Annotated in this window: 53 protein-coding genes and 1 pseudogene (2 of these 54 running past the window's edge); 12 read left to right on the top strand and 42 right to left on the bottom strand. The window is 34.1% G+C overall.

The annotated features are described in order from the left end of the window. On the bottom strand, positions 1-58 hold the beginning of the coding sequence (locus DET63_RS12460) for an exodeoxyribonuclease III (RefSeq protein ID WP_113936877.1). 701 nt of this gene lie to the left of the window's left edge; only the first 58 of its 759 coding nucleotides appear in the window; its start codon is at positions 56-58; its stop codon lies beyond the left edge, outside the window. A gap of 154 nt (positions 59-212) precedes the next feature. Here DET63_RS12460 and DET63_RS12455 point away from each other — a divergent pair, with 154 nt between their 5' ends. From DET63_RS12455 to DET63_RS12445, 3 genes are read left to right on the top strand one after another with little or no spacing between them, the layout of a single operon-like run. After that, positions 213-785: a bifunctional transcriptional activator/DNA repair enzyme AdaA gene (locus DET63_RS12455; RefSeq protein ID WP_113936876.1), complete on the top strand. Its 573-nt coding sequence runs from the start codon at positions 213-215 to the stop codon at positions 783-785. A 4-nt stretch (positions 786-789) separates the two neighbouring features. Beyond that, positions 790-1314, top strand: coding sequence for a methylated-DNA--[protein]-cysteine S-methyltransferase (locus DET63_RS12450; protein ID WP_113936875.1), 525 nt, complete (start codon positions 790-792; stop codon positions 1312-1314). A gap of 2 nt (positions 1315-1316) precedes the next feature. Then, complete coding sequence (locus tag DET63_RS12445; RefSeq protein ID WP_113936874.1) at positions 1317-2228, top strand: DNA-3-methyladenine glycosylase 2; 912 nt, start codon at positions 1317-1319, stop codon at positions 2226-2228. A gap of 12 nt (positions 2229-2240) precedes the next feature. Here the strand turns inward: DET63_RS12445 and DET63_RS12440 are convergent, their stop codons facing one another. The 3 genes from DET63_RS12440 to pepT form a co-directional block, all read right to left on the bottom strand. After that, on the bottom strand, positions 2241-2546 hold the full coding sequence (locus DET63_RS12440; RefSeq protein WP_016362105.1) for a hypothetical protein: 306 nt from the start codon (positions 2544-2546) through the stop codon (positions 2241-2243). 14 nt (positions 2547-2560) lie between these two features. Continuing rightward, positions 2561-3625 (bottom strand): lactonase family protein, encoded by a 1065-nt coding sequence (locus DET63_RS12435; RefSeq protein WP_113936873.1) that lies wholly within the window; start codon positions 3623-3625, stop codon positions 2561-2563. Between the two features lie 101 nt (positions 3626-3726). Then, on the bottom strand, positions 3727-4959 hold the full coding sequence (pepT, locus tag DET63_RS12430; RefSeq protein WP_113936872.1) for a peptidase T: 1233 nt from the start codon (positions 4957-4959) through the stop codon (positions 3727-3729). Positions 4960-5142: 183 nt separating this feature from the next. On the opposite strand from pepT, the gene DET63_RS12425 reads away from it, so the two are divergent. Continuing rightward, on the top strand, positions 5143-5787 hold the full coding sequence (locus DET63_RS12425; protein WP_113936871.1) for a YczE/YyaS/YitT family protein: 645 nt from the start codon (positions 5143-5145) through the stop codon (positions 5785-5787). A gap of 136 nt (positions 5788-5923) precedes the next feature. Here DET63_RS12425 and DET63_RS12420 read toward each other — a convergent pair whose 3' ends face one another. From DET63_RS12420 to DET63_RS12405, 4 genes are all read right to left on the bottom strand, one after another. After that, a complete protein-coding gene (locus tag DET63_RS12420) occupies positions 5924-6241 on the bottom strand; it encodes a hypothetical protein (RefSeq protein WP_113936870.1) in 318 nt (105 codons plus the stop codon). Between the two features lie 321 nt (positions 6242-6562). Continuing rightward, entirely contained in the window at positions 6563-7138 is a 576-nt protein-coding gene (locus DET63_RS12415) for a histidine phosphatase family protein (protein ID WP_113936869.1), read from the bottom strand. 95 nt (positions 7139-7233) lie between these two features. Next, entirely contained in the window at positions 7234-8049 is an 816-nt protein-coding gene (locus DET63_RS12410; RefSeq protein ID WP_113936868.1) for an alpha/beta fold hydrolase, read from the bottom strand. A gap of 212 nt (positions 8050-8261) precedes the next feature. Beyond that, on the bottom strand, positions 8262-8648 hold the full coding sequence (locus DET63_RS12405) for a VOC family protein (protein ID WP_113936867.1): 387 nt from the start codon (positions 8646-8648) through the stop codon (positions 8262-8264). Between the two features lie 433 nt (positions 8649-9081). Between DET63_RS12405 and DET63_RS12400 the strand changes: the two genes are divergently transcribed. Next, entirely contained in the window at positions 9082-11802 is a 2721-nt protein-coding gene (locus tag DET63_RS12400; protein ID WP_113936866.1) for a putative bifunctional diguanylate cyclase/phosphodiesterase, read from the top strand. Positions 11803-11901: 99 nt separating this feature from the next. Here the strand turns inward: DET63_RS12400 and DET63_RS12395 are convergent, their stop codons facing one another. From DET63_RS12395 to DET63_RS12380, 4 genes are read right to left on the bottom strand one after another with little or no spacing between them, the layout of a single operon-like run. Next, entirely contained in the window at positions 11902-12966 is a 1065-nt protein-coding gene (locus DET63_RS12395; protein WP_113936865.1) for an undecaprenyldiphospho-muramoylpentapeptide beta-N-acetylglucosaminyltransferase, read from the bottom strand. A 21-nt stretch (positions 12967-12987) separates the two neighbouring features. Then, complete coding sequence (locus tag DET63_RS12390; protein WP_060752180.1) at positions 12988-13296, bottom strand: DUF6572 domain-containing protein; 309 nt, start codon at positions 13294-13296, stop codon at positions 12988-12990. 25 nt (positions 13297-13321) lie between these two features. Continuing rightward, positions 13322-14233, bottom strand: a complete 912-nt coding sequence (locus DET63_RS12385) for an SDR family oxidoreductase (protein ID WP_113936864.1) — start codon at positions 14231-14233, stop codon at positions 13322-13324. Then, on the bottom strand, positions 14230-15216 hold the full coding sequence (locus DET63_RS12380) for a UDP-N-acetylglucosamine 4,6-dehydratase family protein (protein ID WP_113936863.1): 987 nt from the start codon (positions 15214-15216) through the stop codon (positions 14230-14232). The genes DET63_RS12385 and DET63_RS12380 overlap by 4 nt, the downstream gene beginning before the upstream one ends. Positions 15217-15683: 467 nt before the next feature. On the opposite strand from DET63_RS12380, the gene DET63_RS12375 reads away from it, so the two are divergent. Next, a complete protein-coding gene (locus DET63_RS12375) occupies positions 15684-16862 on the top strand; it encodes a DUF2515 domain-containing protein (protein WP_113936862.1) in 1179 nt (392 codons plus the stop codon). After that, entirely contained in the window at positions 16837-17250 is a 414-nt protein-coding gene (locus tag DET63_RS12370; RefSeq protein WP_113936861.1) for a CBO0543 family protein, read from the top strand. Before DET63_RS12375 ends, DET63_RS12370 begins: the two co-directional genes overlap by 26 nt. A 53-nt stretch (positions 17251-17303) precedes the next feature. Here the strand turns inward: DET63_RS12370 and DET63_RS12365 are convergent, their stop codons facing one another. Next, positions 17304-18059 carry an HAD-IIB family hydrolase gene (locus tag DET63_RS12365; protein ID WP_113936860.1) on the bottom strand — a complete coding sequence of 252 codons (756 nt, stop codon included), beginning with the start codon at positions 18057-18059 and terminating at the stop codon, positions 17304-17306. 78 nt (positions 18060-18137) lie between these two features. On the opposite strand from DET63_RS12365, the gene DET63_RS12360 reads away from it, so the two are divergent. Next, positions 18138-18827 (top strand): Crp/Fnr family transcriptional regulator, encoded by a 690-nt coding sequence (locus DET63_RS12360; RefSeq protein WP_113936859.1) that lies wholly within the window; start codon positions 18138-18140, stop codon positions 18825-18827. A 55-nt stretch (positions 18828-18882) separates the two neighbouring features. Here DET63_RS12360 and DET63_RS12355 read toward each other — a convergent pair whose 3' ends face one another. The 10 genes from DET63_RS12355 to DET63_RS12305 all read right to left on the bottom strand — a co-directional run bounded on the left by DET63_RS12355 (position 18883) and on the right by DET63_RS12305 (position 27197). Next, positions 18883-19305 (bottom strand): YfmQ family protein, encoded by a 423-nt coding sequence (locus tag DET63_RS12355; RefSeq protein ID WP_113936858.1) that lies wholly within the window; start codon positions 19303-19305, stop codon positions 18883-18885. Between the two features lie 65 nt (positions 19306-19370). Further along, on the bottom strand, positions 19371-20042 hold the full coding sequence (locus tag DET63_RS12350) for an LrgB family protein (protein ID WP_002088016.1): 672 nt from the start codon (positions 20040-20042) through the stop codon (positions 19371-19373). Positions 20043-20065: 23 nt separating this feature from the next. Further along, a complete protein-coding gene (locus tag DET63_RS12345; protein ID WP_113936857.1) occupies positions 20066-20422 on the bottom strand; it encodes a CidA/LrgA family holin-like protein in 357 nt (118 codons plus the stop codon). 33 nt (positions 20423-20455) lie between these two features. After that, positions 20456-21889 (bottom strand): MocR-like pyridoxine biosynthesis transcription factor PdxR, encoded by a 1434-nt coding sequence (pdxR, locus tag DET63_RS12340; RefSeq protein ID WP_002088019.1) that lies wholly within the window; start codon positions 21887-21889, stop codon positions 20456-20458. 67 nt (positions 21890-21956) lie between these two features. Next, positions 21957-22754, bottom strand: coding sequence for an alpha/beta fold hydrolase (locus DET63_RS12335; protein ID WP_113936856.1), 798 nt, complete (start codon positions 22752-22754; stop codon positions 21957-21959). After that, the gene (gene bshB2 / locus DET63_RS12330) at positions 22754-23434 is read right to left on the bottom strand and encodes a bacillithiol biosynthesis deacetylase BshB2 (protein WP_113936855.1); all 681 of its coding nucleotides are present in this window, start codon (positions 23432-23434) and stop codon (positions 22754-22756) included. Before bshB2 ends, DET63_RS12335 begins: the two co-directional genes overlap by 1 nt. 32 nt (positions 23435-23466) lie before the next feature. Further along, positions 23467-23661 carry a hypothetical protein gene (locus tag DET63_RS12325; protein WP_002066705.1) on the bottom strand — a complete coding sequence of 65 codons (195 nt, stop codon included), beginning with the start codon at positions 23659-23661 and terminating at the stop codon, positions 23467-23469. A 193-nt stretch (positions 23662-23854) separates the two neighbouring features. Then, complete coding sequence (locus DET63_RS12315; protein WP_113936853.1) at positions 23855-24562, bottom strand: GntR family transcriptional regulator; 708 nt, start codon at positions 24560-24562, stop codon at positions 23855-23857. A 30-nt stretch (positions 24563-24592) separates the two neighbouring features. After that, positions 24593-26002 (bottom strand): glycoside hydrolase family 1 protein, encoded by a 1410-nt coding sequence (locus DET63_RS12310; protein WP_113936852.1) that lies wholly within the window; start codon positions 26000-26002, stop codon positions 24593-24595. A gap of 205 nt (positions 26003-26207) precedes the next feature. Beyond that, on the bottom strand, positions 26208-27197 hold the full coding sequence (locus tag DET63_RS12305; RefSeq protein WP_113936851.1) for a phosphatidylinositol-specific phospholipase C: 990 nt from the start codon (positions 27195-27197) through the stop codon (positions 26208-26210). Positions 27198-27531: 334 nt separating this feature from the next. On the opposite strand from DET63_RS12305, the gene DET63_RS12300 reads away from it, so the two are divergent. The 3 genes from DET63_RS12300 (at position 27532) to DET63_RS12285 (ending at position 32385) form a co-directional block, all read left to right on the top strand. Further along, positions 27532-28329, top strand: a complete 798-nt coding sequence (locus tag DET63_RS12300; protein ID WP_113936850.1) for a cell wall hydrolase — start codon at positions 27532-27534, stop codon at positions 28327-28329. 304 nt (positions 28330-28633) lie between these two features. Then, positions 28634-29971, top strand: a complete 1338-nt coding sequence (locus tag DET63_RS12295; protein ID WP_113936849.1) for an NAD(P)/FAD-dependent oxidoreductase — start codon at positions 28634-28636, stop codon at positions 29969-29971. Positions 29972-30465: 494 nt separating this feature from the next. Beyond that, the gene (locus DET63_RS12285) at positions 30466-32385 is read left to right on the top strand and encodes an LTA synthase family protein (RefSeq protein ID WP_113936848.1); all 1920 of its coding nucleotides are present in this window, start codon (positions 30466-30468) and stop codon (positions 32383-32385) included. 98 nt (positions 32386-32483) lie between these two features. Here the strand turns inward: DET63_RS12285 and DET63_RS12280 are convergent, their stop codons facing one another. Continuing rightward, positions 32484-35267 (bottom strand): dynamin family protein, encoded by a 2784-nt coding sequence (locus tag DET63_RS12280; protein ID WP_113936847.1) that lies wholly within the window; start codon positions 35265-35267, stop codon positions 32484-32486. Positions 35268-35752: 485 nt separating this feature from the next. Here DET63_RS12280 and DET63_RS12275 point away from each other — a divergent pair, with 485 nt between their 5' ends. Next, a complete protein-coding gene (locus DET63_RS12275) occupies positions 35753-35941 on the top strand; it encodes a hypothetical protein (protein ID WP_097914717.1) in 189 nt (62 codons plus the stop codon). A gap of 453 nt (positions 35942-36394) precedes the next feature. Here the strand turns inward: DET63_RS12275 and DET63_RS12265 are convergent, their stop codons facing one another. The 18 genes and pseudogenes from DET63_RS12265 to DET63_RS12175 form a co-directional block, all read right to left on the bottom strand. Continuing rightward, entirely contained in the window at positions 36395-37381 is a 987-nt protein-coding gene (locus DET63_RS12265) for a choloylglycine hydrolase family protein (RefSeq protein WP_113936846.1), read from the bottom strand. Positions 37382-37736: 355 nt separating this feature from the next. After that, a complete protein-coding gene (gene mutL / locus DET63_RS12255) occupies positions 37737-39686 on the bottom strand; it encodes a DNA mismatch repair endonuclease MutL (protein ID WP_113936844.1) in 1950 nt (649 codons plus the stop codon). An 8-nt stretch (positions 39687-39694) separates the two neighbouring features. Next, positions 39695-42367, bottom strand: a complete 2673-nt coding sequence (gene mutS, locus DET63_RS12250) for a DNA mismatch repair protein MutS (RefSeq protein WP_113936843.1) — start codon at positions 42365-42367, stop codon at positions 39695-39697. Positions 42368-42547: 180 nt separating this feature from the next. Next, positions 42548-43090: an outer spore coat protein CotE gene (gene cotE, locus DET63_RS12245; protein WP_002014610.1), complete on the bottom strand. Its 543-nt coding sequence runs from the start codon at positions 43088-43090 to the stop codon at positions 42548-42550. A gap of 128 nt (positions 43091-43218) precedes the next feature. Beyond that, the gene (locus DET63_RS12240; RefSeq protein ID WP_002033698.1) at positions 43219-43650 is read right to left on the bottom strand and encodes a YlbF/YmcA family competence regulator; all 432 of its coding nucleotides are present in this window, start codon (positions 43648-43650) and stop codon (positions 43219-43221) included. Between the two features lie 3 nt (positions 43651-43653). Beyond that, positions 43654-45183 (bottom strand): tRNA (N6-isopentenyl adenosine(37)-C2)-methylthiotransferase MiaB, encoded by a 1530-nt coding sequence (gene miaB, locus DET63_RS12235; protein ID WP_002137905.1) that lies wholly within the window; start codon positions 45181-45183, stop codon positions 43654-43656. A gap of 433 nt (positions 45184-45616) precedes the next feature. Further along, positions 45617-46483, bottom strand: coding sequence for a 2-oxoacid:ferredoxin oxidoreductase subunit beta (locus DET63_RS12230; RefSeq protein ID WP_002088040.1), 867 nt, complete (start codon positions 46481-46483; stop codon positions 45617-45619). Next, entirely contained in the window at positions 46470-48227 is a 1758-nt protein-coding gene (locus DET63_RS12225) for a 2-oxoacid:acceptor oxidoreductase subunit alpha (protein WP_016092174.1), read from the bottom strand. Before DET63_RS12225 ends, DET63_RS12230 begins: the two co-directional genes overlap by 14 nt. Before the next feature lie 227 nt (positions 48228-48454). Beyond that, entirely contained in the window at positions 48455-49378 is a 924-nt protein-coding gene (locus DET63_RS12220; protein ID WP_016092175.1) for a dipeptidase, read from the bottom strand. Between the two features lie 59 nt (positions 49379-49437). Continuing rightward, complete coding sequence (gene spoVS / locus DET63_RS12215; protein ID WP_000404341.1) at positions 49438-49698, bottom strand: stage V sporulation protein SpoVS; 261 nt, start codon at positions 49696-49698, stop codon at positions 49438-49440. A gap of 149 nt (positions 49699-49847) precedes the next feature. After that, positions 49848-50642, bottom strand: a complete 795-nt coding sequence (locus tag DET63_RS12210) for a TIGR00282 family metallophosphoesterase (RefSeq protein ID WP_002014601.1) — start codon at positions 50640-50642, stop codon at positions 49848-49850. 331 nt (positions 50643-50973) lie between these two features. Continuing rightward, complete coding sequence (gene rny / locus DET63_RS12205; protein WP_002014600.1) at positions 50974-52539, bottom strand: ribonuclease Y; 1566 nt, start codon at positions 52537-52539, stop codon at positions 50974-50976. Between the two features lie 483 nt (positions 52540-53022). After that, complete coding sequence (locus DET63_RS12200) at positions 53023-53448, bottom strand: recombinase RecA family protein (RefSeq protein WP_002088046.1); 426 nt, start codon at positions 53446-53448, stop codon at positions 53023-53025. A gap of 265 nt (positions 53449-53713) precedes the next feature. Further along, the gene (locus DET63_RS12195; RefSeq protein WP_002137908.1) at positions 53714-54337 is read right to left on the bottom strand and encodes a PDDEXK family nuclease; all 624 of its coding nucleotides are present in this window, start codon (positions 54335-54337) and stop codon (positions 53714-53716) included. 97 nt (positions 54338-54434) lie between these two features. Next, a pseudogene (recA, locus tag DET63_RS12190) lies at positions 54435-55043 on the bottom strand (recombinase RecA); the annotation flags it as partial. 142 nt (positions 55044-55185) lie between these two features. Then, positions 55186-56424, bottom strand: a complete 1239-nt coding sequence (locus DET63_RS12185; RefSeq protein ID WP_002137911.1) for a competence/damage-inducible protein A — start codon at positions 56422-56424, stop codon at positions 55186-55188. 20 nt (positions 56425-56444) lie between these two features. Beyond that, the gene (gene pgsA, locus DET63_RS12180; protein WP_002014596.1) at positions 56445-57023 is read right to left on the bottom strand and encodes a CDP-diacylglycerol--glycerol-3-phosphate 3-phosphatidyltransferase; all 579 of its coding nucleotides are present in this window, start codon (positions 57021-57023) and stop codon (positions 56445-56447) included. Positions 57024-57086: 63 nt separating this feature from the next. After that, positions 57087-57671 carry the 3' portion of a helix-turn-helix domain-containing protein gene (locus tag DET63_RS12175; RefSeq protein WP_002088056.1) on the bottom strand. It continues 327 nt past the right edge of the window, so 585 of the gene's 912 nt are visible here — the last part of the coding sequence; the start codon falls outside the window, past its right edge; the stop codon is at positions 57087-57089.

Raw genomic sequence — 57671 nt, 5'->3', positions numbered from 1 at the left:
ATCCACCTTTTGCAATAACTGCTCGCAAACCATTTACATTCCATGAAATCAACTTCATCTATGTTCCTCCTCTTGATGTGCATTTTCAATTTTCATGCTAACACAAAATAGATACCCTATCATAGTTTCATCTTTGTAATCTTGCTCTTACATTCGTAAATACGTACATACGTACTTTATTCAGGTTATACTAATGCCAGAGGTGATGTTCTGTGCATAATGAAGAGTTCACAGTAACAAATGAGTATTGGCAAGCAATTATTCATAATGACTCCACATATGATGACAAATTCTTTTACGCTGTAAAATCAACCGGTATTTTTTGCCGACCATCATGTAAATCGAGAATGCCGAATAAAAACAATGTACGTATTTTTCTTAAGGCAGAGCAAGCATTACATGAAAATTTTCGTCCGTGTAAACGTTGTAAACCAAACGGGCTAACTTTACCTAATGAAGAATGGGTAGAGCAAATTAAAGAATATATCCAAAAACATTATTGTGACGTGTTAACCCTCGACTTACTCGCAGAAATATGCCATGGTAGCCCTTATCATCTACAACGCACTTTCAAGAAAATTGTAGGGATTAGTCCAATAGAATATATACAGCAATTCAGAATTAAAAAAGCGACAGAATACCTTTCACATACAAATCAATCCATTATGGAAATTAGTACTGATGTCGGGATAGAAAATCCGGAGTATTTCGCGACTTTATTTAAAAAGAAGACAGGATTTACCCCTACTGAATATCGAAAAAAGAACGGAATAAAAGAGGTATGAAATAATGAAACCATATGAAAATAAAACTATATATTGGACATTGCTTATTCATAAACATTGGCGTATGCATATTGCAGCTACTTCAAATGGATTATGCTTCATCGGATCGCAAAATGAAACTTTTGAAGAACTAAATACGTGGGCTAGCAAAAAACTGCCACAACATACATTCATCCAAAATCCAGATCATCTGCAAACATATACAAAAGAACTTATCGAGTATTTGGAAACCAAACTAGAAACCTTTACAATTCCTATCGATGTTTACGGAACTGCATTTCAATTAGCTGTTTGGAATACAGTACGTGAAATTCCTTATGGGGAGGCACATTCTTATTCAGAGATTGCGGAAAGAATTCAAAAACCTAACGCTGTACGTGCAGTTGGGACTGCCGTTGGGGCAAATCCTCTGCTTATCACTATTCCTTGTCACCGCGTTATTGGGAAAAATGGTAAACTTACCGGTTTTAGAGGTGGTTTAGAAATGAAAAAAGAATTGCTCAAATTAGAAGCGCTTCGGGAGGAGTAAATATGACAGAGGGCTGTAATGAAATATTGTCTTTAGTCGTTCCAAAAGAATTTAGTTTTCAAGAAAACTTACGCTATCTATCACGTTCTAAAAATGAATGTATGTTTCATATTGAAAACAATAAAATCTATAAAGTCATTCCTGTTCAAAACATAAATCCATTAGTTGAAATTGGTTTGAATGCCGATAGTAATATTCAAATACGTTTTTTAGGAGAATCATATGTCTCTGAAAAATGGGCACACGATGCCGTATCTAACTATGTAAAAGAGTGGTTTGATTTAACTACTGATTTAGCTCCCTTCTATAAATTAGCTAAACACGACCCACTCCTTCAAAAACCCATTAAAGAATTTTACGGTCTTCGTACTTTGGGAATTCCGGATTTATTTGAAGCACTATGCTGGGGGATTCTAGGTCAACAAATCAACCTCACATATGCCTATACTCTAAAAAGAAGATTAGTCGAAAATTTTGGCGATTATGTAGATTGGAACGATAGAAAACATTGGATATTCCCCTCACCTGAAGTAATAGCAAATCTACGTGTAGAAGATCTCGCAATGTTAAAAATGACTACAAGAAAGTGCGAATACTTAATTGACGTCGCGCAGCTCATTACAGAAGGTAAATTATCAAAAGAATCTCTATTACAAATACAAGATGTGAAGCAAGCTGAAAAACAATTAACTAGCATTCGCGGTATAGGGCCATGGACAGCTCACTATGTTTTGATGCGTTGTTTACGATTCCCTTCAGCTTTTCCAATTGATGATGTTGGTTTGCATAATGCAATTAAATTTATAACAGGTTCCGAAAAGAAACCGACTAAAAATGAAATAAAAGAATTTGCAGTAAATTGGATACATTGGGAGTCTTACGCGACTTTTTATTTGTGGCGTGTTCTATATTAAAAAAAAGCATTTTTAAGTGCTTTTTTTTAATATATTTTCAGGTGATATTTCATCATCGCTTTTTGTATAATAGTTTTCATCATGATATGGTAAAGATAAGTGTTCTAACTTCTCATCGTCTTCTACACACATGACTTTTAAAGTATATCCTTCGAAATCAACTGGAAAGAAAACTTCTTCACTTTGATTTTCATTTATTGCCAAATCAATCATATCCCTTAATTGCTCTAACCCTTCTTTATTTCCAATAATAATAGCTTGATCATGCCACATTTGTTGTCCATATATATGACAGACCTTATAATCTTTGAAATTCATAAATGTTCTCCTATCTACTTTTTCACATGCAAAAACTTCACACATACCGGTTCTGGCGCACTTATTCCATCCTGTAAGAGCACTAATTTCCCCGTTAATTCATTTCTAGAGAATAAAGTCAATGTATTAGATTTTTCATTCGCAGCAATTAAAAATCTTTCTGTCGGATCTAAAGAAAAGTCCCGTGGCCAATCTCCTTCTGTCGATACTGTTTCAATAAAAGTTAGCTCTCCATTATGCTCATTTACTCGAAAAACTGCGATACTATTATGCCCTCTATTTGCTGCGTAAACAAATTTGCCATCTGAAGAGATATAAATTGCACTTCCATAACTTTCTTCACTATAATCTTCAGGTAATGTAGAGATATATTGTTTTTCTTTAAAACTACCACTATGTGCATCATATTGCAGTACAATAATCTCTGAACTTAGTTCCGTCATAACGTATGCAAGATGTTTATTGGGATGGAATACAAGATGTCTCGGACCGCTACCAGGTTTAACAGATAAACAAGCAGCTTCCATTAATCCTCCGTCACTTTCTTTATATGTAATCACCTTGTCTATTCCTAAATCAACTGCTACTACATATTTTTCATCAGGAGTAAAATTCGCATAATGAGCATGCGCCTTTTCTTGTCTTTCCTTATTCAGTCCTGAACCTTTATGTTCTACAATTGTCGTAGCAGTATTTATACTTCCACTACCCTTTTTCACTATATAAGATTCAACTGTTCCTTTATGATAATTCGCTGCTACTACTATACTATTCTCCCGATTCACACTTACATAGCACGGCGATACCCCTTCTAAAACTTGCATGTTAATCGAATTTAGATTACCGGATTTATTATGAATGGAAAAACTAGCAATTCCACCTAACCCATTATCTTTCGCAACAGAATAAAGGTACTCGTTGTTATGACTAATCGTTACATATGTCGGACTTCCTATATGAGCTGCTAATTCAATCCCTTTAAGTTCTCCGATGTTCGTATCAAGTATAAATTTATAAATCCCCTTACTCTCTGCTTTGGTATATGTCCCTATATAACCATGAAACTGATTTTCACTCATAACATTTCCCCCTTTTACAAACGTCTTGTAACAAGTTTCACTTTGTATTTTTTACTATAGAAAAGAACCAAGTAGCACTTCATTACTACTTGGTTCTCTTTTTAAGCTTGTTCTTCAAATCGTCTTGCAATTTCTACAATTACTTGAACAGCTTTTTCCATAGTATCTACCGAAACATACTCAAATTTACCGTGATAGTTTTCACCACCAGTGAAAATATTTGGCGTTGGTAATCCCATATACGATAATTGTGATCCATCTGTTCCACCACGAATTGGATGGATGTTCGGTTCGATATTTAAACTTTTCATCGCTTCATATGCAATATCAACAATTTCTCGCACTGGTTCAATTTTTTCAAGCATGTTATAGTACTGATCATTCATCTCTAAAACAATCGCATTTTCACCGTACTTCTCTTGCATGTTTTTCACAATATCTTTAATGTTATTTTTACGCGCTTCAAAATGAGTACGATCAAAATCTCGAATAATATAGTAAGCCTTACTTTGCTCGACGTCACCATTTAAAGAGAGTAGATGATAGAAACCTTCATACCCTTCAGTATATTCTGGCGCCTCTTCTACTGGCAACTGTCTATCGAATTCCATAGCAAGTTTACTTGCGTTACGCATTTTGTTTTTCGCTGTTCCAGGATGTGTATTTGTCCCTTTAAAAGTTAATTTAGCGCTTGCAGCGTTAAAACTCTCATATTCTAAACCACCTAATGGACCTCCGTCCATCGTATAAGCAAACGATGCACCAAACGCTTCTACATCAAAATGCGCTGGTCCACGACCAATTTCTTCATCCGGTGTAAATGCTACTCTTATTTTCCCATGCTTAATTTGCGGATTATGTATTAAATAGTTCATTGCTACCATGATTTCTGTAAGACCAGCTTTATCATCTGCTCCAAGAAGTGTTGTACCATCAGTTGTAATAATTGTATGTCCTTTATATGATGGTAATTCCGGGAACTGTTCAGGTGTTAACACAACATTTAATTCTTCATTTAACGTAATCGCATTACCATCAAAATTTTCATGAATTTGTGGGTTTACGTTTTTCCCTGTAAAATCTGTTGCTGTGTCTAAATGCGCTAAAAAGCCGATTACAGGAACATCTTTATCTGTATTTGCAGGTAATGTTGCCATTACGTAACCATTATCATCCATCGTCACTTCTGATAATCCAATCTCTTTTAACTCTTCCACTAATAACTTACCAAATTCAATTTGTCCAGGTGTTGTTGGTACTGTATGACTTTCTTCATTTGATTGGGTATCAATTTTTACATATCTCGTAAATCTTTCAATAAGTTCTTGTTTCAAGTTCTTTCACTCCCTTTTCTGTTTCTTTCTCCATTATAATCCTTAAAACGAAATATTTTAACTTTTTTGACTGTGAAAATATATATCCATTTACATTTTTAATAAATCATAAAAAGACATAATATTTGTACATTTAAATTCAAACATGTAATATACATCATTATATATTGGGAGGTTTTAAAGATGAGGCTAACTCTCTTTCGCTATTTTCTTTTTTTCCTAGGATTAATTTTTTTTGGACTTGGAAATGCTCTCGCAGTCAAAGTTAAATTCCTCGGTTTACACCCTTGGGAAGTATTAAATATGGCTCTCTATGAACGATTCGGATGGACACTTGGTACTTGGAGTGTCATATGTGGGTTATGCCTCGTTCTTATCTCTTTATTAGTAGATCCAAAATATATAAACGTGGGTACATTTTTAAATGCACTACTTATCGGTCCTATTATGGACTTTTTCTTACGATCAAACATCCTTCCAAACGCTAGTGATTATTTATGGATAAACTTACTCATTTTATTTTCTGGTATTGCAATTACAGGAATTGGGGGAGGGATGTATGTTGCGGCTGGGATTGGTGCTGGACCTCGCGATGGATTCATGCTTACTATTTCTGACAAAACTGGGTTATCTATTAGTCGTGCTCGAATCATTGTAGAATGCTTTGTACTAGTTATTGGATATATGCTAGGAGGTCCTGTTTTCATCGTAACTTTTCTATACACTTTTATTCAAAGTCCAATCTTTCAGCAATCATTTAAGATATTTCAAACACTCTTACATACTTTACATAGCAAAAACAAAGAGCAAATTAATGAAAATATATAAAACATAACTTAATAACAATTACTCTTTTCATTAACTTTCTTACAAATAATTCACCCTATTTACGATTCCCACCGCAAATAGGGTGTTTCTTTTTTCATCCGATAATATATATTTAATTAAACATCAAGAGCATATACTACTCATTCACAATAAAAGTATATACATCATTATAAATACAACCATTTACTCTAATAACATACTTACCCGGTTTATTGAACTGAACTGTATAATTACTTAATTGTACCGCTTCTTTATCTCCTGAAAGAATATCAATACTTCTACCACTCAATATATAAGATTCACTTTGATTCATCGCTACATTAATAGTATTGAACTTCTCCTCTTTCGCTTGTGGTGTTTCTGCAGCGCTTACACTTGGTTCTAAAAAAAGTAATCCACTTAATCCAATTGAACCCGCTAGAGCTACTCCTGCAAATTTTTTCATTTTTTTCATCACAATGACCTCCTTATAATTTTAGTGTAAAGGCGATGTCCCCCCTTACACCACAAAGCCTATATGTTAAGAAATGAAAAGTAAACGTGTACAGTAAGACAAAATTCTACATTTTTTTCTCCTATTGAATATAAATCCAGCGTTTGGAGTTTTGTCACATTTAAAATTGTTTCCCTAAACCAATTTTCCAATAAATTATTCAAAATCTGAATAATTACTTATTAATTTAACATTCTAAAAATAGTTGATAAAAACTATTTCTCTTCAAAAAAAGAGTGTGTTTTAAAAGTAATTTTTAAAACACACTCCATATAATCCATTTCATTTCTCTCTCCATAATCTCTCTACATTTATTAATTGCTCGTCTTTAAATTCCAGCTTATATACGTCTGGCTTTGATGTATTCATTAAAAATTCAAGCCCATATTGGTTATCAAAATAGTTCATCATCAATGTCATTACAAGCCCATGTGTACCAACTACAATTTTATGTCCTTGAAAATCTATTAATATTTCTTTTAATATTTTCACTACTCTTCTCTGACAATCCACATACGACTCTCCTCCAGTTAGTGTGAAATCTGGATTAGAGAACATCTTCTTTACGAGTGGATACACTTCCTTATCTGATATAATCTTATCCTCACTTAAAAATCTACACTCTTTGAGATTTTCATATACTACTATTTCTTTTTCATGGGAATTAGCTAACTTTTCTATTGTTAACATTGCCCTCTTATACGGACTTGAAATGAAAGTATCAATCCCCTCTGTTTTTAATATCTCAGTTACTTTATGGGCATCTAAAGTTCCCTTCTCAGTTAATCCACGTGTTCTTTCATCTCCTTCTAATTTTGGTGATTCACCATGCCTAACCATATAGATATATGTATTCATAATTCCTCCTTGAAAATATTTATAAGTTAATTACTTACTTTAATCTTTTCCGTATCAAAACTTGAATACAATCAAAATATTAATTTATTCTTTTTTTATGAACTTTGCTGAGCAGTTCGTCTAACCCACTCCAAAACTAAACTCTCAAATAATTCAGGCTGTTCAATTTGTAAATTATGTCCCGCCATATCTAATACCGCTAATGTTGCTCTTGGATAATCTTCAATGATTCCTACAATATCTTGATAACCTACCGATATATCTTGTCTTCCAGCTAATAAAAGAACAGGTTTCTCATATTTTTTATGCTGGAAGTCCAAAGTAAGAGAGTAATTCTTTTGTAATCTTTCAATAAACCCATCATTAGCAATATCTAGCCCAGGCTTAATTTCTTCTTTGAAACGCTTATATGTATACTCATTCGCAACCACTGCTAATTCACAAAATTCTTCCCTTTCGGTTGAAGTAAGCGCGTTTAAAAATTCTTCATCTCTTACAATTACCTGTTTATCTGGAAGAAGCCTTTTTTCTCGTTGCGCTACAACAACAGGACATACTAACAATAATCCATTAACTCTATCAAACATCTTTGAAAGTATCCCGCTAGCTAAATATCCCCCGTAAGACTCTCCTACTAGTAAAAAATCTTTAGTTGGGATGATTTTCTCAATAAATGCAGTTAACAGTTCTAATATACAATCTGAACTATTTATCCAATCTGGGGCATTCGATTTCCCCATTCCAGGTAAATCAATATAAATTCGTTGATATCCTACAGACTTCTGAAACACTGTTTCCATACATTTCTTCATTAATCTATGGTCAGGAGAACACCCATGTATGATAAGTACTGGCTTTCCTTCTCCAATGATTTCATAGTATACTTCTGCATCCCTAATCCGGCATATCATAAAAAAACCTCCCTATTTTTATATTCACCTTTAAAAACAACCCGCTCAAACTCAAAAGAATACACGTTCTCATTTTACATCTTTTCAGAACTTAATTTCAAATCTTAATTTTCAGATTACAAATACAAAAAGCTTCCCTATGAGTGTATCTCCTCCAAGGAAACTTTTTTATATTTTCTTATACTCTATCAAAATTCGAAATTTCTCTAGCCTCATTCTTCTATTTGCATCAATACAATTCTCCAACCATCTGGGTCCTCAATAGTAATCCCCTTTTCTTTCCAATATGGATTTTCTGGTTCTACTTCATCGTATCCCATTGCATGCAGCCTTTTACTCACTTTTTCTATTTCATTATATTCTCTTATATAAAACACAAGTAAATTATCTTTTGTTGGGGCTGGACATGGGCTTCCATCTATATGTCTTGTAAATTCTAAATGATATTCTTCATCCGGTAGACCAAACATGACTCCATCATAACCATCATGATCATAAAACTCACCTATACGTTTTAAACCTAATCCTTCTTCATAGAATGCAATAACCTCTTCAAATTTATCAGTTGGACGTGCTATTCTAAACTTCACCCATTTCATCGTGATTTTCCCTCCATATTAAAAATCAATTACTGTATTACATATTATTGTATATAATCAACACGTTTCTTTAATCCCTCATTAGTATGAGAATAGGTACATACAAAGGTCTTACTTAATACACTTTAATAACGAAAAACTCCCCTCATCTAGAGAGAAGTTCCCATCACTTTATATGCAATTTTACATCTCCGCTTGCAAATCACTAAAAAACCTTTAAAATCTAAAGGATGACTAAATATACAAATTTCCTCTGTATTCCTTATAAACTAAAAATTATTGAACTCAATACTTTTTCAATTTTTAGAAGTATTACATTCTTCATTTTTTCTTATAATCATGCTTTTTATAAGGAAATCTGATACAATCCTTAAGTAATATTAATACGTATAGATATTACGAATATAGTTCATACTTAAAGAAGGTGATTTTATTGAAAATAAATAAAAATTTACAACTATGTATATTAATTACAACACTAATATGCTATTCAATCTATTTTATGTTTTTCTTTCTGTTCCCTACTCATTTTTCAAATTTCAATGTACGCTTTGCTTCACTCATCGTTGAAGTCATTACATTTATATCGCTAATATACTCTATATACTCTAAAAAAGTTAGTTCAAATCCTTTTTGGATATGTATTACAATTGCAATTGGTAGTTTTTTATTAGGAAAAGTAGTATATACGTATCAAGATACCTTTTTCGAACTTCCAATACATCATTTTACTATTTCTGATGTATTTTACATGTTTTTTCTATTCTTCTGCCTTATCGCTTTTTGCTATAAGATTTTAAAAGAATGCAATAAATGGGAAAAAGCTTTCTTTATTTGTGATATATGTATAGTACTTACTTCCATATTCACATTAGAATGGTATTTATTTAATCAGCCAAATTTAAATATATTCTCACTTTCACTCGCAGATATTTTCCTTTCATTTCTATATCCAATTGCAGATCTATTATTTCTTCTACTAGGTGTTAGTCTCTTTTTCCGCCCAACAATTTTTAAGTCCAAGCGGAAAATTTATATCTTTATTTTTGTATTAATTAGTTCTGCAACTTTTAACTATATTTATTTTTACTTAAATACCCATTTATCAACTGACACTATAACATTTTTACGTCTTTTATATAGAATACCTATATTGCTTATCGCAATAGCTGGGTCTATTTCAGAAGATGATAATAGCGATAAAAATTATTTCATTGTAAACCCTATACTAGGAAAGAAAGTTTTAGTCGTATTTCCCTATCTTGCTGTTGCAATACTAATCGGGTTTACGTTAAAAGAACAAACATCATCTTCAACTCTCATTACAGGAAATTGTATCGCTTTTGTTTTCGTACTTATTCGCCATTCTATTGTGCGTATGCAAAACGACACCCTAACAAAACGTTTACAAGTATTTAATGCTCAACTAGAAGAAAAAGTTACTTTAAGAACTTCTGATTTAGTCCATAAATCAGAGGCCCTATCTCAGAAACAACAAAAATTCAAATCATTATATGAATATCATCCTGATCCCATTTTTACGATTGATTTAAATGGAATATTCTTAAATGTAAATAAAGCAGGAAGCATACTACTTGGAGCACCAACGAACGAGTTACTTGGTGAGACATGTTTTTCTATTATTTTAGATGCAGATAAACATAAACTGATATCTGCATTAGAAAAAGTTAAACAACAAGAATCAGCATCCTTACAACTTAGTTCTCAATATAAAGATGGCTTTACTTATTTTTTATACGTTACCATCGTTCCTATTATAATAGATGGACAAATTTCAGGAAGCTATATTATGGTAAAGGATATTACCGCACTAAAAAAACAACAAGAAGAAATAAAATATTTAGCATTCCACGATATTGTAACGAAAATTGGGAATCGATCCTTTTTCCATAGGAAGTTAAGAAAATTTATAAAAAATGCTCAAACAACACAAAGTGAGTTTGCATTATTATATTTAGATTTAGATCGCTTTAAAGTAATTAACGATACACTTGGACATTCGTCAGGTGATTACATATTAGAAGAAGTAGCAAAACGTTTCCAATCATGTCTTCCATTACATACTCATCTGTCCAGAATCGGCGGTGATGAGTTTACAATCTTAATTGAAAACTATACTGACGAAGATTCCTTATTCGAGTTATGTAACCAATTATTTAAAAGTATGGAACAGCCGTTTGTTATACATGAGCATACATTAACTTTATCACTTAGTATCGGCATCTCAATTTATCCACATTCCGGAATCGATACCTCTACACTTCTAAAAAACGCTAATGTTGCAATGTATGATGCAAAGGCAAAAGAGCTTAACTCTGTCTCTATTTATGACGATGTAATCGCTAAAAAAATCGAAAGACGATTACGATTAGAAAAAGATTTACCAAACGCAATACAAAATGAAGAATTGTTCCTTTTGTATCAACCTCAAGTTGATAGTGAATCTAATAAAATTATCGGTGCAGAAGCTTTAATCAGGTGGAATCATCCTGAATTAGGTGTTATTTCTCCATACGAGTTTATTCCGATTGCAGAGGAAACACTACAAATTATTCCAATAGGAAAATGGACATTACAGCAGGCTTGTGAGCAAATGAAACGTTGGCACGCACTCGGATATTCGCATTTAAAAATAGGGGTAAATTTATCTGCTAAAGAATTTGAACAAGAAGGCTTTGTAAAATCTATTTCTTCTACTTTAGCAACTACAGGCTTACCAGCAAGTTCCCTTGATCTAGAATTAACAGAACGAATTGCAATGATGGATGAGAGAGAAACATTGATAAAACTGCGTACACTAAAAAGTTTAGGGATTCACATTTCAATCGACGACTTTGGTACAGGCTATTCTTCCCTAGCCTACTTACCTTTATATCCCATCGATACGTTAAAAATCCCGAGAGAATTTCTTACAATGTCTGAAACGTGTGAAGATGGAATGGAAATCATTAAAACGATCATCACATTAGCACATACATTAGGAATGTCTGTCATTGCTGAAGGTGTAGAAACGAAAGAACACGTAAATTTCCTTCAAAAAAATAAATGTCAGTTTATTCAAGGTTACTATTACAGTAAACCTATTCATACTAATGCATTTACTGAGCTATTAGAAATCGGTATTCACCAATAGTACATAGCTAATCGGTATAAGTAATAATGAATTTGAGCAACTATAGTAAAAAGGAAAGAAGATACCTTCTTTCCTTTTGTATTTCTATTTAAATTTCTATTACTTCACCACTTCATTTATTATATCTATTAATTGATGAATCCCCTCATCATTTGTTTTCTTATATCCATTCATGTTTTGAATATATCTCTCCTTATTTGTATACAACTTATTTACTGCATGTGTAAATGTACTACTGTTTACTCTATCTTGAAGTAAAACTTCCGCATATCCTTGCCTAGAAAAATAGTCAGCATTTAAAACTTGATCCCCTCTACTGGAACCATTAGTTAACGGAATAAGCAACATCGGTTTCTTCAAAAATAACAATTCAGAAATAGCAGTAGAACCAGCCCTGGAAACTACAACACTTGCCATATTCAGTATATGCGGTAACTCTTCCCCTATATATTCAAATTGCATATAACCTTCCATTCCGATAGAAGAATCCACCTTCCCTTTACCACACATATGAACAATATTAAAATTTAATAATAATGTATCTAAACTTTTCCTTACCATATCATTTATCCACTTAGCACCTTGACTCCCACCCATTATTAACAATACCGGTTTATCTTGCTGAAATTTACAATAGCTTCTTCCTCGTAATACGTTACCTCTCTCAATTTCTTCCCTTACAATTGGCCCTACATAAACCTTCTTCTCAGTACTTACATTACCCCCTGTTTGAGGAAATGTTGTGCATAGTTTTTTAGAAAAAGGTAATGCTATTTTATTTGCCAACCCTAACGTACTATCTGGTTCACGTATTATTATAGGTACACGATTTAACCATGCCCCTATAACTACAGGAACTGAAACAAATCCTCCTGCCGAAAAGATAACGTCAGGCTTCATTTTCTTAATTAATTTATAACTTTGTAAACAACCGTTTATAATTTTAAAAGGATCTTTAAAGTTCTCCCAATCCCAATATCTCCTAAGTTTTCCTGTTGAAATACTATTATACTTAACATTTTGAACTAATAATTTTTCAATTCCATTTTGAGATCCAATATACTCAACTCCCCATCCTTTTTCTATAAATTTAGGAATCAATACCATATTAATCATTACGTGTCCGGCTGTACCGCCCCCAGTAAAGAGAATCTTTTTATTCATAACTTATATCCACCTTTATCATTAAAAATCTAGCTTTATATTAATCTTTAACTCAAGTCCTATATCTTGTAAGAGATCTTTGATGAGTTCATAAAAATCATTTCCATACTCACTACACTCATACTGAGCAAAAACTTGAATCACATGCCTAGTTCTAGTCTCTAGTGCTGGCTTTATTCGATCAACCTTTTTTTCTTCCACATACGCTCGATATTGATTTATTGCCTCATAGAGGTGCAACACATGCGCTTCTTCATCTTTCCAATCCAACGTATCAACAATCGAAAGAAATAGCGTACTTTGATTATCTATCGCTTCATAACAATTCATATATTTGTTACATCCTTTTATATTTTTATTGAATGCAGATTTCACTACACTTCGCATATTCAAGTACATCTTTTAATGATTGCTGAAATTGAATTTCTGGAATCCATCCTAATTTTTTTATATCCTCTAATAATAAATTTTCATTTGAGCTGCTCCCACTATTCTCTTTTTCTTTTATAGTAAAATTCAGCTGTGTTAATCCTTTAAATTGCTCCAATACATCTAATAAAGAGCGTTTTACTCCTGATCCAATATTATATTGTTTTCCATTTATACCATCACGTAATAACACATGATACGCTTTAACTGCATCACGTACATCCAGAAAGTCCCTACTATCTTTCAAACTGTTTATTTCAATAATTGGTTCACTTTTCCCCAACTGTATATCTATCATTTTTTTTGCAAGAATAGAACAAATGCCATTCGATACTCCTGGACCAATTAAATTTGAGGGCTTTGCAATGATAATATTTGAATCCATTAATCCGCCCCAAGCCTCTGCAATAATGACTTGCATAGTTTTACTTAAACTATATGGATTTGAAACTTTTATGTTTTTCATACTATCTGCTTGCAATGCAGATCCTATAACTAATGTTTTACAATGCGAGGCTTCCTGCTTAATGGCTTCTAATAAATATAAAGTCCCTATTACGTTAATCTCTATATATTCCAGAGAAGCTGTCCAAGACTCATTAACTGAGTTTCTTCCTGCTAAATGCAATACATAGTCTGGTTTTATTTGTTTAATTACCTTCATTACTTCACTCTTATTTGTTAAATCACAAGTAATACCATTTTCGATTTTTTCTCTATGTGAACGATTTTGAAACATAGGAATTACATGAAAGCCCTGCTCTAAAAAATATTGGTAAGCATGACGTCCTGTGAAGCCATTTGCACCAGTTATTAAAAGGCTCGCATTTTTTTTCATCGTAAAAACCCTCCTTTTTCTAACATTTGTTTCACCTCATGTTTTGTAAGTAAGTCTTGTTGAGAACTAAAACTATTCACATCCACAAGCGGATAACTAGCATAATATTCTTGAAGTCCTTCTATAGGAATAGTCGGTAGTACCACAAAATAATTTTGATCAAAACTAATACTTGTTTTACTCTCTACCTCAGATAAAAGCATTTCACTTAATTTTTCACCAGGTCTTATCCCTACCTCTTTTATCTTCACGTTTTCTTTTTTTGAATCTTCAATCAATATTTTTGCTAAATCCGTTATTTTACATGCTGGCATTTTCATAACAAAGATTTCTCCTCCTCTTCCTTCAGATGCTGCTTTAAATAACAATCCAACAGCATCTTCAATGGTTAAGAAAAATCTAGTCATATTTGCATCCGTAATCCCTACTTTTGAAGATTGCTTAATTTGCTTTTTAAAAAGCGGTACCACACTTCCACTCGTTCCTAAAACATTTCCGCCACGAACACAAATAAATTTTGTTTTCTTCGTTTGCACATTCGCATGAACCATTAATTTTTCACCAATTGCTTTTGTCATCCCATACGTATTTGATGGATCGGCCGCTTTATCAGTTGAAACATATATAACTTTCTCAACTTGATTCTGGATAGATGCTTCAATTACATTTTGCGTACCATGTATATTTGTTTTTATAGCTTCATAAGGATAATATTCACATACTGGAACATGCTTTAAAGCTGCAAGATGAAATACATAATGTACACCTTGGCAAGCATATACTAGTTGCTCTTTATCACGAATATCTCCAATAATAAATTTTAATCTCTTTTCATTTATAAACTGTTGCTGCATTTCAAACTGAACCGTTTCATTCCTTGAAAAAACTCTAATTTCTTTCGGTGATTTTTCTAATAGTTGTTTTATAAGTTCATGTCCCCACGAACCTGTACCACCAGTAATTAAAATTATTTTATTAAGCATTCCTTTTCCTCCTACCATACATTTCAATTCAAATTGTATTTATTAAGGTTATTGAATTATTTTCAATTGATTCAAATCATAATCGTCGTTTGTTACATTTAATTGACAAAATAAAAAAACAGAAACTATTTTTTAATAGTTTCTGTTTTTCATTTCACTTCTTAGCAATTAGATTTTCTTTATACTGTTTGAATGATCACTATATTACTGATTTAAAAAACACCGCTCATTTATTTCTTATACTCGTAATAAAATAAAGTGAAACTTTAATTAGTGGGGATTTTGTCCATCCCCCACTGATTATTAGTTGAATCAATCGGGCTTTTACGAGCAGCCCCACCCTCACCTAACTTCTTTGCTTTAGCCGACTTTTGAGATGGGAGTCTTACTGCTCGTTAATAGCGGGATAAATGGAATGATTCATAACCAATACCACATTTAAACTCATAGCAAAGGGAGGTAATGGAATGTACCAAAGCAATTCAAACAATACATCTAAAGAATTCTCAAAAGCACTCCCTCTCTCCCTATTCGACGTGAAAAACGAGTTACAACAAAAAAGCGATCTCATCTCTTCTGTTACCATATATAAATTAACGAAAGAAGAGCAACTTATCATCGATAAAATTAAAGCTCAGACAAAAGAACTAAATAAAAATAACGTCACAAGAACACGTGCATACTACCAATTTTACATTCAATATCCAGAAATACATTGGGCACTACTTGGGCATATCGTATCACGTAACGGTGGCTGGAATATGACAGATTTAAAGGGAGATTTATATACGAGGCTTTTATCCGAGAAAGATCAAATTACATTTTTCTCTTTTTTAGAAAGAGGAAATTGGCTCATTTTCCAAGATGTATATCCTCAATTTTTACTATATGAGCAAAGTGTAAAAAAATCAAAAAAGCTATTTCACCTTCTCACTCACTTAAATGTTTCTACATTTATGGAAACAATGTGGAACGATTTTTGGAAAACAGGTAACAAAAAAACATTAGCGATCGCAACTATTATTAATGAACAAAACTACTTAGAAAAAAGAGTTATTCAAAATACACACTTTAAAAAGACTGTATTAAATAGTATTGGATTTAAACTCTTTGATTTTTTTCAGTTTAATCATATCCTTTTCCCATTTTACGAAAATGATAAAAAGCAAAAAGTATTACTATTTGGTGATACAATGAAACATTTCACCTCTTTGCATGAACGAATTTCACTTGGAAAACGGTTGTATTCATTGTTATTTCGGGATACACATATTTTATCTCAAATAATAAACTGGGTCGATCACCATCCACATACAGGCTCAAGAAAAGATTACTGGCCTCATTTATTTTCTAGTGTAAATGAATCTTTTTCGCGTGAGTTTTATAAACGCCGAATAAAGAAATGCCAGTTACGTAGTGACGCGTATCGTATATACAGCCCTGCACTCATCTATGCATGGCGGGATATGAAACATGAAGAAGTTGAAAATGAAGATTGGTTTAACGATTGGCAAGTTGTAAATTATTTAGTTGATAAGGAGGAAAATATAAATGGACAAATTACAGAAGATTACTGCAAAACACTCGAAAAAATTGAACTCGCAATTCTCGCAAAGAAAAATGTCCTCCTTCGAGAAGAAGAATGATTTTTTAGCATTATTAGTTACAGTCTTACTTTCTTCTATTGTTGGAACTTGCTTAGATGCTTTCTTTGTGCATACACAAATATATTCCTTTCCAGTTAGACCTTTCTCATCTATATTTTCAGTTAACATAGGCTTTACGTTGTTTGTGCTACCAATTTTAACAATCATTTTCATACAAATTTCAAAAACATTATCTGCAGTTTCTAGAACTCTATTTATTATTTTAATAGGGCTTTGTGCTAGTATTTTTGAACAAGTTGCTGAGAGGTTAGGTTTATTTGTACATAGTACGGATTGGCAGCATAGTTATTCTTTGTTTGGATATATGTTGTTTTTATTTTTCATATGGAAAGTCTATCAGTCAATCATTAATAAAAACGGGTACTAAAAGGCTAACAATCCTTTTAGTACCCGTTTTTATTATGTTTCACATACACATTTTTATGCATATGACTTTGCTAACTCAATAATTTTATCAACAATACTTTGCTCGTCAACCTTTAAACATACGGACGCATGATTTATTAATACTTCATGACTCCCAACACAAATACTTTCCTTAGCATGTATAAACATTGATAAGTCGTTCGAATCATTACCAAACACTACGAATTCTCCCTCTTTTATACCTAATCGTTTTAAACCTTCCCATTTATCAATATGTGGCGGACTTATATCAATAATCCCCTCTTTATCGTGCTCATATATTCTTATAGGAAGTTCTTCCAACGCATTTATGATTAATTCTTTTTTTATATTATCAGGAAATAAAACCACTTTTACTACTTCACCAATTTCATCAATATTCATATTAATAGCCAATTGATTAGGGTCTATGTTTTTGTAGATAGGGTGACTCTCACTTCCTGTATAAGCATAGTTCCATTGACTATCTACCAAATAGGAAAGACTATACTTTTCTATGATTGAACGCATAGCACTTACTGTTTCAATGTCAAAACGTATAACTTCAACAATTTCTCTATCCTTTGCGATAAAAGCACCATTTCCACCAATCATTGAATAATGATGCATATGAGTTGGTAGAACAGGTAATAAATCTCTAATTGGTCTAGCAGATGCAAATATAATCTCATGTCCTATACTATGACAAACGTCTAGCGCTTGAATAATCTCTTTCGTTACTGCGTTTCCTTTAAAACAAATAGTACCATCAATATCAAAAATAAATTTCATATACATCACTCCTTTCTTTTTAATGTATATGAATTATTTTATAATAGATAGGACAGATGTCCCAAAAGGAGAAACATTATGCAAAAGATTGCAGATAATACCTTATTATTAAGCTACTTAAATAATGAGTACATAAAGAAGCTATTCCAACAATTCAATCATCCATTTGAGATTCGCAGATATGCAGCAAAAGAAACTATACTACAAGAAGGTGCAGCTATCGACGGCCTTTACATTCAAATGTCAGGACGTACAAAAATAACTTCAAGTGTAATTACAGGTAAAGCATTATTACTACGATTTTGTTCTGCAGTTTCTATCATGGGGGATATTGAATTAATTCAATCCGTAGACATACAATCTCATGTAATTTCCGAACAACAGTCTGATTTTCTTTTTATCGATAAAAATTATGTAACAAGTTACTTATTACACGATGTAGTCTTTCTTCAAGAGCTAATTCATCATGTCACTTATAAACTCCAAACTTGCACAACAGCTTCACGTATCAATTTACTGGCTTCTGTGGAGACACGCTTTGCTAGTTATTTATGTACAGCCCGAAATCCTTCTAATTTATTTGGGCGAGAAATTCATACTAAAGATCATCATGAAATCGCCTCATTAATCGGGACTACTACCCGTCATCTTAATCGAGTCATTGAAAAACTAATAGCTAACGATATAATTCATAAAAATAACAAACAAATTATCGTAGTCCATTGGAAAGCTATTGAAGAACTTTCCAATGGACTACGATATGAATAATTAATTATATACATCCTACCTATAATAGAGAGACCGTTTTTACAACGGCCTCTTCTTAAGCATAATCTTCAGTTACTGCTACTGAACGACTTTGAAGGCTTTTTGATCGCAAACGATATGCAACTACTTTCTTCTTATATTGCTTTACCACATCAACGTGTTCCTCGTAGCTATATATAGAAAATCTAATCTCTCTTTTTCCTTTCTTCGTCTCCATGACTATCGGTGTACCATTCCCTTGCGGCGGAAAATAATGTTTATCTAAAAATAAAGCCTCGTTAAATTCATGAATAACTTGAAGTTTCATTTCTCCTTCTATACTTTCCCCATCTACCGTTACAGTAGTATTTTCCTCATCAAGTTTTTGGTGTAACTCAAATCTACTAATAATTGATTCTACAACAGAAGTTGGCATACTAGAAACTAGTACTTTAAGAGCACCAAAAATACATAATGTAACTATAAACCATGTTGTCATTTTCATCATCTCCATTACGCTCTAAAATGAGTAGTGTTATGCTCCTTATTACGATTCATTGATTTTCAAAATAAAAATTTCACTCCATAAGGTACTAATATACTAATAAGTATCCCTGTTACAATCATCGTTACCGAACCGATAGTTGCCTCTTTCTCTCCTTCTTTCACTAGACGGCTCACACCAATAATATGTGATGCGCAGCCCATCCCCACTCCTTTTCCAATCGTACTTGTTATACGGAAAAACTTAAGTACTGTCGGTCCGATAATAGCACCTGTTATTCCTGCAACAACTACAAAACTAGAAGTCATAGATGGAATGCCACCAATTTGATCTGCTAATGAAATGGCAATAGGCATTGTCGCTAATTGTGGTAAAGTTGTTAATATAAGTTCCTTATCTATATTTAAAATTCCACCAATCACTACATTCATACTCGTTAAAGCCACTATACCTATCACTACGCCGATTAGTATCGCTAAAAAGTTTTTCATAAGTATCTTTCGCTCTTTAAATAGAGGTATGGCTAACGCTACAATTGCAGGACTCAAAAAACCTGAAAGAATGTCTCCCCCATTTTCCTTATACTCATGATGAGAAATACCAAATATCAAAAATAAGCAAATCATAATTGCTGTAACTGTTAATACCGGTAACGTAAATGGAAACGTAAATTTTTTATATAATTTTGTCGCCAATAAATAAATTACTACAGTAATAATAATTAAGACCATTTGAATCGTGCACCTTGTCGATTTTATTTTTTTGATGTTACTAATAATTGACTTACATACCCTGAAACAATCAATGTTACTACCGTACTTGCAACTACTAAAAGGAATATAACACTCCCCTTACTTAAAAGAAAAGATCCATATTCCATTAATCCTGTTGTCGAAGGAATTAGAAATAACGGTAAAAATACTATTAACTTTTCTGCCCCTACCTCAAACCACTTTAATGGAAAAACACGAGTAGAAAGGAGTAGAAACAATATTAACATCCCTATTAAACTTCCTGGCATCGACAGATGGAATACTCCTTGAATCCACGTACCAGCTAAGCTAAACACATATAGCACGCCTACTTGAAGTAAAAGCGTCACGTACTTCATTTCTTTCCCTCATTTCCATATTACGCTTCACTATTATGAAATCTCATTTAATGTTTCCGCAAACCTTGTAACTCCAAGCTGAATTTGTTCTACATTCGCTCTGCCAAAAGTAAATCGGATATATTCACTTTTCGAACCTAGGACGCTTCCTGGGACAAATGCTACACCATTTTGTATAGATTCACCTAGTAAATGATATTCATCAAACGTTCCTTGCACTTTGCACCATAAATGTATTCCGCCCTCAGGAACGAAAAATTCAATCTGGTCCCCTAATATTTCTTCAAGCTTTCTAATTAACTCATCTCTTCTTTGTTTCAGTTGTCCACGAAGCATCGTAATATGCGTATGAAAATCCTCAGATTCTAAAAATTGGTTCGCTACCCACTGTGTAAATACACTATGACCGAAATCAACTTGCTGCTTCGCATCTGCCAATCTCTCAATTACGCGCGTGGGGCCAATTACCCAACCAATACGTAATCCTGATGCAACAATTTTTGATAATGAGCTCACATAAAGAACATTCCCATTTTGATCCATCGATTTCAATGTTGGATTCACTTCTCCATTAAAAGAAGTCAAACTATACGGATCATCTTCTACAATCGGTATACCAAATTCAGAAGATAGTTCTAAAACCTTTTTACGTCTTGCCAATGAAAGTACCGTTCCAGTTGGATTTTGATAATCCGGATTTAAAAACACCATACGAATGCGATGCTTTTTGTGCAAATCGATTAAGTCATCTGGATTCATACCATGCTGATCAACTGGTAAACGGAATATTTTTAAACCTGCTGATTTAAACATTGGAAGTGAATAACAATAGGAGGGATCCTCAATTGCAATCGCATCTCCAGGCTTTAACAAACATTGAACGATAAGATTAAGTGCTTGCTGAGCTCCAGATGTAATAAGAATAGAGCTTGAATCTGCTTCTATTTGTTTATATTGCTCGACATGTGCCGCAATGGTTTTTCGCAACATTTCATTTCCAAGCGGATGGTCATAACCGAGATTTCCCATAAATGTTTTCTCCGACAAAATTGTTCGAAATCTATCACTCGGAATTAAATCTGATGACAATTCACCACTCGCTAGATTGATTAAATCATCTTTTTGTGTTTCCGTTCGAATTTGTTGAACAAGTGGTACATTAGGTAAGAACGATCCATCCTCAACGTACCTACCCCAGTTCGGTATTCGTTTATGTGACACACCCCATATATCTGTATTCACCCGAGTGCCGCTTCCTTTTTTCCGTTCTACTACCCCAAGTGATTTCAATTCCTCATAAGCAGCTACGACCGTACTCCGGTTCACTTGTAAATTCTGTGCTAACATACGCTCGGAAGGCAATTTTCTATCAGAAGGGAATTCACCGGTAGAAATGCCTCTTTCAATGTAATCAGCAATTTGTTTATAAACTGGTATCTTATCTTCACGATTCGGTTGCCATTCCATTTAGTTCCCTCCTCTCCAAGCTGGTGTCCTGAACTCATTAATAACAGTATTCACTGCATAAATGGTATTAATCAAGCGCATGATTTAAAAATGCCTCTACCGTCACATTAAAGCTAGTAGGCTGTTCTAAATAAGGCAAGTGTCCACTATTTTTCAACTCAACGAAAGTCACGTTTCTCAGGTGTTTTTCAAATTCTCTCACATACTTTTCCGGAACAAAATAATCATTCTCTCCTCGTATTATTAATACAGGACATGCAATGTTAGAGAGGTATGGTCTTTGATCGTAATCAACTAATTCAGCAAATAACCTTTGAATATGAATCGGATGAATCGTTTGTAGGGATTGATGAAATCCTCGGACAATTGCATCATTATCTTCTACTCCCATTGCTCTCAATAACGTATCAGCCCAAGTTTTCCCTTTATCCTGCAAGCTAAGTAAATCATATACTTCAAGTCGTTCTTTACGATCTGCCGGTTCTAAATAGGGAAATGCATTTACAACAATTAAGCTAGAAACAAAACGTGGATATTGAATAGCAAAATCGCTACCCACTCTAGCTCCTTTTGAAAGACCACAAATTGTTACTGATTTTAGCTTTAAATGATTACATAGCTTATATAAAACATTTGAATATTCTTTAAAACTAATTTCCATCCCTTCGGATTTCCCATGCCCAGGTAAATCGAGTGAGATTACTGTCCATCTTTCCTTGAAGTATTTTCTTTGGTATAACCAATTATTCGAATTCCCTCCAAGACCATGTAAAAACAATATGACAGGACCCGATCCTTCTATATTGTAAAAAACCTTTCGATTCTTATATTCAAAATACATATTCATCACCTTCAGATGTAGCATCACATGTTCTTATCTTTAAATGGATATATCCAAAACGGCTCTCTCTCTAACCACTCAACTGTTTCTGGAACACCATCTTCATACTCTCTTTTCAGTTCCGTTACCTTAGTCGCAAATTGTGATGCATGTGCTTGCAATGCCTCGAGCTTTTTTGGAACATATTCTTTTACTTCATTTTTAAAACTTGGAGGTCCTATTTCTGCTTCATGATTATTTGAAAAAGCTACAGCATAAAATGTTGGCCTTTTATTTTCTGGAATATTAGCTAACGCCCCGGCTACCGCTTCTCCTGTTGCATCATGATCTGGATGCACTGCATATCCTGGATAAAAAGAAATGACTAACGAAGGATTCAATTCTTCCACATATTTTTGTATTACACTTCTTAATTCTCCAGGAGTTTCAAATTCAAGCGTTTTATCACGATATCCCATCATACGTAAATCTTTAATCCCTAAAATATTAGTAGCGCTCTTTAGTTCTTTCTCTCTTATAGCATATAAGGATTCACGTGTTGCAAAAGGAGGATTTCCCATCGCTCTCCCCATTTCACCTAACGTTAAGCAAACATAAGTAAGAGGGACTTTCTGCTCAGTATAAGCCAAAATTGTTCCAGCCACGCAATACGACTCATCATCCGGATGCGGGAAAACAACTAAAACGTGGCGCTCATTTTTCATCAATATATTAACTCCTTCATCATATACAAACTTTATAAAATAACGACCGCATACCAAGTAACTCCTACAAGAAGCACTAAAAGAAGAATGATATAGATAGCGGATAAGTTTTTCACATTCCTCTTTGTAGACTTACCGTAATTCTCCTCTACATTTCGTGCGACTAGTACGGTCCCAAACAGTGATACAACTACAATAATAACAACTAGTGAAATCGCAAAACTCATTGTCTTCCACCTCTCTAAGGCCAGTCTATTTTAAAGCATGAATAAAATACTACCTTTCTTCTCTTATCATAATAGAAGTTTATAAAAAACGGACCAACCACTTTTGTGTTTTTTTGCTCATCCACTTTAAAAATAAAAAGCAACTGCTCACTTAGGACCAGTTGCTTTTTTACAAGGCTATTTATATTCATTTTCAATTAAAATTAATCCGATTTAAAAGTTTAGTCTTTTCATAATGAAACATTGATTGAGATAGCTCGAAAATTGTTCCATTTACAAGATAAACTGTATTTTCAATAAGAAGCGCTGGATCACCTTCATTTAGTTCTAAAAGCTTTGCATTTTCTTTATTTATTTTTTCACAACTAATAACTTTATCGGCAAAGCCAATATTTAATCGTAAATCCTCAATGAAATAACTGTATACAGAACTTAATGCTATTTCTTCATTCAAATATGGGATGATATCTTTTTTGAAATAACTTACTTCAATAGAGAATGGCTTACCATCTACAATTCCTAAGCGCTTCAAAAAATATAGCCTAGTTCCAATCTCACATTGCATCCGTTCTACTATCTCTTCATTTGCCTCTATTACTTCAATCTCTAGCACTTTCGTTTCAATATTTTGTGAAACGAGATTTTTCGTTAATCCACGTAAACTTCCTAAATTAATGTAATCTGTTACAGAAGTTTCACGTAAAAACATACCACTACCTTGCACTTGAAAAATATAACCTCTATTCACAAGTTGACTAATTACTTTACGTATCGTATTACGGCTTACTTCAAATCGATTCATCAACGCTTCTTCTGTAGGTAATTTTTTCGTTTCATTAAAAAGCCCATCTCGAATGTTTTGCTCTAACACATCAGCAATTTGTTTATACTTTGCACTCATACACTTTCTCCTAAAATACTCTTTTATCTGTTATAACTCTTCTCCTCTCGTTTCGATCACATGTTTATACCAATGAAACGAAAGTTTCTTCTTACGTTTTAAGTTATCATTATGATCGACAAAAATAAAGCCATATTGCTTTTTATATCCATTTAACCAACTTAACAAATCAATAACTGACCATGCATAATAACCTTTTAAATTAATTCCCTCTTGAATTGCACGCTTCATTACTTTTAAATGCTCTTCAATAAATTTAATTCGCGGAACATCTACAATTTCTCCGTCAATGATTGGATCTTCATCACCAAGTCCATTTTCCGTTACATACATCTTTATGTCACCGTAACGCGCTTTCAACATATGCAATCCATCTAAGAAACCTTCGGGAGATATTTCCCAACCCCATTTGGTATATGTTTTATCATCCATTTTTACTGTTCGATAAAAACCATCAAAAGAAGGATTACCTGGAGCAAGTGTTGAGTTTTCTCGAGAATGCTCCTCGCTCTTTATATCCATATCATATCTTTCTACTCGTATTGGCTGATAATAATTCAAGCCGATAAAATCATTTTTTTCGGCATTTTGTTTAATGATTTCTAATTCTTCAACCGTCCAATTAGGAGTCCACCCATTTTCCTTTAATTGTTGTACAACATAAGACGGATACTCACCTTTTAAAACTGGATCGTAGTACCAATACGTTTCATATTCATTCGCATGAGTTGCTGCTAGTATATTTTCTTTTTGATCATCCACACTATAAGCAGGTAAGAAAACATGTGTAATCCCAATCTCCCCATACTGTTTCAGCTGCTTGTACACCGCAACTGTTTTCGCATGCGCATAAAATACATAATGAGTCGCTTGAAAATACTTTGGAACATCATTTTGTATTCCTGGTGGATGTGCACCTTTTAAATAGCCTAATCCACAAAACATTACTGTTTCATTGAAAGTAATCCAATGTTTCACTCTATCACCAAATGCCTTAAAGCAAATTTCTGCATACTTTACAAAAGCCTCTGCTGTTCGTTTATTCGTCCACCCACCATCTTTTTCTAACGGTAATGGTAGATCCCAATGATATAAAGTGGCAAACGGTACAATCCCGTACTTTAAACATTCATCAATTAAATTGTTATAAAATTCAATTCCTTTTTCATTTACCTCTCCATCTCCAGTCGGCAATATTCTCGCCCAAGAAATCGAAAAACGATACGATTCCAATCCCATCTCAGCCATTAAACGAACATCTTCCTTATATCGATGATAATGATCAACCGCTACATCACCATTTGTTCCATCGTATGTTTTGCCAGGAATTTTTGAAAACTCATCCCAATTCGTAACACCTTTTCCATCCTCATTCCATGCACCTTCTACTTGATAAGAAGCTGAAGCAGCTCCGAATAAAAAATCATGTGGAAACTTCATAGTATATACCTCCATTTCATTACAACAAATCAAATTCATTACTATACATAAAATTTATAGGTACAAATTTTATATGTAGTAATTATAGCTTAAGTTTCGATTTTTTTCTATCATGAACGTACGATATGTAAAACTATATTTGATGTTAATTTTTAGAAAACAAAAAAGAAGCGACGTATTTCATCGCTTCTTACCATGACAATCTTTACTCTTTTACAAGTGACTTATTCGCTCTTATAACTTCTTGATAAAGTATTGGGGACCATTTTTCATTTATATAATCTTGAATTACCCAGCCCACTCTCGTAGGATTCTTTTGCTTCATATAGCTTGCAATTTCAGGATTTATGTAGGACGCATAATAATATGGACTATTCCATGCTGTACCACCAGAAGACAAGCTTGTAAAATTAATATATAGATGATTAACATCTTCACTATTGTTAATCGTCTCATTTATTGTATCTTTAATAGCGTTTACTTTCTCATCATAACTCACTTTATATTGATCTTGTACTGTTACATTTACATTTTGATTTATAGTTGAGGTAAACGTCTCATTGTCTGGCCAATAGAAATTATTATATCCCCCAGATTCATTACTACCACTATATCTTTTTAGTAATACAATTTTCCCACGAGCATCTCCAAGCTTTATATTCCCTTCTGTTTTTAAAAAGATTGGATCACGAAAATAATTTTTCTCAAATGTACTACTAAATGAGTTTTCCGCCCCTTTCATATCCTCATACTCTTTTTTTAAAGACATAATAATCGTTTCACTTGGATTATCTTTTAAAAATTGTTTCGCTTCATTTATAAATTCATGCAATGTTACATAAAGATATAATGGCCCATGATGAAGAACTATCGTATTATCATCTGTTAAACGCCCTCTAATATCAAAAATTCTAGCTCCGTGATCCATTTGGTAACGAAAATTATATTCTTGCGTCATTCCCCATACTTGCTTTATCGGATTTTGCAACTTGAACGTTCCACTATCATGTGTTCCTGGAATTGAAATTCGTGCTAACGGTACGTTATCGGGTATAGGTTGCATCCATCTTGACCAATTTTCAAGTTCATTAATAGAGCTAGCTGCAACTACTTGCTTATCATTTAAAGCAAATACAAATGTACTAAATATAGTACTACATATGAATAATTTCAAAAAAAATTTCTTATTGCTCATTATTACTCCTCTCTTTTTCTGTTTTTATATCAAACTTATTGAATGTAATATAGGGTAGTTAATAAAAAAACATTCACATATTCTCAATGCATTAGGAAAATTTAAAGTCCCTTTCTACTAGATAAATTATAGTAATCAACAACATAAACTTCAATGGGCTTTCATATGCAATATTTCATATTTGGGTCCTACATGATATAAATAAAAAACTTATGATGATTATTTATTCCGTACGTGCTAATATACTTATATTAAAATATAAATACGTACCTTATATACTCTGAACTACATTATTCAACAGCTAAAACTTAATTTTTTATTAGGAGGATTTACAATGAAATTATTAAAAATAAAACATATACTTCCTTTATCTGCAGTAGCACTTACATTCGTATGTAATCAAAGTACAGCTGAAGCTTCCACCATACATACAGTAAAAAAGAATGATACACTTTGGGGCATCAGTAAGCAATATGGCGTTTCCATACAGGCCATTAAACAAGCGAATAATAAAGGAAACGATCAAGCTTTTATTGGAGAACAGTTACATATTCCAGAATCTATGAAATCAAATGAGGTTACAGTTCATCAAAACGAAAAAACTACGAACACTTCTGGACAAATTATTTACCAAGTACAACCGGGAGATTCATTAGAAACGATAGCAAAGCGCTACAACGTAACCGTTCAATCTATAAAACAAATTAACAACACAGTCGGTAACAAGCTTTATACAGGACAACATTTGAAAATTAATTCCAGTATTTCCGAAAAAGAAAAAGACTTAATGGCACGCTTAGTTACCGCGGAGGCAGGTGGCGAATCATATAAAGGAAAAGTAGCTGTAGCAAAAGTTATCCTAAATCGAGTAAATGCAAAAGGATTTCCAAATACAATAACAGGTGTTATTTATGAACCTATTAAACGCGGATATGCATTTACTCCTGTTACCGATGGTAGAATTAATCAGCCTGCAAGCGCTGAAGCAAAAATGGCTGTAGAAGAGGCTATCTCCACAAGTGGAATACATTCTGATTGGCTTTATTTCTACAACCCAAAAACATCAACAGACAAATGGATTACGACACGTCAAACAGTAGCAGTAATCGGTAACCACGTCTTCGCTAAATAAAACTATAATTCCCTTCAAATTTATACACTTAACAACTATTTCAAATGATTAACAGACCTCTTTACTTAAAAGGTCTGTTCTTTTTATATTTAAGCTTTTTATTAACCATATGATAAAATGATTGTTTAAAAGTATCTCTCTTTTCAAATAAAAAACTGTTGTATCTCATTCATCATTTAGAGTAATTGAGAAAGTATCAAATCCACAACTATGACTTTATTAATACAAGCTATTTCTTAACTTCATAAAAGTGTTATACACTAAGAAAATAAAAAACAAACTATTCGTTAGCAGGTGAAAGAATATGTATGATGTTACAATTATCGGAGCTGGAGTGAGTAGCATTTTTATGGCTTATTCACTAGCTAAAAGTAATAAAAAGATTTTAATTCTTGATAAAGGTAAAGCGCTAGAAGATCGCCATTGTCCTTTAGACCAAGGAAAAGTGTGTAATTGTACTACATGTGATAAATATTTCGGGTTTGGTGGTTTAGGAAAATCTGAAGGAAAATTTAATTATACAAACGGATTTGGCGGAGAACTTGAGCAAAAAGTCGGTAAAGAAGGCTTTTTACAACTTATGGCTGAAGTAGATGAGATTCTATGTCAGTTCGGAGGAAATTCTGTTTCAAAATATTCTACAGAAAATCCAACCCTTAATAAGAGAGCTGAAACGTGTGGTTTACAAATGCTCACAACAGAAGTAAGGCATCTTGGCACTACACTTTCAAGTAATATTTTTCAGCAGCTCTACGAATTTTTACTTACGAAAATAAATATCCGATTCCATATAGATGTAGAACATATCATAAGGCAGAAAGATCATTTTAAAATAGATACCAATCAAGGAATAGTTCAATCTAAGCAACTCGTATTTGCAACAGGACGTTCCGGGGCGGATTGGTTAAAAGAAATGTGCACTTCTCTAAATATTTCTCAAGAGCAAACTCGTGTAGATTTAGGTATTAGAGTAGAGATGAAAGAACACCAATTACGTTCTATATTAAAAAATACATTTGAGACGAAACTTTCTTATGAGCATGAACTTTTCACGGCTACTACTTACTGTATGAATCCAAAAGGACGCATTATTCGAAAGTACGAAGACGGCTTGATTATGCCTGACGGTCAAAATTTCCGAGAGCAAGAAACTGGCACTTCTAACTTAAATTTCACTTTATTTATCCCGCGCTATTTTCCAACTCTCAAAGAAGCAAATGTATACGCAAGTTCAATTATTAAAAACATTAACCAAGGACGAGATCGGATTGTTATACAGCGTTTAGAGGACTTAATAAAGAAACAACCTACAGCGGAGAACAACATGAAACATAATCGTATACAACCTACACTACACGGAGATTATGGAGACTTGAATAAAGAAATTCCTCCACTATATATTGAAGGACTCAAAAAATTTTTATTACGTTTAGAACAATTTATCCAAGAACCTATCGATCAAGATACTTTATTATATGGAATTGATGGCAAGTTCTACGCTCCTACAATAAAAATCAATAACCATTTTGAAACAAGTATGAATGGGCTATTTTTAATTGGAGATTGTTCAGGCGTCACTCATTCATTATCTCAAGCAGCTGCAAGTGGCCTGTATGTTGGAAAATACTTGTCTGACATTTAATTGTTATAATTTAGATACCAATCAAACATTTTGAGTTTCACCAGTACTTTACTTATGTAGTAATAGCAGGAATGAAATCCTTCCCGTGCTACTGATTAACCCACAAAGAATCGGGATTTTACAAGATACATATTTAATATAACCATGTATGTAAAACTATTGACATTCAATTCTAACAAATTTAATGTCAATAGTTTTACAAGTCTCTATTCATTTTCACTTTTATTTGTTCGATATTTTGTAACATCGCCGTAGTGTTTAATATGTTAGGATGTCTATAAGTATTTTTTACTACAACTATGGCTTTTTCTGCTCCGTTTCTAAAAAAATTAGATTTATGTTACTTCGCTTTAAAATTCTCCATTATATGTATATGCATACTTCAAATTATTACCTTTAGAAAGATATAATCTAAATGGTTCACCACACTCTAATAGTTATAAAAATATAATATATAACATTAGTTAAATAAATTCTATAAAGAAGGTGTAAAAATGAAGAATAAAATAAATTTACAACTGCAAAATATAAGCTTTGTTATAATAATTGCTTTAGCAGTATGGTTAAAAACATATCTTATTACGCGATTCAGTTTTGATTTAAAAATTGAGTCTTCTATACAAGAACTTATTTTGTTTATTAGCCCCCTCGCTGCATCGTTAGCATTTGTTGGATTAGCATTATTTGCAACCGGTGAAAAGAGAAATTATATAGCGCTATGTATTAATCTCTTATTAACAATCGTACTTGTTGGGAATGTAATGTTCTATGATTTTTATAATGATTTCGTTACGTTACCAGTACTTGGACAAACATCAAACTTCGGCCAATTAGGCGGCAGTATTATAGAAATATTGAACTACAAAACTATACTCGCATTCGTAGACATTATTTTCTTCTTTATTTTATTAAAAAAGAAAGCAATAGTCTTTAAAACAGAACGTGTAACTCATTCTTCACGCTTATTATATTTTCTTTTAACAATTGGTGTATTTTTTGCAAATCTACAGCTTGCAGAAAAAGAACGACCTGAATTATTAACGAGATCCTTCGACCGCGTAATGCTTGTGAAAAATTTAGGACTATACACTCATCAAGTATATGATTTAACACTACAAGTAAAGGCTGGATCCCAAAAGGCACTTGCAGATAGTAGTAAATTACAAGAAACTGAAAACTACGTAAAATCAAACCAAAGTGAACCAAATCCTAATATGTTTGGTGCAGCGAAAGGAAAAAACGTAATTGTCGTTACTCTTGAATCTTTGCAAACCTTTTTAATAGGTGCATCAGTTAACGGTCAAGAAGTTACGCCATTCTTAAATGAATTCATAAATGAAAGCTATTATTTCGATAACTTTTCCCACCAAACTGGTCAAGGAAAAACATCGGATTCTGAATTTCTAATAGATACATCGTTGTATCCATTAAATCGAGGTGCTGTATTCTTCACGCACGGTAACAACGATTATACTGCGACTCCAGAAATTTTACGTCAGCAAGGCTATTTCACTTCTGTATTCCATGCGAATAACGCAACATTCTGGAATCGTAATATTATGTACTCCGCTCTTGGTTATGATCGTTACTATAATGAACTTGATTACAAAATTACACCCGAAACAAATTTAAATTGGGGATTAAAAGATATCGAATACTTTGATCAATCAGTAGATATATTAAAAACTGTTGATCAACCATTTTACGCTCGTTTCCTTACTTTAACAAACCATTATCCATTTACGTATGATGAAGATACAAAATTCATTGAACCATACAACTCTGGTAATGGCGTATTTGATCGTTACATCGTAACAGCACGTTACTTAGACGAATCAATTAAAAAATTTATTGAGCGTTTGAAAGCCGAGGGAATGTATGATGATTCTATTATTGTGTTATACGGTGATCATTACGGCATTTCTGAAAAACATAATCGCGCAATGGCACAGTTTTTAGAAAAAGATCAAATAACAGAATTTGATACTTTAAATTTACAACGCACACCTTTATATATTCATATCCCTGGCCAAACAGAAGGTCAAACTATTTCAAAGCCTACGGGACAAATCGATATGAAACCTACTATTCTAAATTTATTAGGGATTGATACTACTAACGATATCCGTTTTGGCCATGATATGTTTTCAGATGAATATACCGGTTTTGTTGTTTTACGTGATGGTAGCTTTATTACAGACAAGTATGCATATACAAATCATACTTTTTATAATCGAGAAACAGGTGAGGTTGTAGATTTACCAAAAAAAGAAGCTCAAGAAATGATTAACCGTGCACAAAATGAATTACGAATGTCTGACAAAATTATTGAAGGCGATTTATTACGTTTCTCAGAAAGTAATAAAATTAAAACTGGAGAAGTAAAAACTAAAATTAAAGAAACTGAAAAATAATCTATATGGAAAAGGAGCAACTTATTAAAGGTTGCTCCCTTTTTACTTTCTTATAACACATGGTGCAATTTTATATAAAAACCTGATATATTTTACTTTTATTCTACGCTTGTTTCTAAAGTTACATCTGTATAGGAATTACCCTCACCTATATTCAAGATTACTTCACATTGACGTAATCTCAATTCAAAGAGCTTTATAGGATCATGGTAAACTTCAGGGTTTGATTTCATTTTATGCAATTTATCTTGTTTTTCTTTTATTTCTAAATGAGTGTTTTCTATAGCTTGTTCCAACGCACCAAATGGATTTCTAAAGAACATATTAATATCCCGCTCTTGTGTGTTTTCAAACAGCTCAAATTGCAAGAAAAACTTCTTCATAATAGAAGTCGTTACATCGGTATAATCTTCATTTTCTAAATACTGTTTGTATTTGTTATATAGCATAGCTTTATTTTTAGGAAGAACTCCAAATAATTTACCGGCACTTTTCAGTAAAAATTGTGCTGGTGTAAATCGGCGTAAAATATTTACTTCTTCCATTTGTATTCTAGTTGTCATTCTATCAGTATCTCTGCGCCAATCATCAATTACTTTAAAGTCACATTCTAACTGTATTCGATTTTCTCCAAATAAAGAATTAAGTCCTTCACTGGTTTCTGCTAAGTACAATTGACTTTGAAGGAGCTCGTTATTAGAAGTCGCAATCCAATTCTGCATAGAGCGAGCAAGATTAGGTAATACAGTTTGTTCTAGATATTGTTGCACTCTTCCATTCATCGCTGTGTTTAGTTCAATATCAATGTGACTAAAATCGCTTTCTTCACTAATTAAATCGGAACAACTCTGCAATAGTTTCGGAATATGTTCTTTAAGATCATTAGTAATTTCGCTTTTCATCGTACGATATGATTCTGTAATTAAATGAATTTTTTCCTTCTCAAAAGCAGTAAGGTTATTAATACAACCATTAAGTTTAACTAACATATCTTCATTCCAATTAATAGAATCCACTAAATCTTTTTCACTCTCAACGCGTTTATCCAAAAGATATGTAATTGTTTTTCGAATGAAAAACAATAGCTTTTCAGTACGTTCTGCATCAATATTTTTATGGTTAAAGTTAAAATGAATAAACTCAGTTAAATCGTTTAGTTGTTTACTATTTGTATATAACGAAGAATAAGGGAAAACTCTTGCATTAGGGAAATATGTGTTAATTCTCACTTGCGTATCTTGTATAACTCTTTTTGCTTCTGCTTCATTGTAAATGTTATCAATTTTATTTAATAAAAAATGAACTTGTAGATTTGGTGTATGTTCTTGGATACTCAATAGAATGTCACGTTCTTTGTCAGTAAAAGGTGAATCCGCATTCAATACGAATAATAATTCATCTACAGAATTTAAATATTCAAACACCTCATCTCTCGCATCATTGTTCCTATTAAAGCTAGGTGTAACAACGCATGTAAGTTTGTTTTTACTTAAAAATCTGCACGGTAACTTAAATTCAACACATGCTCTATCTCTATATGTTTGACGGTGCACTGCCATCATGTTATGGAAATCAGAGAAATTCTCAGTTGTTGTAATTTCCGAATCTGTTATAGCGTTAATTTTTGTATAAGCGTCATTTTTAAAAACAACTACATTTGAGATTGAGTTTTCTAATATATTTTCTCCTAAAATAGAGTTAATAAATGAAGCTTTTCCGTTCCCTGAAGTTCCAGTTACTAATAGGCGATTTGTTCTTAAATCTGCAACCTCACCAACTAACCAGCTAAATCGGTGACCCATTTCTAAATCATGTTCTTGTGCCCAGTGTGTAATAGATTCAAAAAGATGTAAACTATACTCTAAGCCATTCACATGATTAATAGAATATGAAAGTAGTTTTTCCGCATCTTTTATATCCGCTGAATCTATTTTAGAAGGAAAAATCTCATCCCATGCCAATACTGCTGCAGATGGAAATACAGCATGAGAGGGATTGACTACCTTTAACCAATTTGTTAACAGATTTGGAATGATATCGTGTAATTGTCTAAGCATATATTGACCTTGAATTAATTCAAAGTATGTTTCTTCGTAAAGAGAAGAAATTTCGTCCCATATATCGGACGAATGTATTTCGATATGTATGAAAAATTCATTTATTGTGTTGAGCCATAATAAGTAATTTTGTTCATCTTTATAGCTGTGCCAAAGTGATGAAACAATTTGCGTAAAGTGTACTTGATCTACATTATTTAATGTAACTAATACTTTATAAAAATAGTCTGGTGAAATATTTTTAGTAAATCCTTTATCGATATATTCTTTTAGAACCTCAAACCACGGATAAGATTCTGTTCGAATTAACTCGTTCACAGCAAGCTCTACTGCACTATCAAAATCTTGCTGTTCTTCATAAAAGGAACGGGCAATTATTGTGACGTTTGGATAATCGGGATTTAAAGAAACCGCTTCTTTAATAGCAGCGAAAGCTGAATCAAAATTATTTTGCTCGATATAAAGAGACAGTAATTGCAGTACAATTTCGGTCATCAGTATTTTATTATCAGTATTAATAGAAGTATACACGTTTTCAGCAACTGATAATTGGTTAAGTTCGAAGTAAGCATCCGCAATATTTTTTTGTGCCCATGGCGCTAATTCATTACTAACTTTCTCCCATTTAAAAATAGCTGCTTCAAAATCTTGATGGTGATAATAAAATTCACCTTGTGCAAAACGAATATAAGATCCATCAGAAATCTCATTTTTTTCTTCGTTTACATAAGCTTCTCCAAGTACTTGAAGAGGTGGGTGTGTTTCATTCTCTATTAGGAATGTTTCATAATACATCTTTTTTATTAATTGTTTTTCTAATCTCATCTTTTCCCCCACTATATCTCGAAAATACATTTTTTGAGATATGTCAATACTTTTTTGTATGTATACTTTTTATCTTAACAAAGAATTCCTTTTAGAAAATTTCATTTTCCTTTCATTTTTCAAGTAAGATTGAATTTTTATGAGAAAAGTTTCAGTTCTTTTTCAATTCCCTTTCAGTTGTGAAACAACATTAAATGTTCCTAATAACCTAATAATAATATAATATTTCACATTATATTATCAGGAAAACTCTATATATATTACATTATAAAAACAATCTATAACGAATATATATGCAAGACTCCCTTCGCTAATAAATAAAAGAAATCATTATAATATATTTCTCACATTGTTTTCCTTTGAAATATTTCAGTAGTTACGTAATTAAATTCCATTAACCTATATAAATAACTAGTCCAAAAAAAATCTATATGCATATCATGTTATAGTAAAGAATTCAGGAAATCCTAAAAGGAGGCATTTTCATGTTTGAAGATAAATCTAAAATAAACTACCCATATGAATTTACTGAAACTACAACAATCCCTCTAAAAAACCCCATCAATAAAACATACAAAAACGGCTCTGGTACACATACTTTCCCAATAAAAAAACACTACAAAGAACAAGTTCTATACACTGAAAAAATTAATAATAATAATAAAAATAAATAATCATATAGATCCTTATAACAATTAACAAAGTAAGAATCTATTTTTAGCCGTGCATAGTTACGCTTTTAATAATGTACAACCTTTATTTTAAAATCCACGTACCTTTTAAAAAGTGCTGATATACAGCGCTTTTTTATACATAGATAATGGAAGAACTTGAATTATAAATATAAGGTATGGATTTTTTTCCATACCTTTTTTGTTCTTTGCTATTTATAAATGGAGTACGCTCATGTTTACTTTGCATAATAGCACTTTAATGGCCCTTCTAGAAGTCGTTGGATTGAATTTATATAATACCTTGAATATTTTACGTCTATTTTTTCTTAAGGGATATTTATTCAGGTTACTTATTAGATTATCAATTATATCCCTTCCGACCCCTACTTTTTATAGGCATTATTGCTCTATTATATATATTTAAAAATTTACCAAACGTTGTTTCAAAGCTACTTAGTTTTCATAAAATATTTTTTGTTTCCGTTGGAACGGATAGGCTTTAATCTCATCTGTATCTAAATTTTCATGAAATAAATGAATGGCTATAATTTGTCTACAATCGTAAGTATGATAATAATATGTTCCGGACTCCATACACATTACGCTTGTATAAATGGTATTATCTAATGCACCGTCTTCTGTTATTACTCCGCCTTTAGGAACCTCGCAATTTGATAAGATATGAAAAAGGGCCGATACTCCCTCTTCTTCACTATCTATACCTTGAATGTTTTGTTTGCCATATGCTGCCCGCACAAACCTTGATGGCGGGGTGAAATCCCCTGGAAGTCCCATTGAACCTGAGCCCTGACCAAAAGCACTTAATGGTACATTACTCCACTCAGTTGGCGCGAATGGCTGCGATTTAAGGCCTATATATTGTCTTAAATTTTGCAAATGCCAATTAAACTCTGGACTATTCGTCATCACTCCTAGTGGGTTGTCATACATTTTTAATCCTTCATTTGTCGGCTCCAGTACAATGCAATCTCCCCATTTATCCGCTAAAATCCAATGTAGTGGTGGCGTAAGTCCTAAATCCGGTAATGGTATATCCAAAAAGGTAAGGCTATCTACAGATTTCTTTAACTCTTTGACAGAATTGAATTGTGTGAGACTCCAAGTCACAAAATCAAATGGAGCCAAATTCGTTTTGTTGTCATCTATGCTTTGACTATAAGTTGCGAATCCTGGAAAATAGAGTGTTGCACATGTCATACCTGCTTCATTTACTCCGTCCGCCATAATGATCCTTCCTTGATGATTAATTCCCATTCCGACCGTAGCATGTTTCGTATTAATGATTTCACCAGTTATATTATTCCACTGGTAATGCCGAGGAATGATTATTACTTCTTGATTCATATCTAATGTGAAGTCCATCGTTCTCGCAAAAAGGTGCTGACCGTTTTTTGTCTGTAATGTCAAACTAGTACACATAAAGAACACCCCATTTTATAGTTTTATCTACACTTTACATAATTCTGATAAATCTGTAAATTAAAAACCCCTTTCCTTACAAAAAAAATGAGAAAGCACATATACATTACAAGTAGGTTATTTCTAGTTTATAAATGAATTTTTAAAATATAGTTGCAAAAGAATTATATTAAAAAGGAGCGACTTGTTACTATCGCTCCTTTTTATTTCTCTCAATATTTTATTAAAATAACTGTAGAGAACATTGCTATTACATATTTATTTTATTTTCTTTCAACACATATAAATAATACTAGGCACTTTCAAACCGTTTCAAATAACTGGGAACGAACTTTTTCTCTTTGGACATTAATCCCTACATAACCCTCTTAAACATCTTCTCCAACTCATAAGTAGAATGATGCACAAGAATCGGTCTTCCGTGCGGGCATGTGTATGGGTTTGTTGTTGTACGTAGTTCTTCCAGTAAAGCAAATATTTGATCGTTCGTTAAATATTGATTTGCTTTAATGGACGCTTTACAGCTCATCATGATGGCTGCTTCTTCACGTAATTTTTTAATATCAACTTTTTTTAGTTTGACGACTTGTTCCATCATTTCGTCGATAATTTCTGTTTCTTGACCTTTTGGGAACCACGTTGGATGTGAGCGGACGATAAAAGATTGATGACCGAATTGTTCTAAGAACAGTCCAACTTTTTTCAGTTCTTCTAGTTGCTCTTCGACACGTAAAAATTCGGTAAGAGATAAATCAATGCGGTACGGTACAAGTAATTCTTGTACTTCTTGCGTAACTCGTCCCACTTTATCACGGAAATATTCATAATTGATGCGCTCCTGCGCAGCATGCTGATCAATCATATATAGCCCGTTATCATTTTGAGCGAAAATATATGTTCCGTGCATTTGTCCAATTGGATAAAGTGGTGGTAAATCGTTACCGTTCATTTCAATCTCTTTTATTTCGTGAACTTCTTCTTCCAATTCCTCTAATTCAAAATCGTCATCGTTGCTAGTCCATTCCTTTTCCTCTCGAACCGTTTTTTCTATTACCGGCTTAGAGGATGGCTGCCAGCTTTGCTCTTCTCTTACTAGTGACTGTGGTGGTTGCCATTCTTGCTTCGGCGGTTGCCACAGTTGTGCTGGTTGTTTTATAGTCGTCGTCGTTGTTTCTTCTTGTTTCTCATCCATTCCTGTTGGTAAAACGATGTTAGGCATAGATGATTCTTTCGGTTTTGTATGCTCAAACTTGAACTGTTCCTGCACACTTTCATCTTTTTCTTTTTTCTTCGTTGTTACACCAGCATCTGGAATGAGTTGTATTTTTTTGAATGCAGCTTGCAATGTTTCTTCGATAAGCTTTAGCAATTCTTGTTCTTTACTAAAGCGAACTTCTAATTTTGCTGGATGTACGTTGACATCAACAAGCATTGGATCCATTTCAATTGATAAGAAGCCGATTGGGTATCTTCCGATTGGCAATAACGTATGATATCCTTGCTGAATTGCTTTCATCAATACAAAATTTCGAACGTAACGGCCATTTACAATCGTTGACATATAGTTACGAGACGCTCTCGTTACTTCTGGTAATGTTACATAGCCTTTAATTGTAAAGTCTAGAGACTCAGCTTCAATCGGAATCAGCTTCTTCGCAACTTGAATGCTGTAAATCGATGCAAGTACTTGTCTTACATCACCGTTTCCTGATGTATGAAGCAATTTCTTTTCATTATGAAACAGTTTTAACGATACTTCAGGATGTGACATTGCAATACGATACACGATATCTGTAATGTTCCCAAGCTCTGTATGAATCGTTTTCATATATTTAAGGCGCGCTGGTGTATTAAAAAATAAGTTTTGTACAGTAATATCTGTTCCTTTTCGGCTTGCCGTTTTCTCTTGTTTTATAATGTCTCCACCTTTAATACTAAGGTGTGTACCAGGCGCATCACCTGTGCTCGTAATTAATTCTAATTCACTCACTGAGGCAATACTCGGCAGGGCCTCTCCGCGGAAACCGAGCGTTCTTATACGAAATAAATCATTTTCATCTTTAATTTTACTCGTTGCGTGTCGTTCAAATGCAACGATACAATCTTCTTCAGCAATACCATCTCCATTATCGATGATGCGAATCTTCGATAATCCAGCTTCTTCTAAGTGGATTTCAATAGATGTACTATTCGCATCGATGGAATTTTCCACGAGTTCTTTTACAACTGAGGCAGGGCGTTCTACTACTTCCCCTGCCGCAATTAAGTTAGAGAGTTGATCATCGAGTTTGCGAATTTTCCCCATCTACTTACTCATCCTTTCTTTAACTTTTTCTGTAAACGATACAGTTCATTCATCGCTTCTAAAGGCGTCATATCGAGTAAATCAATCTTTTTAATTTGTGCAAGTACTGCCGTTTCTTTTGCATCTAGAACTGACTTGTCTTGTTTTTTCGAAGACTGTTCTCCACCAAAGAATGATAATTGCGATTCTTCCTCAGTCTCTACTTTCGTCTCTTGTATTTCTGCTGGTTCTTCTTTTACAACAACTGGTTCTGGAGCGACTTCTGGCACTTTCACTTCTACTCGTTTCGGAATAACAATTTCTTCCTGTCCTTCTAGTTGTGCTAACACTTCTTTCGCGCGAGCGATTAAGCTCTCTGGAAGCTCGGCAAGTTGAGCAACGTGAATTCCGTAACTTTTATCAGCCGCTCCATCTTGAATTTTATGAAGGAAAACTACTTTTCCATTCTCTTCAATTGCTGAAACATGTACATTCTTTAGTTGGTCTAAACTTTCTTCTAACACTGTTAATTCATGATAATGTGTAGAGAATAATGTTTTCGCACCAATTTGGTCATGAATATGTTCAATGATTGCTTGCGCAAGTGCCATACCATCATACGTAGATGTACCGCGTCCAATTTCATCGAATAAAATTAAACTTCTCTCTGATGCATTTGCAATTGCATTTTTCGCTTCTAACATTTCAACCATAAATGTACTTTGACCTGAGATTAAATCATCCGCTGCACCAATTCTCGTAAAGATTTGATCGAAGACAGGTAATACTGCTTCTGTCGCTGGTACAAAACAACCAATTTGTGACATAACAGTAACAAGTGCTAATTGTCTCATATACGTACTTTTACCAGACATGTTCGGTCCTGTAATTAAAAAGACATCCATCTTCTCCGGCATAATACAATCATTCGGTACATACAATTTCCCGTTCAATACTTTTTCAACGACAGGATGACGACCATCTTTAATAAAGATTTCGCGCTTAGTTGTTAAAACAGGTTTTACAAACTGCTCTTCTTCACTAACTGTCGCAAAGCTTTGCAGTACGTCTAGTTCACTAATTACTTTCGCTAAATGCTGTAATTTCGGAATGAATACTTTTACTTCTTCGCGAAGTGTTGTAAATAAATCGTATTCTAATTGTACAATTTTTTCTTCTGCTTCTAAGATTAATGTTTCTTTTTCTTTTAGCTCATCTGTTATGAAACGCTCTGCATTTGCAAGTGTTTGTTTACGCTCATAGCGCCCTTCTGGAAGTGCTGCAAGATTAGCCTTCGTCACTTCAATATAGTAGCCGAAAATACGGTTGTACCCAATTTTTAATGATTTAACCCCTGTAATATCACGCTCTCGTTTTTCAAGCTCAGCAATCCACGTTTTTCCGTTTTTACTAACGTAACGATATTGATCAAGCTTGTCATTATAACCGTCTTTAATAATATCTCCATCTTTAATAGAAAGCGGTGGGTTTTCTTGAATACTTCTTCCTAGTAATTCAGTTAAGCTCTCACATGGATCCGCACCTTGAATTAACCTTGCTGCATAAGCATTATCCAAAAGACTAATCGCTTCTAAAATAGCTGGTACTTGAAGTAAAGAACGTCTTAATTGTAATAAGTCCCGTGCATTTACATTACCAAATGCAACTTTCCCTGCTAAACGCTCTAAATCATATACTTCTTTTAACTTTTCTTTTAAATCTTCACGTAAGAAGTAATCATTTACAAACATTTCAACCATTTCTAAACGCTCTTCAACTTTTTCTTTCTGGATAAGTGGACGTTCCATCCACTGTTTTAACATACGCCCACCCATAGCCGTTTTTGTTTTGTCTAATAGCCATAATAATGAGCCTGTCTTTTCCTTCGTGCGAAGAGTCTCTGTTAACTCTAAATTACGTTTTGAATGCACATCAATTTTCATAAATTGATTCGTGTAATAAATTTCTACTGGTTGCAAGTGATCTAACGAACGTTTTTGTGTTCTTATCACATAGTTAAATAAGCGTCCAATTGCTTTAATTAATTTTGCTTGGGAGACACTTTTCACAAGATGCTCTAATCCTTCTGGAATAGTTGTTGTATCTTCATACGAAATCGTCATTTTTAATGTTTCAGTTAACTTATTTAATTCATCTTTTGAAAATGTAGAATCTACAACAATTTCTTTTGAACCAGTCGCATACACTTCTAATAAAATATCTTCTACTGAACCAGTTAATAACGTCACTGTATTTTGTCCAGTCGTTAAGTCATTACAAGCTAGCGCATAAGATCCATCTTCGAAATGTGTTAATGCTGCTAAGAAGTTATTCTCCTTCTCGTCTATTGTACGCCCTTCCATCATCGTTCCTGGCGTAATTAGTTGTACTACTTCACGACGTACTACACCTTTAGCTGTTTTTGGGTCTTCCACTTGCTCACAAACAGCTACTTTATATCCTTTTTCAACAAGTTGTTCAATATAATTTTTAGCTGCATGATGCGGTACACCACACATCGGTATACGTTCACTACTACCACCATCTCGGCTCGTTAATGTAATTTCAAGTTCATGAGCTGCTTTAACCGCATCTTCAAAGAACATTTCATAAAAATCACCTAATCGGAAAAATAAAAAGGCATCTTGATAGTCTGCCTTAACCTTTAAGTATTGCTGTATCATAGGCGTATATTGCGTCATGTCTTTCCTCCATAATTCTTACATAATAATCTATATTCATATATGTCACACTTCACGGACATCCATATCTCCTATTCCAGGAGTCTTTCCTCATTATAGCACATTTCATAAGGAATCATGTTCATGCAGAACCACTTATGTACTGTAAAAAGCTAGGAAGAACTTCTCCCTAGCTTTCTCTTACTCTTCTTCTGCATCGACGATAAAGTTCGGATCTAATTCTTCAAACTCATCATCATCGACTTGGAAATCCTCGTCTGATTCTACGCAACCTTCAGGATTTACACTTACACAAATTTTCGTTTCCCCAACTACTTCTGTTACAAATTCACGTTCTACCGTCACAACAATTTTATTACCATTTGGCGATACAAGAGCTTCTAAACAATTTGGCGGCTGAATTACACGAGCGATAATTTCTAAATCGTCACCAGAGAAGTTTTTATCACGATACCCAATACTTACTTCATCATTGTAGTTAACACGTTCTGTTACAACTTCAGTCTTTGTGTTTCCATCAAATGAATACCAAGTGTTTACATCATAGAAACCTTCAATTTCCACATGTTTTCCATTCTTTCTCGCTTCGTACGAATGGTTAATTACCCAGCACCCTAAAATACTTGTTGGCTCATTATTCGATTCACATGTATGCGTTGACTTTGTATACTTACGTCCTTTTCCAACCACTGCTTTTGTAATAATCTCTCTAAATTCGGACATTCGTAACCCTCCTCAATCACTATTCACTTAATCATATGCGTGACAATAGCGGAATGTGTCATTCTTTTTTTTGAGAAGAATTTCCGATATAACCCACTAAAAAAAAGAGATGTCAATAAGACATCTCTTTAACAACCACAATTTCCTTTTTTACTTTCTACTGCTGCACCAGTTTCACCCTTCAACACATCGCCGCCAGTTGAAACTAATATTTCATCTGTTACATTGTTAGAAATGGTACTAGCAACTAGCTGTAGTAAGTCATTTACATACGTTTGTGAAGATTTAAACTCCTGTACAACTGGGATATTATCTAACTTATCTTGAAGTGCATCAATTTCAGCTTCTACTTTTTTCAAAGCTTCCCATTTCCCATAATGTTGCAAGTTTACTGCTTGTTTTTGCAAAGCTTTTATTTCATCAATTGCTCGCTTTACATTTTCATTTTTATGAATTTGTGCTTCTGCTCGCTTAAAGAAATCGACTTCTTCTGTTTCAGAGATCATTTTCGCTAATTCTTTCGCTTGCTCAACAATTTCATCTTTCGTATATACTTTCATCTATTATTTCACCTCAATCGGCTCCTTAACCAATTCCCCGTTAAGAGACCAAGTTTTTGCTTCCGTTATTTTTACTTTCACAAGCTGACCAATTAAAGATTTTGAAGCAACAAAGTTTACAAGTTTATTCGTACGTGTATATCCCGCAAGTACTTCAGGATTATTCTTACTTTCTCCCTCAACTAATACTTCTACAATTTGACCTATATAACGCTTATTCTTATTAACTGCATATTCATTCACTAGTGTATTTAAGCGTTGTAATCGCTCTTTCTTCACTTCCATCGGAACATTATCCTGCATTTTTGCAGCTGGTGTACCTTCACGCGGAGAATAAATAAATGTAAATGCCGTATCAAATCCTACTTCACGATATAACGACATCGTCTCTTCAAACTGCTCATCCGTTTCATTTGGGAAACCAACGATAATATCAGTCGTTAGCACTGCATTCGGAATTGTTTCTTTAATTTTTCGTACAAGCTCTAAATAGTGTTCTCGCGAATATTTACGCGCCATAATTTTAAGCATATCTGTACTACCAGATTGAACCGGTAAGTGGATATGTTCTACTAGGTTACCACCTTTTCCAAGAACATCAATTAAATGATTGTCAAAATCACGTGGATGGCTTGTTGTAAAACGAATACGCGCGATATCGATTTTACGAAGTTCATCCATTAAATCGCCAAGACCATATTGTATATCTTCAAAGTCTTTACCGTATGCGTTTACGTTTTGTCCAAGTAACGTAATTTCTTTATAACCGTTCGCAGCTAAATGGCGAATTTCTTTAATAATATCTTCTGGACGTCTGCTGCGCTCTTTTCCGCGTGTATACGGTACAATACAATATGTACAAAACTTATCACAGCCATACATAATATTTACCCAAGCTTTAATATCACCACGACGTACTTTCGGAAGGTTTTCAATTACATCCCCTTCTTTTGACCAAACTTCAACTACCGTCTCTTTTGAGAACATTGCGTCCTTTAGGATATACGGTAATCTATGAATATTGTGTGTACCAAACACCATATCTACATGCTGATTTTTTTGCATAATTTTATTTACAACAGATTCCTCTTGAGACATACAACCACATACACCAATTATAAGATCCGGATTTCTTCGCTTTAATGATTTTAAATGACCAAGTTCACCGAACACTTTATTTTCAGCATTTTCACGAATTGCACAAGTATTTAATAAGATTACATCTGCCTCTTCAGTTGAAAAGGTTGGCTCATATCCAAGCGTTGTAAAAATCCCAGCCATTACTTCTGTATCATGCTCATTCATTTGACAGCCATATGTACGAATGTAAAACTTTCTTCCTGCGCCAAAATTGCGAAACTCTTCAGGTAGGCCAAAATCTCTTTCAATTTTAACTTCTTCTTTCCCACGCTTTTTCGCCAATTTCAAGGAAGGTGGTTGGTATACACTTTCAAAGTATTTACTATAATCTTTCTCTTCTTTTTTCGTAGAGGAATTTGCTTGTCGACTTGCTAATCGTTGTTGCTCGTTCATCGGTAATCTCCTTTCACCCTTAACTATACACACACTCTGTAGTCCATTTTAATGCGCTTAGACCCATCTCAATGATGTTAGATAGCATGAGAGATAACTTGCCCTTTGAAACTTGAGTAATCGATCTAATCATCCGTAAGAATGAAGTCTTCCCCACACAAATAGACATTCCCTTTTTATTATTTCATCTTGTCCTACCCAAAAGCATATTGCTTTATCCCTATACACATTATCATAGTATAGAGCCTTTAGCCAACTTTAACGAAGAAGGCTTCTTATCCTATATTTCATTTCACAGTTAATGAACATGCTATTTTTATACAACGATTTATATATTATTTTATCATTCTGAATTTTCTAAGTAAACAAATCTATTAATTATTTTTATTCATTCAAAAAGAAGGTTACCAAGTGGCAACCTTCTCTCCGATCATTACATAAATTCAGCAACAAGCTCATCAAACATTTTCTGATCCATATTCAAATCAGCTTGCACTAAAGGTTTTTCACTATAGTCTTTTACAAGCTCTTGGTAAGAGGGCTGCTTTGTATTTTGATAAATTAAACCTGTTACTAACCCGTTCTTTTCCATTAATGTTTGCATAGCCATCATGCGGTTAGATGGATCATATCCTTCTACTGTACTTAGTTTCGTTAAATTCTCTTTAAACCAATCATACGTATTTACTTTATTGTAAGTAACACATGGACTAAATACATTAATTAATGAAAAGCCTTTATGATTAATACCAGCTTCAATAATTTGCGTTAATTCTTTTAAATCACTTGAAAAGCTTTGCGCCACAAATGTCGCACCAGCTGTTAAAGCCATTTCCATAACATTTAGTGATGGTTCAATTGAACCTTGTGGTGTACTTTTCGTTTTAAATCCAGCTTCACTACGTGGTGAAGTTTGACCTTTTGTTAATCCGTAAATTTGGTTATCCATTACGATGTACGTAATATCAATGTTACGACGAATAGAATGGATTGTATGTCCCATACCAATCGCAAAACCATCACCGTCACCACCGGATGCAATAACTGTTAAATCACGATTTGCCATTTTCACACCTTGTGCAATCGGAAGAGCACGTCCGTGAATACTATGCAAACCATATGAATTAATATACCCTGAAATACGACCGGAACAGCCGATACCAGAAATAACAGCTAGCTCATCTGGATTTAAACCAACGTTAGCTGCCGCACGCTGAATCGCAGCCTGCACCGAGAAGTCTCCGCAACCTGGGCACCAGTTTGGTTTTACACTGTTACGAAAGTCCTTAAATGTTGCCATTTAATACAACCCCTTTTTTACATTCGTTGTAAATCTCTTTCGGCAAGAATGGATTTCCATCGTATTTTAAAAGACTAGAAATTTTCTCACCATTGCCAAGATTCATTTTCATAATGTTAGCAAGCTGACCAGTTGCATTGTTTTCCACTACTACAACACGCTTCGCTTTTTTCACAAGTGGATCGATTTCAGCTGTTGGGAACGGATGAATTAAACGTACATGGGCATGGTTTACTTTCATTCCTTCTTGTTCTAAACGCTGCATTGCCTCTTCGATCGCACCACGAGTTGAGTTAAAGCCTACTAACAATACGTCTGCGTCATCATGCTTAGCATTTTTGTAAATAGGGGTATTAAACTGTAAATTCGCCATTTTACGGAAACGTTTGTCCATTTGATCTTTACGATTTAACGCTGATTCAGATGGTTTACCCGTTTCATCATGTTCTACACCTGTAACATGGTGAATACCATTTTTCATACCAGGTAAAACACGTGGTGAAATCCCATCTTCTGTTACTTCATAACGCTTGAAGTATGCTTTATTTTCACGTTCTGGTAATTCTACTTCTAAATCAAGCTTACCACGACGAATTTCCACTTTATCTAACTTAAGTGGTTCTACTGTTTGCTTTCCTAAAGAAAGCTGTAAATCTGTTAAGAAAATAACAGGCACTTGATATTCTTCTGCTAAGTTAAACGCTTCTACAATATCATAGAAAGCTTCTTCAACTGTACTTGGCGCCATTACGATTTTTGGAATTTCACCATGCGTTCCGTAAATCATAGCCATTAAGTCAGACTGCTCTTGTTTTGTTGGTAAGCCCGTACTTGGGCCACCGCGTTGTGTATCAATGATAACTAGCGGTGTTTCAGTAATACCTGCTAAACCAATTGCTTCCATCATTAAAGAAAGACCAGGACCAGCAGATGCTGTTAATGTACGAACACCAGCGTAGTTTGCACCGATCGCCATTGTACAAGCTGCGATTTCATCCTCAGTTTGGATTACTGTTCCGCCGACTTTCGGTAACTTTTTAATTAAATATTCCATAATTTCAGATGCAGGTGTGATTGGATATGCAGACATAAAGCGAGCACCACCAGCTACCGCACCAAATGCGATTGCGTCGTTTCCAATCATAAACATGCGTTTCTGACCATCAGCTTTTTCAAGCTGCATCATGTTTACTTTCTCACCAAGCAATTCTTTCATGTATTGAGAGCCGCGTTTAATTGCTTCCATATTCTTTTGAACGACTTGCTCTCCTTTACGACCAAAGATTTCTTCAACAACCTCTAAATAAGCTGTTTCGTCTAATCCTAATACCGCACTAGATGCCCCAACAGCAACCATGTTTTTCATTAAAGATGTGCCTAATTCTGAAGCGATATCCGTAAATGGTATCACATATAGATTTACATCTGTATTATCAGGTATTGTCGGATTAAATTTCGCATCTGCAACTACAATTCCGCCCGGACGTAGTTCGTGGAAGTTAAAATCAATTGTTTCTTGATCAAAAGCAATTAAAATATCTAAATCATCTGAGATCGCACGTACTTCTGTTGTACTTACGCGAATTTTATTATTTGTATGGCCGCCTTTAATACGTGATGAGAAGTGGCGGTAACCGTATAGGTAATATCCTAATCGGTTTAATGCAATACAGAAGATTTCTCCTGTACTTTCAATTCCTTCACCTTGTTGGCCTCCAACTTTCCATGAAAGTTGACTAATCATCTCCTACACCCCTTTTGGCTGCATTCATTGTAGTGTATTTTTTTACAGTAATAGTTTAGCATTTTTTATGCAAATAAACTACAATGGACGCAAATTATGCCTCTTCTGATTTCCCTTAATCTTTAGTATAATGCTATTTCGTTTACCATTCTAGTATTAGGTCTTAAAAAAATCAATAAATTCAAGTAAATTCATTTTAATTTTTCTGAATTTTTAAAACATATTTTTTAGAACGTTATACAGTCAACAAAATTTTTATACAAAAATCGCTCTACAGTTGATTCATTATACTTTTTACACAGTTGATTCATTATATTTTCATAATCCCTATATGCTTCTACACCTACAACAGTTTCTAAAATCCCATCAAAATCAGAACCAAACCCTATATTTTTTTCTCCACCTAATGAACAAATATATTCCACATGCCTTAATATATCTGCTATATTCGCTTGTCTTTCATTCGTTAAAAACTGCGGTACGAAAGTAATACCAATAATGCTATTTTTCTTTATAAGAGCTCTTATTTGCTCATCGGTTAAATTGCGTGGATGCCCACAAAGTTGATAACAGTTTGAATGAGATGCAATTGGGTTTTTAGCAATTTCAATAACATCCCAAAAGCTTCTTTCATTTAAGTGAGACACATCGGTCCATAAATGTAACGTATTAAGTTCTTGTACAACTTGTCTACCAAATGTAGTTAAACCTGCTCCACGTGCCTCTAGCGCTCCATCAGCTAACAGATTGGCATAGTTCCATGTCAATCCAAAGGAACGTACACCTAAGCGATAAAACAAACGTAATTTCATCGCTTCTTTTCCAATTGCTTCGCATCCTTCTAATGTTAATAATGCTCCAATCTCGTCCTGTTTTAGCATGTTAATATCGTTTTTTGTCTGAATAAACTTCATTCCTGGTAGCGATAGAATTTCATTATGAAAAATATCTATCATTTGCAGCGCAACTTCAAAACGCTTTTCATACGCTACTGTTTCTGGTATATATATAGCAAAGCATTGTATACTTCCTTTTCTTTTCATTAATTGTTCAAATGTAATATGTAATTGTGAATCGTTTTGAAAGTCTTTTTTTCCCTTTGCACTCCATAACTGAAAGAGTACATCGCAATGTGCATCAAAAATTTTCATTTTCATTCCTCCATTACAAAAACAACCTGTTTGCATACATGCAAACAGGTTGTTTCAACTTAACGAGGTTCTACAATTAATTTTATCGCTGTACGCTCTTCACCATCAATCATAATATCTGTAAACGCTGGGATACAAATCAAGTCCAAACCGCTAGGCGCTACAAATCCTCTTGCAATTGCTACTGCCTTTACCGCTTGGTTCAATGCACCTGCACCAATAGCTTGAATTTCTGCTGTTCCGCGTTCACGAATAACACCTGCAAGTGCACCAGCTACAGAATTAGGGACCGACGTTGCTTTAACTTTTAATATTTCCATTCCGCGTTTCCTCCTCGTTTCTATAAAAAGTAATAGCAATTATTTCACTTTAACTTATATTCACGAGGAATGGCACGTATTCCTGCTAAATTTCTGTAATTTTTCTAAAAAATTAAAATATAAAGAATTCTCTAACTCTTCGTTAAAAATCAGTCAAAAAATGGTTGGTCATCATTAATTAAAATGCGCTCAATTTTCTTCGCTTTCCCTGTATTAGGATCCACATCAATTAACACTGCACTTAATTGTGTTCTACCATTCGTCACTTCAAAACGCACTGGTAAGTTCGTTAAAAACTTCTTCAATACCGCTTCGCGATCCATACCTAAAATCCCATCATATGGGCCTGTCATACCAACATCTGTAATATAAGCTGTTCCGCTTGGTAAAATACGATTATCAGCTGTAGGAACGTGTGTATGTGTACCTACTACCGCTGTAGCACGACCGTCTACATACCAACCTAACGCCTGCTTCTCACTTGTTGTTTCAGCATGAAAATCAACAAAGATAATGTTTGTACGTTTTTTTGCAATGCTGATTAATTCATCCACTTTACGGAATGGACAATCAATTGGAGGAAGGAAAGTACGTCCTTGTAAGTTAATAACTGCAACTTCTGTTCCATTACAATTTACAAAGATAAGCCCTTTTCCCGGCGTTCCTTCTGGGAAGTTAGCTGGTCTTGCAAGATATTTTGCATCATCGATAAATTCAAATACCTCACGGTTATCCCAAGCGTGGTTTCCAAGCGTAACCGCTTGTGCCCCGCACTCTAAAAAGTTTCGATATATTTTTTCCGTAATTCCACGTCCACCCGCAGCATTTTCTCCATTAATAATTGTTACTGTCGGTGTATATTTCTTCTTTAATGCCGGTACGTACTGTTGAATCATGTCTCTACCAGGAGATCCTACTACATCCCCAACAAATAATATTCTCATATGTCTTACCCTTTCTATGTACTACATTTTTTATTACCATACTATAACTTAAAGCTATTTCCTTACAACAGTTACAATTTATCTATTATAAGTTTCTTTCACTTGCATACTGCTCATAAAGTGAAACTATAATCAGTGGGGGTTTTGTTCATCCCCCATTGATTATTAGCCTTCACCAATCGGGCGTTTACGGGCAGTTTATCCCCCACCTAATTTCTTTTCTCAAGCCGAATTTTGAGGTGGGAGTTTTACTGCCCGTTAACGCGGGATAAATAATTTTCTTTATTTTACCCAATTCCAACACAAAAAAATAAAGTGGTGTTTCACCACTTTATTTTGCGTATTCCACTGCACGTGTTTCACGAATAACAGTTACTTTAATATGTCCTGGATAATCCAGTTCATTTTCAATACGTTTTCGAATATCACGAGCTAAACGATGAGCTTCTAAATCATCAATTGTATCTGGTTTTACCAGAATACGAACTTCACGTCCTGCTTGAATTGCGAAAGATTTTTCTACGCCTTCATAAGACTCTGAAATTTCTTCTAACTTTTCAAGACGACGAATGTAATTCTCAAGCGTTTCACTACGAGCTCCCGGTCTTGCAGCTGATAATGCATCTGCTGCAGCAACTAGAACTGCAATGATAGAAGTTGGCTCTGTGTCACCATGGTGAGATGCGATACTGTTTATTACAACAGGATGCTCTTTATATTTCGTTGCGAGTTCAACACCAATTTCAACGTGGCTACCTTCTACTTCATGATCGATTGCTTTTCCGATATCATGTAATAGACCAGCACGTCTTGCTAGTTTTTCATCCTCACCAAGCTCCGCTGCCATAAGTCCAGTTAAGTATGCAACTTCCATAGAGTGTTTTAAGACGTTTTGCCCGTAACTTGTACGGTATTTTAAACGACCTAAAATTTTAATTAAATCTGGATGTAAGCCATGAACACCCACTTCAAACGTTGTTTGCTCTCCGACTTCACGAATATACTCGTCCACTTCACGTCTTGATTTTTCGACCATCTCTTCAATACGCGCTGGGTGAATACGTCCGTCCTGTACTAGTTTATCAAGAGCGATACGAGCTGTTTCACGACGAATCGGGTCAAATCCAGATAGAATTACCGCTTCTGGTGTATCATCGATAATAAGGTCAATACCTGTTAACGTTTCTAACGTACGAATGTTACGACCTTCACGTCCGATAATACGTCCCTTCATTTCGTCATTTGGAAGATTTACAACCGAAACGGTTGTTTCAGCAACATGATCAGCTGCACATCTTTGCATTGCAAGAGATAAAATCTCTTTTGCCTTCTTATCCGCTTCTTCTTTCGCGCGAACTTCACTTTCTTTTACCATAACGGCAATTTCATGAGAAACTTCACTTTCCACTTTACCAAGAATAATTGCTTTCGCTTGTTCGCGGGTCAGATTGGAAATGCGCTCTAATTCTGTTTGTTGCTTTTGAACTAACTCTCCCACTTTGCTTTCCAACTCTTCAATCTGTTGTTGTTTCGCTACAAGAGATTCCTCTTTCTTTTCTAACTGTCGCTCGCGGTTATCGAGCGTTTCGTCTTTACGATCAAGGTTCTCTTCTTTTTGCATTAAACGATTTTCTTGTTTTTGTAATTCGCTTCTACGGTCACGAATTTCTAATTCAGCTTCTGTACGAAGTGTATGAATTTCATCCTTTGCTTCTAAAAGCGCTTCTTTCTTAAGTGCTTCAGCATCACGATTCGCTTCGTCTAGAATACGTTTTGCTTCATTAGCTGCACCATTAATCTTCGCTTCAGCAATAGACTTTCGAACAAAAAAGCCAACAACTGCACCGACTGTTGCAAGCAAAATGGAGATGAGTATCCAAACTGTACTACTACTCATGATTTCACCTCCCCTTGCTATGAATGAAAAAAGACTGTCGGCATGTACATTGAATTACAACGTACAGCAAAGACCGTCGTCCCGCTTTTTTAAGGGACTTTCTTCATTTCACAATTAAAATGTCATATTATTATTTCGGCAAGATTTAAGTCTTACTCCGAATATTACTTCTCTTCTTGAGAAGAGTATATCGTATATAAGAAAAAATATACATTCTCATTGTATCTATCGCAATTTTCATTGTCAAGCGTTGTCTACTTTTACTTTCTTTACCTTCAGCCCTGAATCTTATATGGATTAAAAAAACAGACGGCATATTATCCTGGAAAACCTTAGAAAATCCCAATTCATTCACTTAAAATATATGAATATTCCCCTTTATACATAGCCTTTTGGATAGAATAAATATTTTATCTCCAGCTATATACAACGCTTTCATAGTGGATTAAAAAATAAAAGACACGGGACCGTGTCTTTTATTTTTTAATCTTGACGAGTTGAATCTTCCGTGTCTTCAACACCAGAGTTTTCACCAATTCCGTGATGTTCACGAACAAAGAAGGCAATTTCTTCTCTTAAATCCGTATTCTCTTTTAAGAATTGCTTCGAATTTTCACGACCTTGTCCTAAGCGTTCTTCATTATAAGAGTACCAAGCACCGCTCTTTTGAACGATATCAAGTTCAGAAGCCATATCTAAGATTTCACCTTCTCTTGAAATACCTTCTCCGTACATAATATCAACTTCAGCAACACGGAATGGCGGTGCTACTTTATTTTTAACTACTTTTATTTTCGTTTTATTACCAACAATATCGTTACCTTGCTTTAACTGCTCAGCACGACGTACTTCAAGACGGACAGTTGAATAGAATTTCAACGCACGACCACCTGGAGTTGTTTCTGGCACTATCTATAGATTTTCCATCTCTATAGTCCGGACTATCTCTTCATCTCTTTGCAGAGAGCCTTGCACTTCCAGCAGTAGCCTATCATCTGCCGTACCCTACTCAGTTAACTAAAAGTCCTTTTCGGTAGTCTCTACACCTTCCCCATATCACTATGGAGCTTGGCACGGTATTACCCTAATTAATGGTGGGCTTCACCGTTAGCAACTATATAAATAGTTACACCCTTAGGCAATAAGGTTCACAAGGTTTTTTAACATGCTATCACTAGCAAGGGAAACCCATGGTAAACTCCTTAATCTTTTGCGCGACTTTTTCTTTATTTGCTAGTTCTTCTTCATGTATAACAAGATATTTATAGCAGCTCTCTTCCATAAATAAAAGTTTTCTTTTATCTCGTTCTTTTATTTTTTTGAGTGAGTGTGCCCATTTCCCATGGACATCTAAACAATATTTTCTACCTAAGTAGAAATCAATAGACCACTTATCGATTCTTTTTTGCTTAATGAACACCAAATCTAAGCTTAACAATATCTGTTCAACCTGTTGTTCCAGTAAAGTATCATAATTTTTCTTTCTGACCTTTACATTAAGCTCTTTTCTCCTTTTAGCAACACATGTATCGGATACGCCATACTTAACGGCAATTTCAACATGTGATAAATATGGATTTTTCAACTCTTGTTCAACTTCTGCGGTTTTAGGTAAGTAAATCTTCCAATGTCTGGTTCTTTTAATTCCGAGTAACTTTAATATTTCACCTACTCGCCTTTCATCAAGATTAATTTCTTTACCTATATCTTTTAATTTTCTATCCGCATGTGTCGCAATAAAATCCACTTGCCATTGTTCTATGTTTCGATAAGTTCTATTTCCAATTGTCACTGCCATTTTAATCTCTCCTTATAAGAAATCCCTTATAAAGACTTAAATGAAGAAAACAAATAAAGATTCAAGTACTACACTCTGATTAAGCAACTTGTAGTTGATTTCCGAACATAACCCCAACTTTTTCACGAATTTGGTTGATAAAGATTGCGATTGTTTTTGATTTGTTGATTGCACCTGAAAGTTTACGAAGTGCTTGTGACATTAAACGTGCTTGTAAACCAACGTGAGAGTCACCCATGTCCCCTTCGATCTCAGCTTTCGGTACAAGAGCTGCCACAGAGTCAATTACGATAATATCAACCGCTCCACTTCGTACAAGTGCTTCTGCGATTTCTAGTCCTTGCTCCCCTGTATCAGGCTGTGATAATAGTAATTCATCTATGTTAACACCTAATTTTTGTGCATATACAGGATCCATTGCATGCTCGGCATCAATGAACGCTGCTTGTCCACCTTGACGCTGTACTTCCGCGATTGCGTGTAATGAAACTGTTGTTTTACCTGAACTTTCAGGTCCATAAATTTCAATAACACGGCCACGTGGGTATCCGCCTACCCCTAGTGCCACATCAAGTGCTAAAGAACCACTTGAAAATGTAGAAATTCTACGCTCCGCTTGTTCTCCTAATTTCATAATTGAGCCTTTACCGAATTGCTTCTCTATTTGTTTTAACGCCATATCTAATGCCGCTTGACGATCGCTCATTCAAAATTCCTCCTTAACTAACTTGCTAATCTTATTATACCTATTTTCAATTCAATTTGCCAACAAAAATCGAACATTTATTCGATTTTTTATTTTATATCGAATAAAACTAGGTTTTCCAACAAAAAAAACTAGAAGAAATTTATATCTCTTCTAGCTTTTTAAATAAATGATAAAATCCATATTTTGTAGAGCGTTCTCTAATTTGTTGACGACTTCCACTTAAATTAAGCGAGAAGACTACAGCTGGTTCATCTTTAATCACCAATCCAATAAATACTGTTCCTGGTTCTTTATGCTCTGAAGCATCCGGTCCTGCCACCCCAGTGAAACTAATTCCGATATCTGCTTTTAACAGTTCCTTTACATTTTCAGCAAGATAGCGAGCACACTGTTTACTAACCGCGCCATCAGTACGCAACACTTCTTCAGGTACATGTAAAATTTGTTGCTTCACATCATTTTGATAACAAATGACACCGCCTTTAAATACAGACGAAACACCAGCATTTTCTGTTACTTGATTTCCAAAAAGACCACCTGTTAAACTTTCTGCACACGCTAAAGTTAACCCTTTTTCCTTCAATAGCCTTATTGCCTTGTAATGAAGGAAATCTTGGTCATATCCGTAGAAAAATTCTCCTACTCTTTCTAAAATCAAATCTTCCACATGCTGAATCAGTTTCTCCGCCTCATCAGCATCATGATGTTTGGCAGTTAAACGTAATGTCACTTCTCCATCATTTGCAAGTGGTGCAATGGTTGGGTTCGTTTGTCCATCAATTAAATCTTGAACTTTCACCTCTAATTGAGATTCCCCAATACCAAAAAAACGAAGAACACGAGAATAAATATTTTCCCCCGTTGTAAACTTACATAAAAAAGGCTCTACGTAACTTATATACATCGGCTTCATTTCTTTTGGTGGTCCTGGTAATAAAATATAAACTTTTCCGTTCTTATTTAACCCCATACCAGGCGCCATACCGTGATCATTCGCAAATACAGTCGATCCATTTAAAACGAGCGCCTGCTTTTTATTATTCTCCGTAAATTCACGGCCTGTACGCTTAAAATAATCGCTTATCGATGTTAATGCCTTTTCATCATACACAAGCTCTTCATCTAAACTAGACGCTATTGCTTCTTTCGTTAAATCATCTTTTGTCGGTCCTAATCCACCTGTAAAAATGAGCATATCAGCTCGTTCTTCAGCCAATTCAATTGCCTTCTGTAATCGCTTGTTATTATCCCCAACAACAGTATGGTAGTACACGTTAATTCCGATTGAAGCTAACTTTTCAGATAAAAACTGGGCATTTGTATTTGCAATTTGTCCAAGTAATAATTCCGTTCCAACCGCAATAATTTCAGCATTCATCCCAATTCCCCCATAAACTTCTATTTTGAGTTTACAAAAGCATCTTTATTTTTCCAGAAATAATCCCATCCTGAAATAACGGTAAAGAATAATGCAATCCATATGAAAATATCTGCAACTGGAATATGAAGTAAATTTAACGGTACATCATGTAATAAGTATGCTGCAATCGCAATAATTTGTGTCCATGTCTTAATTTTCCCTAGCTGATTTGCTGCAACTACTTCCCCTGTCCCAGCAAGTACAAGGCGTAAACCTGTTACTGCAAACTCACGGCTTATAATTACAATAACGATCCAAGCAGGTACATATTGCATTTCTACCAATGTGATAAGCGCTGCCGAAACAAGTAATTTATCTGCTAACGGGTCAAGGAATTTCCCTAAATTCGTTACAAGATTATACTTTCTTGCATAATGTCCATCAATCCAATCTGTAGCCGAAGCAATAATAAAGATAAGTGCCCCTACTAAATGTTGAATTGGTAACTCTACATCACCAATTATAAATGAGCCCCACTCAAAGGGCGCTAACATAATTACCATAAAAATTGGAATTAAGAAGATTCTAGATATTGTAATTTTATTTGGTAAATTCACAGCTATTCCTCCATCATGTCAAAAACATTTGTTCATTGAAAAAAGTCATCGAAGCGATGACTGTTATTGCGCAGCTTGCCCTATCCCTTGGTTTTTTATCACCAATCTTTGGTGAAGTTCTTTTGCTGGATCCAATGGGAAAGCAACCACTTGACCATTCAGTTTAACTTCAACATTCGTTGCATTTCCAATATTAAGTCGCACTTCTTTTACTGTTGATAAATCACGTTTTTCTATTTGGCCACCTTGTACTGTAGTGTTTAGAATTTCGTTCCCAGCATCATCTTTAACATCTACATAACTCGCACCTTTACCCGATATTTCCAGTTCTAATGTTTTATTATTATGAATTTCCAAAGTAGATACCTTACCAGTTGTTCCAACTACTTTTATCTCTTGCTGTCCAGTTGGTTGTGCTGGTTGTTCCTCTTTCTTTGGCTCTTCTTTTTTTGGTTCTTCTTTCTTTGGTTCTTCCGCTTTCGCTTCATCTTTCTTTGTATCTAGCGGAGAATTTTTTGCTTTTTGAACCTCAATTTTCTCACTTTGAGCATTTGGAACTTGCCTATCATCTTTTCCAGTTAACGCTTGAATAACAAACCAGACTACCACTCCAAATGCGATTACTAACAACGCAATCAAAATTTTGGG

Source organism: Bacillus sp. DB-2, from assembly GCF_003315125.1.
In the GTDB taxonomy this organism is placed as follows: domain Bacteria; phylum Bacillota; class Bacilli; order Bacillales; family Bacillaceae_G; genus Bacillus_A; species Bacillus_A mycoides.
The sequence above is the reverse complement of the archived record's forward strand: the minus strand, read 5'-3'. Positions and strand labels throughout refer to the sequence as shown.

What these genes read in the sequence shown, in the direction of transcription:
- DET63_RS12380 (WP_113936863.1), bottom strand. Translation starts at nt 15,216, where the DNA reads ATGCTTAATAAAATAATTTTAATTACTGGTGGTACAGGTTCGTGGGGA.
- DET63_RS12440 (WP_016362105.1), bottom strand. Translation starts at nt 2,546, where the DNA reads ATGAATTTCAAAGATTATAAGGTCTGTCATATATATGGACAACAAATG.
- DET63_RS12360 (WP_113936859.1), top strand. Translation starts at nt 18,138, where the DNA reads ATGCAAAAGATTGCAGATAATACCTTATTATTAAGCTACTTAAATAAT.
- DET63_RS12210 (WP_002014601.1), bottom strand. Translation starts at nt 50,642, where the DNA reads ATGAGAATATTATTTGTTGGGGATGTAGTAGGATCTCCTGGTAGAGAC.
- DET63_RS12425 (WP_113936871.1), top strand. Translation starts at nt 5,143, where the DNA reads ATGAGGCTAACTCTCTTTCGCTATTTTCTTTTTTTCCTAGGATTAATT.
- DET63_RS12420 (WP_113936870.1), bottom strand. Translation starts at nt 6,241, where the DNA reads ATGAAAAAAATGAAAAAATTTGCAGGAGTAGCTCTAGCGGGTTCAATT.
- DET63_RS12390 (WP_060752180.1), bottom strand. Translation starts at nt 13,296, where the DNA reads ATGAATTGTTATGAAGCGATAGATAATCAAAGTACGCTATTTCTTTCG.
- DET63_RS12405 (WP_113936867.1), bottom strand. Translation starts at nt 8,648, where the DNA reads ATGAAATGGGTGAAGTTTAGAATAGCACGTCCAACTGATAAATTTGAA.
- bshB2 (WP_113936855.1), bottom strand. Translation starts at nt 23,434, where the DNA reads ATGAAAAATGAGCGCCACGTTTTAGTTGTTTTCCCGCATCCGGATGAT.
- DET63_RS12285 (WP_113936848.1), top strand. Translation starts at nt 30,466, where the DNA reads ATGAAGAATAAAATAAATTTACAACTGCAAAATATAAGCTTTGTTATA.
- mutS (WP_113936843.1), bottom strand. Translation starts at nt 42,367, where the DNA reads ATGACGCAATATACGCCTATGATACAGCAATACTTAAAGGTTAAGGCA.
- rny (WP_002014600.1), bottom strand. Translation starts at nt 52,539, where the DNA reads ATGAGTAGTAGTACAGTTTGGATACTCATCTCCATTTTGCTTGCAACA.
- DET63_RS12395 (WP_113936865.1), bottom strand. Translation starts at nt 12,966, where the DNA reads ATGAATAAAAAGATTCTCTTTACTGGGGGCGGTACAGCCGGACACGTA.
- DET63_RS12230 (WP_002088040.1), bottom strand. Translation starts at nt 46,483, where the DNA reads ATGGCAACATTTAAGGACTTTCGTAACAGTGTAAAACCAAACTGGTGC.
- DET63_RS12185 (WP_002137911.1), bottom strand. Translation starts at nt 56,424, where the DNA reads ATGAATGCTGAAATTATTGCGGTTGGAACGGAATTATTACTTGGACAA.
- DET63_RS12325 (WP_002066705.1), bottom strand. Translation starts at nt 23,661, where the DNA reads ATGAGTTTTGCGATTTCACTAGTTGTTATTATTGTAGTTGTATCACTG.
- DET63_RS12345 (WP_113936857.1), bottom strand. Translation starts at nt 20,422, where the DNA reads ATGAAGTACGTGACGCTTTTACTTCAAGTAGGCGTGCTATATGTGTTT.
- DET63_RS12370 (WP_113936861.1), top strand. Translation starts at nt 16,837, where the DNA reads ATGTCCTCCTTCGAGAAGAAGAATGATTTTTTAGCATTATTAGTTACA.
- miaB (WP_002137905.1), bottom strand. Translation starts at nt 45,183, where the DNA reads ATGAACGAGCAACAACGATTAGCAAGTCGACAAGCAAATTCCTCTACG.
- DET63_RS12195 (WP_002137908.1), bottom strand. Translation starts at nt 54,337, where the DNA reads ATGGCAGTGACAATTGGAAATAGAACTTATCGAAACATAGAACAATGG.
- DET63_RS12305 (WP_113936851.1), bottom strand. Translation starts at nt 27,197, where the DNA reads ATGAGCAATAAGAAATTTTTTTTGAAATTATTCATATGTAGTACTATA.
- DET63_RS12445 (WP_113936874.1), top strand. Translation starts at nt 1,317, where the DNA reads ATGACAGAGGGCTGTAATGAAATATTGTCTTTAGTCGTTCCAAAAGAA.
- spoVS (WP_000404341.1), bottom strand. Translation starts at nt 49,698, where the DNA reads ATGGAAATATTAAAAGTTAAAGCAACGTCGGTCCCTAATTCTGTAGCT.
- pdxR (WP_002088019.1), bottom strand. Translation starts at nt 21,889, where the DNA reads ATGGAATGGCAACCGAATCGTGAAGATAAGATACCAGTTTATAAACAA.
- DET63_RS12240 (WP_002033698.1), bottom strand. Translation starts at nt 43,650, where the DNA reads ATGAAAGTATATACGAAAGATGAAATTGTTGAGCAAGCGAAAGAATTA.
- DET63_RS12300 (WP_113936850.1), top strand. Translation starts at nt 27,532, where the DNA reads ATGAAATTATTAAAAATAAAACATATACTTCCTTTATCTGCAGTAGCA.
- DET63_RS12265 (WP_113936846.1), bottom strand. Translation starts at nt 37,381, where the DNA reads ATGTGTACTAGTTTGACATTACAGACAAAAAACGGTCAGCACCTTTTT.
- DET63_RS12365 (WP_113936860.1), bottom strand. Translation starts at nt 18,059, where the DNA reads ATGAAATTTATTTTTGATATTGATGGTACTATTTGTTTTAAAGGAAAC.
- mutL (WP_113936844.1), bottom strand. Translation starts at nt 39,686, where the DNA reads ATGGGGAAAATTCGCAAACTCGATGATCAACTCTCTAACTTAATTGCG.
- DET63_RS12315 (WP_113936853.1), bottom strand. Translation starts at nt 24,562, where the DNA reads ATGAGTGCAAAGTATAAACAAATTGCTGATGTGTTAGAGCAAAACATT.
- DET63_RS12355 (WP_113936858.1), bottom strand. Translation starts at nt 19,305, where the DNA reads ATGACAACATGGTTTATAGTTACATTATGTATTTTTGGTGCTCTTAAA.
- DET63_RS12310 (WP_113936852.1), bottom strand. Translation starts at nt 26,002, where the DNA reads ATGAAGTTTCCACATGATTTTTTATTCGGAGCTGCTTCAGCTTCTTAT.
- DET63_RS12450 (WP_113936875.1), top strand. Translation starts at nt 790, where the DNA reads ATGAAACCATATGAAAATAAAACTATATATTGGACATTGCTTATTCAT.
- DET63_RS12295 (WP_113936849.1), top strand. Translation starts at nt 28,634, where the DNA reads ATGTATGATGTTACAATTATCGGAGCTGGAGTGAGTAGCATTTTTATG.
- DET63_RS12275 (WP_097914717.1), top strand. Translation starts at nt 35,753, where the DNA reads ATGTTTGAAGATAAATCTAAAATAAACTACCCATATGAATTTACTGAA.
- DET63_RS12435 (WP_113936873.1), bottom strand. Translation starts at nt 3,625, where the DNA reads ATGAGTGAAAATCAGTTTCATGGTTATATAGGGACATATACCAAAGCA.
- DET63_RS12415 (WP_113936869.1), bottom strand. Translation starts at nt 7,138, where the DNA reads ATGAATACATATATCTATATGGTTAGGCATGGTGAATCACCAAAATTA.
- DET63_RS12335 (WP_113936856.1), bottom strand. Translation starts at nt 22,754, where the DNA reads ATGCTACATCTGAAGGTGATGAATATGTATTTTGAATATAAGAATCGA.
- DET63_RS12220 (WP_016092175.1), bottom strand. Translation starts at nt 49,378, where the DNA reads ATGAAAATTTTTGATGCACATTGCGATGTACTCTTTCAGTTATGGAGT.
- DET63_RS12410 (WP_113936868.1), bottom strand. Translation starts at nt 8,049, where the DNA reads ATGATATGCCGGATTAGGGATGCAGAAGTATACTATGAAATCATTGGA.
- DET63_RS12225 (WP_016092174.1), bottom strand. Translation starts at nt 48,227, where the DNA reads ATGATTAGTCAACTTTCATGGAAAGTTGGAGGCCAACAAGGTGAAGGA.
- DET63_RS12280 (WP_113936847.1), bottom strand. Translation starts at nt 35,267, where the DNA reads ATGAGATTAGAAAAACAATTAATAAAAAAGATGTATTATGAAACATTC.
- DET63_RS12375 (WP_113936862.1), top strand. Translation starts at nt 15,684, where the DNA reads ATGTACCAAAGCAATTCAAACAATACATCTAAAGAATTCTCAAAAGCA.
- DET63_RS12350 (WP_002088016.1), bottom strand. Translation starts at nt 20,042, where the DNA reads ATGGTCTTAATTATTATTACTGTAGTAATTTATTTATTGGCGACAAAA.
- cotE (WP_002014610.1), bottom strand. Translation starts at nt 43,090, where the DNA reads ATGTCCGAATTTAGAGAGATTATTACAAAAGCAGTGGTTGGAAAAGGA.
- DET63_RS12385 (WP_113936864.1), bottom strand. Translation starts at nt 14,233, where the DNA reads ATGAAAAAAAATGCGAGCCTTTTAATAACTGGTGCAAATGGCTTCACA.